At 72.7% G+C, this 54,803-nt stretch carries 52 protein-coding genes and 2 pseudogenes (2 of these 54 cut by a window edge); 25 read left to right on the top strand and 29 right to left on the bottom strand.

Features of this window, described 5'->3' with window-relative positions:
* The 3 genes from ACIPPS_RS07250 to ACIPPS_RS07240 form a co-directional block, all read right to left on the bottom strand.
* Positions 1-744, bottom strand: the 5' portion of a protein-coding gene (locus ACIPPS_RS07250) for a cyclase family protein (protein ID WP_401429502.1). The gene continues 177 nt to the left of window position 1, outside the view; the window shows 744 of its 921 coding nt (coding positions 1-744); it begins with the start codon at positions 742-744; the stop codon falls past the left edge of the window.
* Positions 745-887: 143 nt separating this feature from the next.
* Positions 888-1,301, bottom strand: a complete 414-nt coding sequence (locus tag ACIPPS_RS07245) for a hypothetical protein (RefSeq protein WP_401427938.1) — start codon at positions 1,299-1,301, stop codon at positions 888-890.
* Positions 1,302-1,454: 153 nt separating this feature from the next.
* Positions 1,455-2,141, bottom strand: coding sequence for a hypothetical protein (locus tag ACIPPS_RS07240; protein ID WP_401427936.1), 687 nt, complete (start codon positions 2,139-2,141; stop codon positions 1,455-1,457).
* 410 nt (positions 2,142-2,551) lie between these two features.
* Here ACIPPS_RS07240 and ACIPPS_RS07235 point away from each other — a divergent pair, with 410 nt between their 5' ends.
* On the top strand, positions 2,552-3,988 hold the full coding sequence (locus ACIPPS_RS07235) for a hypothetical protein (RefSeq protein ID WP_401427933.1): 1,437 nt from the start codon (positions 2,552-2,554) through the stop codon (positions 3,986-3,988).
* Positions 3,989-3,994: 6 nt separating this feature from the next.
* Here the strand turns inward: ACIPPS_RS07235 and ACIPPS_RS07230 are convergent, their stop codons facing one another.
* The 4 genes from ACIPPS_RS07230 to ACIPPS_RS07215 all read right to left on the bottom strand — a co-directional run bounded on the left by ACIPPS_RS07230 (position 3,995) and on the right by ACIPPS_RS07215 (position 7,534).
* Positions 3,995-4,711: a hypothetical protein gene (locus ACIPPS_RS07230; RefSeq protein ID WP_401427931.1), complete on the bottom strand. Its 717-nt coding sequence runs from the start codon at positions 4,709-4,711 to the stop codon at positions 3,995-3,997.
* A gap of 52 nt (positions 4,712-4,763) precedes the next feature.
* Positions 4,764-6,170 (bottom strand): Rieske 2Fe-2S domain-containing protein, encoded by a 1,407-nt coding sequence (locus ACIPPS_RS07225; protein WP_401427929.1) that lies wholly within the window; start codon positions 6,168-6,170, stop codon positions 4,764-4,766.
* A gap of 151 nt (positions 6,171-6,321) precedes the next feature.
* Entirely contained in the window at positions 6,322-6,828 is a 507-nt protein-coding gene (locus ACIPPS_RS07220) for a DUF5709 domain-containing protein (RefSeq protein WP_401427926.1), read from the bottom strand.
* Between the two features lie 127 nt (positions 6,829-6,955).
* Positions 6,956-7,534 (bottom strand): TetR/AcrR family transcriptional regulator, encoded by a 579-nt coding sequence (locus ACIPPS_RS07215; RefSeq protein WP_401427924.1) that lies wholly within the window; start codon positions 7,532-7,534, stop codon positions 6,956-6,958.
* 90 nt (positions 7,535-7,624) lie between these two features.
* Between ACIPPS_RS07215 and ACIPPS_RS07210 the strand changes: the two genes are divergently transcribed.
* The gene (locus ACIPPS_RS07210; RefSeq protein WP_401427921.1) at positions 7,625-8,071 is read left to right on the top strand and encodes an anthrone oxygenase family protein; all 447 of its coding nucleotides are present in this window, start codon (positions 7,625-7,627) and stop codon (positions 8,069-8,071) included.
* A gap of 174 nt (positions 8,072-8,245) precedes the next feature.
* Here the strand turns inward: ACIPPS_RS07210 and ACIPPS_RS07205 are convergent, their stop codons facing one another.
* On the bottom strand, positions 8,246-8,611 hold the full coding sequence (locus tag ACIPPS_RS07205; RefSeq protein ID WP_401427919.1) for an STAS domain-containing protein: 366 nt from the start codon (positions 8,609-8,611) through the stop codon (positions 8,246-8,248).
* A gap of 120 nt (positions 8,612-8,731) precedes the next feature.
* Here ACIPPS_RS07205 and ACIPPS_RS07200 point away from each other — a divergent pair, with 120 nt between their 5' ends.
* The 4 genes from ACIPPS_RS07200 (at position 8,732) to ACIPPS_RS07185 (ending at position 11,713) form a co-directional block, all read left to right on the top strand.
* On the top strand, positions 8,732-9,088 hold the full coding sequence (locus tag ACIPPS_RS07200) for a helix-turn-helix transcriptional regulator (RefSeq protein ID WP_401427917.1): 357 nt from the start codon (positions 8,732-8,734) through the stop codon (positions 9,086-9,088).
* A 145-nt stretch (positions 9,089-9,233) separates the two neighbouring features.
* Positions 9,234-10,424: an NAD(P)/FAD-dependent oxidoreductase gene (locus ACIPPS_RS07195; protein WP_401427914.1), complete on the top strand. Its 1,191-nt coding sequence runs from the start codon at positions 9,234-9,236 to the stop codon at positions 10,422-10,424.
* 10 nt (positions 10,425-10,434) lie between these two features.
* Complete coding sequence (locus tag ACIPPS_RS07190) at positions 10,435-11,373, top strand: sigma-70 family RNA polymerase sigma factor (protein WP_401427912.1); 939 nt, start codon at positions 10,435-10,437, stop codon at positions 11,371-11,373.
* A gap of 151 nt (positions 11,374-11,524) precedes the next feature.
* Positions 11,525-11,713, top strand: a complete 189-nt coding sequence (locus ACIPPS_RS07185; protein ID WP_401427910.1) for a hypothetical protein — start codon at positions 11,525-11,527, stop codon at positions 11,711-11,713.
* A 72-nt stretch (positions 11,714-11,785) separates the two neighbouring features.
* Here ACIPPS_RS07185 and ACIPPS_RS07180 read toward each other — a convergent pair whose 3' ends face one another.
* Positions 11,786-12,616, bottom strand: coding sequence for a DUF1206 domain-containing protein (locus ACIPPS_RS07180; RefSeq protein ID WP_401427908.1), 831 nt, complete (start codon positions 12,614-12,616; stop codon positions 11,786-11,788).
* Between the two features lie 198 nt (positions 12,617-12,814).
* Between ACIPPS_RS07180 and ACIPPS_RS07175 the strand changes: the two genes are divergently transcribed.
* Positions 12,815-14,035, top strand: a complete 1,221-nt coding sequence (locus tag ACIPPS_RS07175; protein WP_401427905.1) for a cation:proton antiporter — start codon at positions 12,815-12,817, stop codon at positions 14,033-14,035.
* A gap of 39 nt (positions 14,036-14,074) precedes the next feature.
* Here ACIPPS_RS07175 and ACIPPS_RS07170 read toward each other — a convergent pair whose 3' ends face one another.
* The 3 genes from ACIPPS_RS07170 to ACIPPS_RS07160 all read right to left on the bottom strand — a co-directional run bounded on the left by ACIPPS_RS07170 (position 14,075) and on the right by ACIPPS_RS07160 (position 16,507).
* Positions 14,075-14,221, bottom strand: a complete 147-nt coding sequence (locus tag ACIPPS_RS07170) for a hypothetical protein (RefSeq protein ID WP_401427902.1) — start codon at positions 14,219-14,221, stop codon at positions 14,075-14,077.
* Between the two features lie 97 nt (positions 14,222-14,318).
* Positions 14,319-15,911, bottom strand: a complete 1,593-nt coding sequence (locus ACIPPS_RS07165; RefSeq protein WP_401427900.1) for a glycerol-3-phosphate dehydrogenase/oxidase — start codon at positions 15,909-15,911, stop codon at positions 14,319-14,321.
* Positions 15,908-16,507 carry a TetR/AcrR family transcriptional regulator gene (locus tag ACIPPS_RS07160; protein WP_401427897.1) on the bottom strand — a complete coding sequence of 200 codons (600 nt, stop codon included), beginning with the start codon at positions 16,505-16,507 and terminating at the stop codon, positions 15,908-15,910. The genes ACIPPS_RS07165 and ACIPPS_RS07160 overlap by 4 nt, the downstream gene beginning before the upstream one ends.
* A 155-nt stretch (positions 16,508-16,662) precedes the next feature.
* Between ACIPPS_RS07160 and ACIPPS_RS07155 the strand changes: the two genes are divergently transcribed.
* The 5 genes and pseudogenes from ACIPPS_RS07155 to ACIPPS_RS07135 all read left to right on the top strand — a co-directional run bounded on the left by ACIPPS_RS07155 (position 16,663) and on the right by ACIPPS_RS07135 (position 21,227).
* Complete coding sequence (locus ACIPPS_RS07155) at positions 16,663-18,258, top strand: FAD-binding oxidoreductase (RefSeq protein ID WP_401427895.1); 1,596 nt, start codon at positions 16,663-16,665, stop codon at positions 18,256-18,258.
* Positions 18,259-18,308: 50 nt separating this feature from the next.
* Positions 18,309-19,190 carry a diacylglycerol/lipid kinase family protein gene (locus tag ACIPPS_RS07150; RefSeq protein ID WP_401427893.1) on the top strand — a complete coding sequence of 294 codons (882 nt, stop codon included), beginning with the start codon at positions 18,309-18,311 and terminating at the stop codon, positions 19,188-19,190.
* A 230-nt stretch (positions 19,191-19,420) separates the two neighbouring features.
* Positions 19,421-19,735: pseudogene (locus ACIPPS_RS07145) on the top strand (HPP family protein); the annotation flags it as partial.
* A 67-nt stretch (positions 19,736-19,802) separates the two neighbouring features.
* Positions 19,803-20,015, top strand: coding sequence for an HPP family protein (locus ACIPPS_RS07140; protein ID WP_401427891.1), 213 nt, complete (start codon positions 19,803-19,805; stop codon positions 20,013-20,015).
* Positions 20,016-20,099: 84 nt separating this feature from the next.
* Positions 20,100-21,227, top strand: coding sequence for a glutamate--cysteine ligase (locus tag ACIPPS_RS07135; RefSeq protein ID WP_401427889.1), 1,128 nt, complete (start codon positions 20,100-20,102; stop codon positions 21,225-21,227).
* A 15-nt stretch (positions 21,228-21,242) separates the two neighbouring features.
* On the opposite strand, the gene ACIPPS_RS07130 is transcribed toward ACIPPS_RS07135, so the two are convergent.
* Both ACIPPS_RS07130 and ACIPPS_RS07125 read right to left on the bottom strand, forming a co-directional pair.
* Complete coding sequence (locus ACIPPS_RS07130; protein ID WP_401427886.1) at positions 21,243-21,959, bottom strand: heparin lyase I family protein; 717 nt, start codon at positions 21,957-21,959, stop codon at positions 21,243-21,245.
* Between the two features lie 94 nt (positions 21,960-22,053).
* Entirely contained in the window at positions 22,054-24,495 is a 2,442-nt protein-coding gene (locus tag ACIPPS_RS07125; RefSeq protein WP_401427883.1) for a polysaccharide lyase 8 family protein, read from the bottom strand.
* Positions 24,496-24,708: 213 nt separating this feature from the next.
* Between ACIPPS_RS07125 and ACIPPS_RS07120 the strand changes: the two genes are divergently transcribed.
* Entirely contained in the window at positions 24,709-25,782 is a 1,074-nt protein-coding gene (locus ACIPPS_RS07120; protein WP_401427881.1) for a substrate-binding domain-containing protein, read from the top strand.
* 77 nt (positions 25,783-25,859) lie between these two features.
* Here ACIPPS_RS07120 and ACIPPS_RS07115 read toward each other — a convergent pair whose 3' ends face one another.
* Entirely contained in the window at positions 25,860-26,282 is a 423-nt protein-coding gene (locus tag ACIPPS_RS07115) for an ATP-binding protein (protein WP_401427878.1), read from the bottom strand.
* 247 nt (positions 26,283-26,529) lie between these two features.
* Complete coding sequence (locus ACIPPS_RS07110) at positions 26,530-26,937, bottom strand: hypothetical protein (RefSeq protein ID WP_401427876.1); 408 nt, start codon at positions 26,935-26,937, stop codon at positions 26,530-26,532.
* Positions 26,938-27,191: 254 nt separating this feature from the next.
* Here ACIPPS_RS07110 and ACIPPS_RS07105 point away from each other — a divergent pair, with 254 nt between their 5' ends.
* Entirely contained in the window at positions 27,192-27,566 is a 375-nt protein-coding gene (locus ACIPPS_RS07105) for a PRC-barrel domain-containing protein (RefSeq protein WP_401427874.1), read from the top strand.
* 156 nt (positions 27,567-27,722) lie between these two features.
* Positions 27,723-28,457: an SOS response-associated peptidase gene (locus ACIPPS_RS07100; RefSeq protein WP_401427872.1), complete on the top strand. Its 735-nt coding sequence runs from the start codon at positions 27,723-27,725 to the stop codon at positions 28,455-28,457.
* Positions 28,458-28,481: 24 nt separating this feature from the next.
* On the opposite strand, the gene ACIPPS_RS07095 is transcribed toward ACIPPS_RS07100, so the two are convergent.
* On the bottom strand, positions 28,482-29,087 hold the full coding sequence (locus ACIPPS_RS07095) for a GPP34 family phosphoprotein (protein WP_401427870.1): 606 nt from the start codon (positions 29,085-29,087) through the stop codon (positions 28,482-28,484).
* Positions 29,088-29,297: 210 nt separating this feature from the next.
* Between ACIPPS_RS07095 and ACIPPS_RS07090 the strand changes: the two genes are divergently transcribed.
* On the top strand, positions 29,298-30,110 hold the full coding sequence (locus tag ACIPPS_RS07090; RefSeq protein ID WP_401427868.1) for an alpha/beta fold hydrolase: 813 nt from the start codon (positions 29,298-29,300) through the stop codon (positions 30,108-30,110).
* A gap of 70 nt (positions 30,111-30,180) precedes the next feature.
* On the opposite strand, the gene ACIPPS_RS07085 is transcribed toward ACIPPS_RS07090, so the two are convergent.
* The 9 genes and pseudogenes from ACIPPS_RS07085 to ACIPPS_RS07045 all read right to left on the bottom strand — a co-directional run bounded on the left by ACIPPS_RS07085 (position 30,181) and on the right by ACIPPS_RS07045 (position 43,864).
* Positions 30,181-30,639 carry a Crp/Fnr family transcriptional regulator gene (locus ACIPPS_RS07085; protein WP_401427866.1) on the bottom strand — a complete coding sequence of 153 codons (459 nt, stop codon included), beginning with the start codon at positions 30,637-30,639 and terminating at the stop codon, positions 30,181-30,183.
* Between the two features lie 108 nt (positions 30,640-30,747).
* Positions 30,748-31,032 carry a hypothetical protein gene (locus tag ACIPPS_RS07080; RefSeq protein WP_401427864.1) on the bottom strand — a complete coding sequence of 95 codons (285 nt, stop codon included), beginning with the start codon at positions 31,030-31,032 and terminating at the stop codon, positions 30,748-30,750.
* Positions 31,033-31,245: 213 nt separating this feature from the next.
* A complete protein-coding gene (locus tag ACIPPS_RS07075; protein WP_401427861.1) occupies positions 31,246-33,036 on the bottom strand; it encodes a ThuA domain-containing protein in 1,791 nt (596 codons plus the stop codon).
* A 20-nt stretch (positions 33,037-33,056) separates the two neighbouring features.
* Positions 33,057-35,888: a PQQ-dependent sugar dehydrogenase gene (locus ACIPPS_RS07070; protein WP_401427859.1), complete on the bottom strand. Its 2,832-nt coding sequence runs from the start codon at positions 35,886-35,888 to the stop codon at positions 33,057-33,059.
* 631 nt (positions 35,889-36,519) lie between these two features.
* Entirely contained in the window at positions 36,520-37,404 is an 885-nt protein-coding gene (locus tag ACIPPS_RS07065; protein WP_401427857.1) for a geranyl diphosphate 2-C-methyltransferase, read from the bottom strand.
* Positions 37,405-37,418: 14 nt separating this feature from the next.
* Positions 37,419-38,714: pseudogene (locus ACIPPS_RS07060) on the bottom strand (family 2 encapsulin nanocompartment cargo protein terpene cyclase); the annotation flags it as partial.
* Positions 38,699-40,111: a family 2B encapsulin nanocompartment shell protein gene (locus tag ACIPPS_RS07055; RefSeq protein ID WP_401427856.1), complete on the bottom strand. Its 1,413-nt coding sequence runs from the start codon at positions 40,109-40,111 to the stop codon at positions 38,699-38,701. The gene ACIPPS_RS07055 and the pseudogene ACIPPS_RS07060, both read right to left, overlap by 16 nt.
* A gap of 352 nt (positions 40,112-40,463) precedes the next feature.
* Complete coding sequence (locus ACIPPS_RS07050; protein WP_401427855.1) at positions 40,464-41,912, bottom strand: DUF5685 family protein; 1,449 nt, start codon at positions 41,910-41,912, stop codon at positions 40,464-40,466.
* 293 nt (positions 41,913-42,205) lie between these two features.
* Positions 42,206-43,864, bottom strand: a complete 1,659-nt coding sequence (locus ACIPPS_RS07045) for an FAD-dependent oxidoreductase (protein ID WP_401427853.1) — start codon at positions 43,862-43,864, stop codon at positions 42,206-42,208.
* 233 nt (positions 43,865-44,097) lie between these two features.
* Here ACIPPS_RS07045 and ACIPPS_RS07040 point away from each other — a divergent pair, with 233 nt between their 5' ends.
* From ACIPPS_RS07040 to ACIPPS_RS07010, 7 genes are read left to right on the top strand one after another with little or no spacing between them, the layout of a single operon-like run.
* Entirely contained in the window at positions 44,098-45,222 is a 1,125-nt protein-coding gene (locus tag ACIPPS_RS07040; RefSeq protein ID WP_401427851.1) for a SchA/CurD-like domain-containing protein, read from the top strand.
* Between the two features lie 55 nt (positions 45,223-45,277).
* Complete coding sequence (locus ACIPPS_RS07035) at positions 45,278-45,748, top strand: cupin domain-containing protein (protein WP_401427849.1); 471 nt, start codon at positions 45,278-45,280, stop codon at positions 45,746-45,748.
* Complete coding sequence (locus ACIPPS_RS07030) at positions 45,745-47,013, top strand: beta-ketoacyl-[acyl-carrier-protein] synthase family protein (RefSeq protein WP_401427846.1); 1,269 nt, start codon at positions 45,745-45,747, stop codon at positions 47,011-47,013. Before ACIPPS_RS07035 ends, ACIPPS_RS07030 begins: the two co-directional genes overlap by 4 nt.
* On the top strand, positions 47,010-48,263 hold the full coding sequence (locus tag ACIPPS_RS07025; RefSeq protein WP_401427843.1) for a ketosynthase chain-length factor: 1,254 nt from the start codon (positions 47,010-47,012) through the stop codon (positions 48,261-48,263). Before ACIPPS_RS07030 ends, ACIPPS_RS07025 begins: the two co-directional genes overlap by 4 nt.
* 24 nt (positions 48,264-48,287) lie before the next feature.
* On the top strand, positions 48,288-48,548 hold the full coding sequence (locus tag ACIPPS_RS07020) for an acyl carrier protein (RefSeq protein ID WP_401427841.1): 261 nt from the start codon (positions 48,288-48,290) through the stop codon (positions 48,546-48,548).
* Position 48,549: 1 nt separating this feature from the next.
* On the top strand, positions 48,550-49,029 hold the full coding sequence (locus ACIPPS_RS07015; protein WP_401427838.1) for an SRPBCC family protein: 480 nt from the start codon (positions 48,550-48,552) through the stop codon (positions 49,027-49,029).
* Between the two features lie 41 nt (positions 49,030-49,070).
* Positions 49,071-49,403, top strand: a complete 333-nt coding sequence (locus ACIPPS_RS07010; RefSeq protein WP_401427836.1) for a TcmI family type II polyketide cyclase — start codon at positions 49,071-49,073, stop codon at positions 49,401-49,403.
* A gap of 86 nt (positions 49,404-49,489) precedes the next feature.
* Here the strand turns inward: ACIPPS_RS07010 and ACIPPS_RS07005 are convergent, their stop codons facing one another.
* Together ACIPPS_RS07005 and ACIPPS_RS07000 are read right to left on the bottom strand one after the other, a co-directional pair.
* Positions 49,490-50,518, bottom strand: coding sequence for a methyltransferase (locus tag ACIPPS_RS07005; protein ID WP_401427834.1), 1,029 nt, complete (start codon positions 50,516-50,518; stop codon positions 49,490-49,492).
* A gap of 56 nt (positions 50,519-50,574) precedes the next feature.
* Positions 50,575-51,636, bottom strand: coding sequence for a nitrous oxide reductase family maturation protein NosD (locus tag ACIPPS_RS07000; RefSeq protein ID WP_401427831.1), 1,062 nt, complete (start codon positions 51,634-51,636; stop codon positions 50,575-50,577).
* Positions 51,637-52,167: 531 nt separating this feature from the next.
* Here ACIPPS_RS07000 and ACIPPS_RS06995 point away from each other — a divergent pair.
* Both ACIPPS_RS06995 and ACIPPS_RS06990 read left to right on the top strand, forming a co-directional pair.
* Entirely contained in the window at positions 52,168-52,677 is a 510-nt protein-coding gene (locus ACIPPS_RS06995) for a sortase (RefSeq protein ID WP_401427829.1), read from the top strand.
* A 127-nt stretch (positions 52,678-52,804) separates the two neighbouring features.
* Positions 52,805-53,413, top strand: a complete 609-nt coding sequence (locus ACIPPS_RS06990; RefSeq protein ID WP_401427827.1) for a class F sortase — start codon at positions 52,805-52,807, stop codon at positions 53,411-53,413.
* 180 nt (positions 53,414-53,593) lie between these two features.
* On the opposite strand, the gene ACIPPS_RS06985 is transcribed toward ACIPPS_RS06990, so the two are convergent.
* Positions 53,594-54,803, bottom strand: the 3' portion of a protein-coding gene (locus ACIPPS_RS06985; RefSeq protein ID WP_401427824.1) for an ABC transporter ATP-binding protein. The gene runs 794 nt beyond the window's last position; 1,210 of the gene's 2,004 nt are visible here — the last part of the coding sequence; its start codon lies beyond the right edge, outside the window; it ends in the stop codon at positions 53,594-53,596.

Raw genomic sequence — 54,803 nt, 5'->3', positions numbered from 1 at the left:
AAAGGCGACGCCCTCCACCGCGCTGGGCGCGGTGTCGTTGTTGCCGTCTCCGCCGAGGACCGCGACCTCGCGCTCGGCCAGGAACTCGACGGCGGTCGGGTGCAGGCCCGCCCGTGCCCCGGCCACGTCCCACGGCCCGAGTTCGGCGCGCCGCAGCCGATGTCCCGTCCGGACGAGGAGCAGGTCTCCCGGACCGACGTGGACGCCCTGCGCGTCCTCGGCCGCCGTAAGGTCGTCCGACGTCACCTGGTCGCCCGGCTCCAGCCAGGGCACGCCGCGCAGCCGCGGGACGTCCAGCAGCACACCCCGGCCGACGACGCCGTTCGCCAGCAGGTCCACGGAGAGCCGGCGGGCGCCCTCGGCCGACAGGGCGCTCGCGGGCACCCCGCCGTACAGCTCGCCGTCGAACACCACATGGCACAGGGCGTCGAGATGGCTGTCCGCGTCGCCGTGCACGTTCATGGCGAATCGGTCCGTGGCGAAGCACAGGGCCTCGGAGCGGAGGTCGCCCGGGCTCGGCCCGGTCATCCGATGCACGGCCGGCTCGGGATCGTCGGGGCCTCGCACGGTCTCGATCTCGGCGGCCAGCGACACCGTGCGTCCGGTGCGGACCTCGGCGGCGGCCGCCGCCACCCGTTCAGGAGTCAGGTGGCGCAGGGCGCCACAGCGACCCTCCACCGCGGGCCGCGCCGCCGCCCGGCTCCGCAGACGCCCGTAGAGCGCCCGGAATTCGACCGCGGTCATCGCGCCTGCCGCCGAGGGCTCGAAGGACGGTGTCATACGTACCCCCAGGGGCTCGGCCCCCGGCCGAACAGCCCCCGGCCGAACAGCCTCCGGCCGAACAGCCTCCGGCCGAACAGCCGTCGGCCGTCCACGAGGTGGTCGCGTCAGTCCCGCATCGGTGAGGGAGCGACGCACAGCCCCCAGATGACGAGGGCGTCGATGGCGATGAACAGCAGGGCCCACCAGGGCGTGTAGGGCAGCCACATGAAGTTGGCGATCATGCTGAGTCCTGCCAGTCCCACGCCGACGACCCGGGCCCAGGTGGCGCCCGAGAAGAGGGCGGCACCGGTGAGCGCGATCAGAATGCCCAGGATGAGGTGGATCCAACCCCAGCCGGTGAGGTTGAGCTCGTAGACGTAGTTACGCGTGGTCAGGAACACGTCGTCCTTGGCGATGGCGGAGATGCCCGCGAGCAGCGTCATGACGCCGCTGAAGATCATGATGACGGCGGCGAACACCAGCCAACCGCTGCTGTGCCCTTCCGCTCGCCGACCGGGTGCTGTCGCATGGTTCGTCATGAAAGGCTCCTCCGTGCTCGGATACCTCCAATTTGACCCTCCTTGCCCTCGGCCGCATGTCGGCGGGAGGGGGGACGCGTGTCGCGCGGACCATCGGCCGTCCCTGCGCCTGCCGGCGGCTCTTGGTGCCTACCGGCGGCTCCTGGCGCCTCCTCAGGCGAGGACGTTGACGGCGCGGGCCACCACGAGCCCGAGGATGAGCAGCGAGACCAGCGACTGGACGCCCATGGCGATCTTGGCCCAGGGGGCCAGGGGCATCACGTCGGTGGGGCTGAAGGCGGTGGCGTTGGTGAGCCCGAGGTAGAGGTAGTCGACGAAGCGGGGCCGCCAGCCGGCGGGGCTCAGCCGGGGCTCGAGCTGTTGGGGGAAGGCGAGCGCGGGCGTGGCGGGCATGCGGTGGGCGCGGGCGGCGGCCCCGCCGCTGTCGAGTTCGAAGTACAGCAGGGAGAAGGCGAGGACGGTGCAGGCCCACACCGTGCCGCCGGACTGCAGCAGACTGCCGGCGGAGGCTGTCTCCTTCCCGCCGTGGACGATGTCGTCGACGAGTTGGACGGTCGACCAGACGGCGCTGAGCGCCAGAATGCCGACCAGGGCGATGGACGTCATGCGCAGCACGGCCGAACGCCGGTCGATCCGGCCGGGGTCGCCGGCGATGAGCGCCAGCAGCAGCAGTCCCTCGACGGTGGGGATCACCCAACGTGGCGCCAGGCGCAGGTCGTCGGGGAGCAGGAGTGTCAGCGCCATGGCGGCGACGACGGCCGCGGCCATGGGCCAGCGTGCCTCACCGAAGGACTCGGGCGGACTCGGACTCTCGGTCGGCTCGGGGATGCGTCCGGTCACGGTGGCGGGCCCTTGCGTTCGAGTGCGGGGTGGATGTCGCCGTCCTGCTCTCTCGGACGATATAGCGGGCCGTCGGCTCGGCGGCGGTCTCACGCGCCAGGGACGCCACGGGGAGCGGACTTGGGGCGGGAGGACGGTGAGCGGTCCGCGCGGGGCGGGCGCGGAGGCCGGTGAGCGGCGCCCGCGCGGGGCGGGCGCGGAGGGCGTTGGAGGGGCCCGCGCGGGGCGGGCGTGGAGGGCGTGGAGGGGGCGCACCGCACGGTCTTTCGCTCCGACGGCCCAGCAAGGCCGTTCCCGGATGGCGCAGTGTCCCAACCCGCGCACTAGTTGTAAGCGAGTGGTGCCTTCCGGGGCCCACGAGACAGCCACGGTGGTTGCCTACCCGTTGTTCCACGAACGGAGCCCGCGACATGACCTCCGACCCCTTCCTCAGCAATCGGGCCGACGACGAGAGGGACCGGTACGCCGCCCCCGCCCCCGAGCCCCTCTCCACCCCCGAGCCCACCCCCCTGCACCCCGCCCTCGAGCCCGCCCCGCTTCCGTTCGCCCCCGAGTCCGCCCCCCGGTTCGCCGTCCCGCCGCGCCCGCTCTCGCCCCCTGCTGCCGCCCCCGCGGTCGCCTCGGCGACGGCCCTGGAGGTCGCCTCGGTGGCGGGTCCGCCGGCCGGCCGGGTGGCGGCCGCACAGGTCGCCACGGAGCCCCAGGCGGCTCCGGCGGCAGGTCCGATGGTGGCCCCGGAGCCGCCCCGGACCGCCCCTGAGGCACCGAAGTCCCCGGAGACCCAGGTCGCCCTTGAGGCCCCTGCGGCCGTCGAGGCCCCGGTGGCGCCGGAGGCCCAGGTCGCTCCGGAGGCGCAAGCCGCCCCGGATGCCCAGGTGGCCGAGGTGGCCCAGAAGGCCCAGGTGACCCCGGGCACCGCAGAGGCCCAGGTGGCCGAGGGCGCCGCGGAGGCGCCGGAGAAGGCCGAGTCCGGCGACGAGGCGATACACACCCTTCTGTCGACGGCGGCGACGGAGCGTCCGGTGGACGAGGTCGCTTCCCTGGTCGCCCGCCTCCAGCAGACCGGCGAGCTGTCCAGCCCCGCCGACGTGGCGCTCCGCGCGGCGGCCGTCTCCCGACCCCTGGACGAGGTGCGGCGACTCGTCGCGCTGCTCAACGAGTCGGGCTACGACCTCCACCAGGCCGAGACCACGCTGCGTGCCGCGGCCGTGGGCCGGCCGATCGAGGACGTGGTCGCGCTCGTCAACATCCTGGGGACCGACAGCAGCGACTGGCGGCACGCCGCCGCGGACTCCCAGGAGCGGAAGGCCGGAGGCGGCAAGGACGACGCCGCCGAGGCCGGGCGTGACGCCGCCGTCGCCGCGCCGACGCCGCGAGGATCGGCGAAGCGGCCGGTTTCGGTCCTGGACGGCGCTCTGGCCGCAGGCCCCGGCAGCCACACCACTTCCGCCGGGCTCCGCTCGGCTCTCCGCTGGCCGGCCGGGATCGCCCTGCTCCTCTGCGGTCTCGTCCACGTGCCCACGGACCTCGCGGGTCTGCGCGCGGGTGGCCAGGCGGAGATCCTCTCCGTGGCCATCACCGCCCTGTGCCTGCTGTGCGGCGTGTGGCTCCTGGTGGCGGACACCCTGACCGTCTGGTTCGCCGCGACAGGGCTCGCTGTCTCCGTCATCGTGCTCCACGCGGTGGAGAGCGCGGGCATGGTCGATCTCGTGAACAGCGGCCTCGGCTTCACGTACACCTGGGCGAAGGCGGCAGCGCTGTTGAGCGCGGTGGCGGTGGTCGTGTCGGCGGGCGCGACACTGGTGCGCTCCGCGAGGACGACGACCGGAGCGTCGGAGAGCGCCTGATGCGGCTCAGGGCGTCGCCAGGGTCTGGGCCACGCAGGTGGTGCGCATGGCTTCCAGGGCCCTGGCCTGACGCCGGGCGCGGCGGATCAGGGCGTCGAGATCAGCAGGGTCGAGGCGGGAGTCCGTACGGGACAGTGTGCGCAGCGAGCGCCAGCACGCCTCCTTGCCCTCGACGCCCAGCCGCATCGCCTCCAGCTCCAGGACGTCGCTCAGCGGCGAGCGGGTGAAGAGCCTCCCGTTGAGCTTGAGCCGTCCCGCCCTCTCCATCACGCGTCCCAGCGCCACCCGGTGGCGGCGCTGCGGGACGCCGAGCGTGGACATGATCCGGCGCAGGGTGCGCCGGTCCTGCGCCACCTCGTCCGCGAGGCTCTCCAACGGCGGGCCGAGGGCACGGCCGCGGTGCGCCCGTGCCATGCGGCGGATCAGGGAGACACCACCTGAGGACCCCGCGAGGTGGTCGTTGAGGTAGGTCGCCAGCAGCTCCGGATCGCCGGAGTCCGCAGCGGCCCGCCCCCGGGATCCCCCGCGCCGGCGGCCCGCGCCGGCGACGCCCCGGGACCCGCGCCCCGGCGCCCGGCGCCACCACGCCGGCCCGCGCCCGGGGCCGTCGTCGTCGTAGGGGCCGTGGACACGTTCGAAGGTTCGGTGCGTCATCAGCGGCCAGAGACCGCCGACGAGGTGGAACAGCCCGCGCGTGCGGGTCACCTTCACTGGCACGACCATGGTCGACTCCTCTCGGGGAAGCGCGGCGGCGGAGGGTGGGCGCTCCGTCCGCTCATGACGTGGCGGAGCCGCGGAAGGCGTCCCGCGCGCGGTCCATGAGGGCGGTGAAGGGGCCGGCCGTCCACTGCGCGGCGGTCGAGCCCGCGGCCGTGGGGTGCGGGTGGGTGGGGGCCATGCGCTCGGCCATCCGCAGCCGACGTCCCATGGACCTGCGGTCCTCGATGTCGCAGCGCGCGCGGATCGCGGGGAACTCCTCGCGCTCCTCGTGCCGGGCGTGGTCCTCCACCGCTCGCTGGAAGGCGACGAGGCGGGTGTCGAACGCCTCGCTGTGCACGTCGAGCCCTTCCAGTTCGGCGAGCGCCTCGTTGGCCCGGCTCTCCTCCGCGTTGCGGGCCTCCACCTCGTCCTTCCCCGCGACGCGCTCGGCGACGGGCCGCAGGACCATCTCCTCGGCGGCCTCGTGGACGGCGAGCAGGCCGCGCAGCTCGTCGAAGGACCGCCGCTTCGTCTCGCCGTCCGCGGCGAGGGTCTGTGCGAAGAGCCGCCGTATGCGGGCGTGTTGCCGGAGCAGCTGCTCCAGGATGTCGTCCTCGCTCGCCTCGGTGGCCGGGCCCTCTCCCGTACGGGGACGGGCCGGCAGACGCGCTTCGAGGCGGCCCTCCACCACGCGGGTCTCGAACGCGGGCTGCGGCGCGGTGGCCGGACCCGTCACGTTCCAGCCGTCCGTGAGGCGGAACGTGCTGTCGTGCCAGGGGCAGCGGACGCAGCCGTCGACGATCGCGCCCTCGGCGAGCGGCCCGCCCAGGTGGCTGCACCGGGCTGCCAGGACCCGGACCTCGTCGTCCGCCAAGCGGACGATCACGACGGGGACCTCGCCGATCCAGCCCTGCGCGGGCCGGCCCTCGGGCAGGACCGCGACCTCGCCGAGGTCGTGCCACCCGGGCTCGACCAGGGCGGCGACCTCCTCGGCGTGGTTCGCTCCCGCGGCCTGTCGATACGCCAGATGACCGCCGATGGCCCCTCCGGCGCCGATCGCGGTGAGGCCGACGATCCCCCAGATTTTCCCGCGTCCGTGCCTGCCGCGGCACCGGGCCGCGAAGGAGGCCGCGTAGCAGGCCACCCCGACGACGTTGGCCGCCGCGTGCACGAGCCCCACCCGCTGCTGCGGGCGGCGCAACTCGGCCCAGTCGGTCCAGCCCGCCAGCGCCCCCGGCGCGGCGCCCGCCAGACCGGCACCGACCAGGACCCGCGCCGCCCGCCGATGGCCGGGCAGCACATCGAGGACGGCGGCCGAGACCCACGCCCCGATCGGGAACTGGACGAGGACCGGGTGGAGCGGATGGCCGAGCCACCGTCCGTGCAGGACGTCCCGGGCCGCCCCGAGCGGCAGGCCCTGGACGGCCCGGCGTACGGCGTCGACGGCCCAGTCGGCCCTGGGGGAGCTCTCGATCCGTTCCATCGTCGACAGGATCCGCCCGGGGCCTCGGGCCGAAGGCAGTGCCGAGCGGGCGAGCGCGAGGGTACGGCTGCGTGTTCCGTGCATGTCCATGGGGGGCGAGTAACCCGTGGCGCCCACCGGAAACGGCACGCGTCCGGGAGCCTGGCCGGGCCTACCGCGCCTCGGCGCCGTCCCCGTCCCCGTCCTCGTCCGTCCGTACGTGCATGGCGGCCTCCTCGGCCGTCGCCGCGCCGTCGTCGGGGCCGACGTCCGTGGCCTTCAGGGGGCTCCGTCGACCACGCGCGTCGTCGTCGACCGACGCGAGCCGGCCCGCGCGCAGCGACCCCGCGCCCTGTTCGGCCCGGTCCGGGTCGCCGTCCGCCGGGGATCCGGCCTCGGGCTCCTCGACCGGCGCCGCGTCGGGCACCTCCTCGGCGAGCCGCTCGTCCAGCGTCGCGCCCTCGCGCTGCTCACGCTGGGTGGTGCCGTGCCGTGAGGTCGCGCGCGGACGGTCGGGCGGTGAGTAGCCGGGTTCGGTCATGGCGTCGAGGAGCGACGGGTCGACGGCGTTCTCCAGGTCGAGGTCGTCGACGGGCCGGTCGTTCCCCTCACCCGCGGTCGGCTGGTAGACATCGTCACCGCGGCCTTCCGGCTGCGTCTCGGGCTCGTTCCGGGCCATGGGGGACTCCCTCCAGTGATCGTCCCCCCGCGCGTGCCCGTCACCCGACGGCGCAAACGAAGGCCCGCGCGCCCCCCTGGCTCGTCTGGGGCCTGGGCCTCAGACGCGTTCCCGCCGGGACGGTGTGTCAGACCGTGGCGAGCCGGTCCACCAGCAGCTCCACCCTCGGCTCAGCGTCCTCGGGCAGCAGGCGGCCTGCTCGGGTCAGGGTCGCCAGACCGTGCAGGGCCGCCCAGAACACCTCGGTGAACATCCCCGGGTGGACGCCCTCGTCGGCGACCTCGGCGAGGCACTCGAGCAGGGCGGCGAAGGCGTCCTTCAGCGGCTCGGGGGTGTCCTCCTGCGCGTACGCCAGGCCGCCGTCGAGCTGGAACAGCGCGTCGTAGACCGCCGGGTTGTGCTCGGCGAAGTCGAGGTAGGCGCGGGCGAGGGCGGCGACGCGCTCGCGCGGGCTGTTCGCTCCGGAGGCCGCGGCACGCACCGCCGCGGCCAGCTCGGCGGCGCCTTCCAGGGCGACGGCGCCGATGATCTCGCGCTTGCCGCGGAAGTGGCTGTAGAGGACGGGCTGGCTGTATTCGATGCGCTCGGCGAGCCGGCGGGTGGTGACGGCGTCCCACCCCTGCTGCTCGGCGAGTTCGCGGGCTGTCGCCACGATGAGCCGTTCGCGCTCCGCCCGTTCGCGCTCCTTGCGTTCCTTTACCGACATGCATCGACCCTAGCACCGCTAGACAATCGAGCGTTAGTAGTACTAGCGTCGCCACATCATCTAGCAACGCTAGTTCTCGGAGGGATCGTCATGCTCAACGCACTGGAGATCGTCACCACCGTCGTCGTCGGCCTGATGGTGGGGGTGGAAGTGTCCGTCGCCTTCGTCATGAACCGGATCCTGGACGCGCTTCCCGAGGACAGTGGCCAGCTCGGCCACGCCCACGGCGGCCGGATGCTCGGCGCCCTGATGCCGTTCTGGTACCTGGGCTCGCTCGTCCTCTGCGCGATCTGGGCCGTCGCCGGTTGGAACGGCCACGGGGCCGGACTTGTCGTCACCGCCGCCGGATTGCTGATCCTCAGCGTGGTCATGTCGATCCTGCTGCTCGTCCCGATCAACAACCGGAACAAGACCTGGACCCCCGAGAACCGGCCCGCCGACTGGAAGCAGCAGCTGGACCGCTGGGGCCGCTACCACTACGTCCGCGTCGCTGTCATCGTCGCCGCGTTCACCCTGCTGGTCGCCGCCCGCGCCTGACACCACCGCCGCCCCGGCATGTAGGAGTTCGCCCCCACGTGTCGACGGCTTCACGGTCCACGCCGCTCCCAGCGCCGACGAAGACTCGCGTGGAGAAGCCCGGCTCCGTGGCCATCGTGCTCGGCGTCCACGGCCTGACCGCGACACAGGCCGGCCCTGGCCCGGCCCGCGTCCCTAGGACGTGCCCGTGAAGAGGGCGGCGGCTCCCGTGATCTCCAGGAGCCGGGTCACCTGGGGGCTGGCGGCGGTGATCGTCAGGGGGTGACCGTCGCTGACGGCCTGCCTGCGGGCGCGCAGCAACGCGTTCAGGCCGCTGGAGTCGCAGAAGGTGACCTCGGACAGGTCCAGGGCGACTCCGGCGCCGTCGCTGGCGGCCAGCGCGTGCAGGAGTGTCGTGTGCAGCTGAGTGACGCTGTCGAGGTCGAGCTCTCCGCAGACCTTCACGGAAGAGCCGCCCTCCCGCGGTGTCACCGACACCGCGATGCGGTCCTCCTTCGCCTCCGGAGCCGGGAGTCGGGCGGGGTCGGGGAGCGGAACCACGATGACCACCTCCTGTGCGGAAAAGACCCGGGACGAGTGTGCCCGGCGCTGCGATTACCCGTCAAGGATTACCTGAAATTCGCTTCGCATTTTTGTGACGGGTCGGGCATGATGCTGTGTATGGCAGTGAGAAGCGGCAGCCACGCGGAGTGGACGTTCCTGACCAATCACGCCCGGGTGCTTCTGGCGATCGCGCGCGACCCGGGGGTGCGGCTGCGCGAGGTGGCGCTGCGCTGCGGGGTGACGGAGCGGACCGTGCAGGCGATCGTCGCGGATCTCGAAGCGGCCGGATACCTCACGCGCACCCGCGCGGACGACGGTCGGCGCAACCGCTACGCCATCGAGTCCGGTGCCGCGTTCCGTCATCCCGCCGAAGCCGACCACGAGATCGCCGGCCTCCTCGAACTCTTCGCCGAGCAGCCGCACGCCGCCGAACGCGCCACGGACTCGGACGTTCACTCGGCCGGCCCGCCGTAGCCGTGCCGGCGCGGTGACACGGGGGCCCAGGGCCCAGGCGACCCAGGGGGCGGGCCGAGGTGACCCGCGTCACACCCCGCTCCTGTCAGCAATCGCGGCGCCGTCTCGTTCAAGGGGCACACGCGAACGAGACAGGAGCAACGCCATGAAGCACCGCATCGTCGTCCTCGGCGCCGGATACGCCGGGGCCTTCGCCGCCGGAAACCTGGCACGCCGGCTCTCTCCCGCCGACACCGAGATCACCGTCGTCAACGCCGCCCCCGACTTCGTCGAGCGGATGCGGCTCCACCAGTTCGCGGCCGGCCAGGACCTCGCGCCCCGCCGGCTCGCCGACGTCTTCGCCGGCACCGGGGTGCGACTGCGCCTGGCGCGCGTCACCGGCGTCGACCCCGAGCGGCGGACGGTCGCGCTGACCGGCGAGGACGGCGACGGCGAACTCGCGTACGACACGCTCCTCTACGCGCTCGGCAGCTCCGTCGCCCACCACGACGTCCCCGGCGTGGCCGAGTACGCCTTCGACGTGACCAGCTGGTCCTCGGCGCTGCGGCTGCGCGAGCGCCTGGCCGGTCTGCCCGCGGGCGGCACCGTGCTCGTCGTCGGCGAGGGGCTGACCGGCATCGAGACCGCCACCGAGTTCGCCGAGTCCCGCCCCGACCTCTCGATCGCGCTCGCCGCCCGCGGCCCGCTCGGCGCCTGGCTCTCCCCGAAGGCGGGCCGACACCTGCGCCGGGCCTTCGACCGGCTCGGCATCACCGTCCACGAGTACACCGGGGTCGAAGCCGTCGAGCCGACCCGGGCGATCGCCGCCGACGGTACGTCCCTCCCGGCCGACGTGACCGTGTGGTCGGCCGGGTTCGCCGTGCACCCCCTCGCGGCCACCAGCGGCCTCGAAGTCGCCGAGACAGGCCAGATCGTCGTCGACCGCACCATGCGCTCGGTCTCCCATCCGGAGGTCTACGCAGCGGGTGACTGCGTCTTCGTCCGCGGTGACAACGGCCGGCCGTTGCCGATGTCCTGCGTCTCGGCCGGCTTCACCAACATGCAGGCGACCGCCGCGATCATCGCCCGCCTGACGGGCAGTGAGGTCCCGACCGTGGGACTGAAGTACCACGGCAACCACATCAGCCTCGGGCGGCGGGACGCGATCTTCCAGATGGTGGACGGGGACGTCCGGTCGAAGTCCTGGTACCTCGGCGGCCGGACCGCCGCTCGGCTCAAGTCGGGCGTGCTCAAGGGAGCCGAGTGGGGCATCGCCCACCCGACCTTCGGCATGCCGAAGCGCAGGCGCCGCCTGACCGCCGTGCCCGCCCGGTCCGGTATGACGGTCGCCGCCTAAGCTGATCCGCATGGATGTCGCAGCCATCGACCGGTTCGAGGCCAGCCGCGGCCGGCTGGCCTCGCTCGCGTACCGTCTGCTCGGCTCGGCCGCCGACGCGGAGGACGCCGTGCAGGACACCTTCCTGCGCTGGCAGGCCGCCGACCGCGAGCGGGTCGAGGTGCCGGAAGCCTGGCTGACCAAGGTCGCCACCCGCCTCTGCCTCGACCGGCTCCGCTCCGCGCAGGCGCGCCACGAGCGAGCGGCCGGCGACTGGCTGCCCGAGCCGCTCCTGGACGGCGACCCGATGCTCGGCCCCGCCGAGACCTTCGAGCAGCGCGAGTCGGTGTCCTTGGCCGTGCTGACCCTCCTGGAACGCCTCTCGCCGGTCGAGCGGGCGGTCTACGTCCTGCGCGAGGCGTTCTCGTACGGTCACGCCGAGATCGCCGGGATCCTCGACATCACCGAGTCCGCGAGTCAGCAGCACGCCCACCGGGCCCGGGTCCGGGTCGCCGCCGAGCGCCGTCGCGGAGGCGAGGCCGACCCGGTGTCCGCGCGCCGGGTCGTCGAGGAGTTCCTCGCCGCCGCCACGTCGGGGCGCACCGACCGGCTGGTGGCGCTGCTCACCGAGGACGTGACGGCGGTCTCGGACGGTGCGGGTCTGGCCAAGCGGCTGCTGCGGGTGGGCACCCGCGAGCGGGTCGCCTCGTTCGTACGGGCCGGCTTCAAGGCCACGCCGGCGAAGCGGCGGCTGGCCGGCGGCTCGCCCGCCATGCACCTCGCGAGGGTCAACGGCTCTCCGGCCGTCCTCGCCGTGGTCGACGACCGGGTCGTGGGCGCCGTGGCGTTCGAGGTCAGCGACGGGAAGGTCGCGGCCCTCCGGGGCATCGCCACCGCGAACCGGCTCACCCGCCTAAACGCGGCCTGGCGGCGCCGCGAACCGGACGCGCCGGTCATCCCCGCATGGTGACCCGAGCCGCCGGCCCCGCACGACTTCGCTGACGCTCCCGAGGGCGCCCGACCCGATCCAGGGCGCCCCCACCACCTGCCCGGTGTGCCACGCCCGTCCGGGGGCATGCGCAGAGGAAGAGCAGAGGAACACGAAGACGCGGGAGGGTGTCATGGAGGCGCAGATTCTGGAGAAGTTCCCGGCCGGAGCGCCGCGTGGCGCCTGGCCCGCCGAGGAGTACGCCGCCGCCCGGCAGCGCGAGGGCGTCCCGGCCACGGTCGTCATGGACCTGGAGTCGGACTGCTTCCTGGTCGTGCGGCCCGCGCAAGCGGAGGAGTCGGCCGTCCCCGCCGCGTCCTGACGTACTCTCACCACCCGCGCAGTCGACCCCCGGTCCCACGTTCCAGAACGTGGGACCGGGGGTCGACTGCGGTCAGACCCTGCGCCACCTCGCCTGGCCGAAGGAGAACACTCCGAACAGCGCCAGTCCGGCCGCCACCGCGATCAGCAGCCACGGACCGACGGGCGTCCGGGCGAAGGAGCGGATCGCGTCGTCCACGCCCTTGGCCTCGGCCGGGTCGAACGCGATCGCCGCCTTGAGCGCGAAGTACCCGACCGCGGCGAAGACGAGTCCGCGGCCGATGCCGCCGGCCACGCCGGTGACATCCATGAAACGGCGTGCCCGCTGGGACATCTGTCCCCACGTCAGGTGCTTGCGGTACCGCCGCATCACGGCGCTGCCCGCCATGAACAGCCCGGCGGCCACCACACCGACGGCCGCCGCCCCGAGCCACCACTGACCGCCCGGCAGCTCCATCAGACGGCGGGTGACGTCCTGGCTCTGCCGGTCGCTCGACCCCTGGCCGCTGCCCCGCGTGCCGGCAGCGAAGGACAGCACGAGAAAGGACGAGACGCCGTAGAAGGCGCAACGGGCTCCCGACATGCCGCGCTTGGCCGCGCTGTCGCCCTTCGGCCCGGCCGTGCCGAACACGGCCTCCGTCAGACGCCAGAGGGCCATTCCGGCGAGCCCCACTCCGAGAGCCCACAGGAGCACCGCTCCGAAGGGGGTCGCCGCCACCTCGGCCAGGGCCCCGCCCCGGTCCGCCTGTCCGCCCGAGCCCGTCACGCCGATGCGGACGGCCAGCACTCCGACGAGCAGGTACAGCACTCCGCGTGCCACGAATCCCATGCGGGCACCCGCCCGCACGGCACTGCCGCGGGCGGCTCTTCTCGCCACCAGCGTGGACGACCCTGTTGTGGTCATGGCCGGTCACTCCCCTCACGTCGGATGCATCGGATGCCCCGTCCTCCCCGGCCCAACCCGAACGGGGCCGAGCCCGGTCCGGCGGCGGTGCCGAGGGGCCGTTCGGGGGTGGGGCGAAGGGCTGTCGGCGTGCTCCGGGAGTCGGTGGACCGTCCGACCGTACGGTGCGTCAGTCGGACGACCCCTTCGAAAGCACGGATGCCCTTGCTCGCCGTAACCGTCATCGCGGGCGTTCTGTTCACCTGGTGCGTCCTGTCGCACCGCCTCGCGCGATGGAGCATCACCGCACCGATCGCCATGATGGTGGCGGGCATCGCGCTCACCAGCGGCTCGGATCCGCCGCTCGTCTTCGACTTCGGCGACATGGCCGGATTCGAGCACGCGGTGGAGGTCGTCCTCGCGCTGCTGCTCTTCGTCGACGCGACCGAGGTCCCCGCGAAGGTCATCCGCAGGGAGAGGAGCGTCGTCACCCGTCTGCTGGGCGGCGCGCTGCCGCTCACCCTGCTCGCCGCGTTCCTGACCGCGTTCGCCTTCTTCCCCGACCAGCCCGGCTGGGTCCTGGCGGTCCTGGCGACGGTCGTCGTCCCGCTCGATCTGGCGCCGACCGCCGCGGTGGTGCGGGACAAGCGCGTCCCGGCCCGCCTGCGCGAGGTGCTCAACGTCGAGGGCGGTCTGAACGACGGAGTCGTCTCACCGGTGTTCCTGCTGTGCCTGGCCGCCGCCGCCGAGGCCCACACGGCGAGCGACGACTACGCAGAAGCCGTCCTCGACGCCGTCGGCTCGGCGGCCTGGGCCGTCGCGGCCGGCTCGCTCGTCGGCTACGGCGCCGGCCGGCTGCTGCGCCTCTCGTGGGCGAAGGGCTGGACGCAGCCGGCCGCGACCAGGCTCGGGGTCCTGAGCGTCCCCATCGCCGCCTACACCCTGTCGGCCGCGCTGGGCGGCAACGGCTTCGTGGCCGCCTTCGTGGCCGGTGTCTGCATCGCCCCTGCGATGCGGCACATGCCGGAGAACGCGGTGGAGATGACCGACGACCTGGTCACCCTGCTGACGCTCGCCCTGTGGTTCCTCTTCGGCCAGATCGTCAACAACGAGTTCTGGGACGGCTTCCACCTCTCGGTCGTCTTCTACGCCGTCCTCGCCGTCACCCTGGTCCGCGTCGTGCCCGTGATGCTCGTGCTGATCGGTACGGACTTCTCGCTGACCGACAGGCTCTTCCTCGGGTGGATGGGGCCCCGGGGAGTGACCTCGGTGGTCTTCGGACTCCTCGCCGCACTGGAGCTGCCCGCCTCGGAGGGCGGTGACTTCATCTCCCGCGTCATGGTCGTCACCGTCATGGTCAGCATCGTGCTGCACGGCCTGAGCGCCGAGCCGATCGCCCGCCGTTACGGCCGCGGCCGGCTCACGGCGCCCAAGGCGTGAGCCGGCCGCGGGCCTCGCCCGACCGACCCGGGGCCGCCGTCACCGCCGCCCGCGCAGCCGACCGAGCAGGGTGCGGGCCTGAGCGCGCTTGCGCGGGTCGGCGGCGGCGCGCCGGGCCGATGCGAGGGCCCGCTGCCCCTGCGGGGTGCGGGTGAACCGCTTGATACGCGTGATGAGTCCGGACATGGCGCCTCCTCGGTGGCGGTGTGTCCGGTCCGCCTACCCCGTGATGCCGCACCGATGCCCCCAGGCCGGTCGAACGCCCCCGGCGCCGAGGGGTGGTTCAGGCCGTGGCGGCGGTGCCGGACGCCTGCACGAGCGCACTCCGCGCCGCCTCCTCGGCCGTGTCGCGGTCCTCGGGGACGAGGCCGATGCGGGTGCGGCGGTCGAGCAGGTCGGACGCGTCGAGGGCGCCTTCGTGACGGACGGCCCAGAGCAGCTCGGCGTGGGTGACGGGGTGGCCGGGAACGACGGGCCGCGCGAGCGCCGGATCGGTGAGACCGAGTGCGTGCACGGCGACCGCTTCGGTGCCGTACCGCCGTACGAGCCGGCCCGGGACGTCGAGACGGGCGAGGCGCTGGGGCCCGTCGGCGCCGACGAGGGGGACGGAGGCGGTACGGCAGGGGCCGGCCGTGAGGGCGCGGGCGGCCACGGCCGCGTCGACGGCGTCCTCGGCCATGCGCCGGTAGGTGGTGAGTTTGCCGCCGACGACGGTGACGACGCCGTCGCGCGAGGTGAGGACGGCGTGCTTGCGGGAGATGTCGGCGGTGCGGCCCTCCGTCCCCCGGGTGTCGAGGAGGGGCCGCAGCCCCGCGAAGGCCCCCACCACGTCCGCGCGGTGGAGGGTGACGTCGAGGGCGGAGCCGAGGACGTCGAGGAGGAAGCCGATGTCCGTCTCGGGCACCTCCGGCACGTCGGGGACGTCGCCGTCGACGGGTTCGTCCGTGAGCCCGACGTACACCCGGCCGTCGTGCTGGGGGAGTACCAGCACGAAGCGGTTGGTCTCGCCGGGAATCGGGATGTGCAGGCCGGTGGAGAGGCCGCCGAGGTCCTCGGCGCGCAGGACGAGATGGGTGCCGCGGGAGGGCCGGAGCCGTACGTCGTCGACCAGGCCGCCCGCCCACACCCCCGTCGCGTTGACGATGACCCGTGCGCGGATGCGCAGCTCCTGGCCGGTCGTCTCGTCGCGGACCCGCGCGCCGTCGCCGGTGAGTTCGAGGGCGCGGGTACGGGTGAGGATGCGGGCGCCGTGGGCGGCCGCGGTCCGCGCGATCGCCGTGACCAGGCGTGCGTCGTCGGTGAGTTGACCGTCCCAGGACAGGAGTCCGCCCCGCAGGCCGCCGGTCCGCAGGGCGGGCGCGAGGTGGCGCGTCTCCACGGCGGACAACGTCCGAGGCGCGGGCAGCGTGGTGCGCGCCGTACGGGCGGAGACGCGCAGCAGGTCGCCGGCGAGGAAGCCGGCGCGGGCGAGGGCCGCCTGGGCGCGGCTGACGAGCGGGGTGAGGGGGAGGACGAAGGGCTGGGCGCGGACCAGGTGGGGAGCGGTCCGTTCCATCAGGATGCCGCGTTCGACGGCGCTCTCGTGGGCGACGTCGAGCTGTCCGGTGGCGAGGTAGCGCAGGCCGCCGTGGATCAGCTTGGAGCTCCAGCGCGAGGTGCCGAACGCGAGGTCGTGGGCGTCGATCGCGGCGACGGTGAGCCCCCGGGTCGCCGCGTCGAGTGCGGCGCCGGCCCCGGTGGCGCCGAGTCCGACGACCAGGACGTCGACCGCGGTGCCGCCCGCGAGTTCGGCCAGTTCGCGGCCGCGCCGCTCGGCGTTGAGCGAGGAGCCGGGCGGGGTGGCGCCGGGCAGGGCGGAGCTGCTCAGGGGCTTCATGGGGTGAGGGTCCTCTCCAGCAGGGTGCGCAGCTCGCCGAGGAAGGCGGCTTCGCTCAGTTCGGGATCGGTCTCGTCGGTCATGGTGCGCAGCGAGAGCGTGAAGGACTGCACGACGAGCAGCAGGGACCGGGCCTGGAGGTCCAGGGGCGCGCGCCGCACGGACCCGTCCTCGTGGCCCTCGCCGAGAGCCGTGACGAGCAGTCCGAGGAAGGCCTCCTGGCTCGCACCCCTGCGATCCAGGATGTAGGGCAGCAGCAGCTCGGGGTCCACGTCGAGGATCTTGCGGAAGAGCGGGTGGACGGCGAAGGCGCCGGCTCCCGCGACGAGCCCGTCGACGATCCGCGACCGGACGGGCCCGCCGTCGTCGGCGGCGGGCATGGCGCCGGCCGCGACGGCGATCCACTCACGCGTCATCAGGTCACCGACCAGGGTGCGGACGTCGGGCCATCGCCGGTACAGCGTCATCCGGGACACGCCCGCGCGTCGTGCGACGTCGGTCAGGGTCGTGCGTCGGACGCCGACGGCGAGCACGCAGTCGCGTGCGGCGTCCAGAACGGGATCTGTGTCCGAGTGGTTGTGACGAATGGGCGTCATCTGTCACAGTGTAATGCCAGTGCGGGCCGAGCGGCAGTACCGCCCGTGAAGAGACAGCGGCGGAGGCCGTCCGTGCACCGCACGGCGACAGCGCGGTTCACGTAGCAGGCGGCGGTAGCACCGTGCGTGGATCAGACCGAGAGGAACATCTCGAAGTGGACATGTTGTGGAGTGGCTGGGGCGACCCGGCCAAGGCGGCCCCGCTGCCCGACGCGGTGACCGGCCTGCTGCGTGACCTGCTCGGCGTCACCCCCCGCGCGAGCGGCCCCTCGACCCTCGACGACATCGAGGCCCCCGCCCCGGCGCTGACCGACGAGGCACGCCGGGCGCTGAGCTCGGCGCTCGCGGCCGAGGACGCCCTGCGCGACGACGCCGAGAGCCGTATCCGGCACACCCGCGGCAAGTCGACCCCGGACCTCCTGCGCATCCGGGCCGGCGAGGTCGAGGACCTCCCGGTCGCCGTCGTGCTCCCGGGCAGCCACGACGAGGTGCTGGCCGTGCTGCGCGTCTGCGCCGCCCAGGGCCTGTCCGCCGTCCCGTTCGGAGGCGGCACCTCGGTCGTCGGCGGCCTCGCGCCGCAGACGAAGCGGCCGTTCGTCGCCCTCGACCTGCGCCGGCTCGACCGGCTCCTGACCCTCGACGAGATCTCCCGCACGGCGACGCTGGAGCCCGGCCTGCGCGGCCCTCAGGTCGAGGCGCTGCTGAACGAGAAGGGCTGGACCCTCGGCCACTTCCCGCAGTCGTTCGAGTGGGCGTCCGTCGGCGGCTTCGCCGCCGCCCGCTCCAGCGGCCAGGCCTCCGCCGGATACGGCCGTTTCGACGAGATGGTCCTCGCCCTCACCGTCGCCACGCCCGAGGGCACGCTGGAGACCGGACGGGCGCCCCGCTCGGCCGCGGGCCCCGACCTGCGGCAACTGATCCTCGGCTCCGAGGGAGCCCTCGGAGTCATCACGGCGGTGACGGTCCGCATCCGCCCGCTGCCGCGGAAGCGGGTGTACGAGGGCTGGCGCTTCGCCTCCTTCGAGGCCGGCGCCACCGCCCTGCGCCGGCTCGCGCAGGACGGCCCGCGCCCGACCGTGCTGCGGCTGTCCGACGAGTCCGAGACGTTCGTCGGACTGGCCCAGCCGGACGCCATCGGCGCCGCCGACACCCCGCCGAGCGCGGGCTGCATGGCGATCGCGGGCTACGAGGGCACCGAGGAGGAGACGGCCGCCCGGCGCGCCGCGGCCCGCGAGATCCTGCTCGCATGCGGCGGCGAGTACGTCGGCGAGGAACCCGGCGACCGCTGGGAGCACGGCCGCTACAACGCCCCCTACCTGCGCGACGCCCTGCTCGACGCCGGGGCCTTCGCCGAGACGCTGGAGACCGCCGGATTCTGGTCCACGCTGCCCCAGCTGTACACGGCCGTACGCTCCGCGCTGACCAGCGCCCTCACCGAGGCCGGCACCCCGCCGCTGGTCATGTGCCACATCTCGCACACCTACGAGAACGGCGCCTCGCTGTACTTCACCGTCGTCTCCGCCCAGGGCGAGGACGCGGTCGCGCACTGGGAGCCCGTGAAGCGGGCCGCCAACGACGCGATCCTGGCGGCGGGCGGCACCATCAGCCACCATCACGGCGTGGGCACCGACCACCGCGACTGGTACGCCCGCGAGATCGGCCCGCTGGGCGTCCGTATGCTGCAGGCCGTCAAGGCGGAGGTGGACCCGGCAGGCGTGCTCAGCCCGGGCGTCCTCATCCCCGTTCGCTGATCACGTCCCGACCGTCCGCCGTCCCCTTCTCCCTTCCGGAGGCCTGATCCATGCGACAGTTCACCGCCGTCGTCAACCCCACCGCAGGGGGGTCCAGCGGGACGGCGGCCCTGCTCCCGCTGGCCCGGCTGCTGAGGGAAGGGGGCGCGCGGCTCGACACCGTCTACAGCCGGAGCCTGGACCACGCGCGGGAACTCGCCCGCGCGGCCGGAGCACAGGGGCACGTCGTCCTCGCGGTGGGCGGCGACGGGATGGCCGGCTGCGTCGGTGGCGCGCTCAGCGGCACCGACACTCTGTTCGGCCTGGTCCCGGCCGGTCGGGGCAACGACTTCGCCCGTGCCCTGGAGCTGCCCACCGACGCGCCAGGACTCGCCCGGGTGCTCCTCGACGGCGAGCCGCGCGCGGTCGACACGATCCAGGTCGAGTCGACCACGCACGCCCGGATCTCCGTACTCGGCAGCGTGTACGCCGGCGTCGACGCGGTGGCCAACCGGCACGCCAACCACGCGCGGCTGCTGCGGGGCGCGGCGTCGTACTACGCGGGTGGTCTGCGGGCCGTCCTCGCGTGGAGGACGGCCACGTACCGCATCACGATCGACGGGGTGCCGCACGAGCGGGCCGGCTACACCGTGGTCGCGGCGAACTCCGGCTTCTACGGCTTCGGCAGGAACGTCGCCCCCGGCGCACGGCTCGACGACGGCCTGCTCGACGTCGTGGTGATCGGCGACGCGCCCAAGCGCCACTTCTTCGCGACGATGAACGAGCTGAAGACCGGTGCGCACGTGAACCGCCCGCAGGTGGAGATCCTGCGGGGCAAGGAGATACGCATCGAGGCCGACCGCCCGCTCCCGTACGGCGCCGACGGCGAGGTCGACGCGACCCTCCCGGTGACGGTGCGCGTGCAGCCGGGGGCGCTGAACGTCCTGGCCTGACGGTGAGGGGCCGGCCGCCTCGACGGCGGGCGGCCCCCCGTGGTGTCCCGAGGGCGGGACCCGGGCCGCGCCGCCGTGGACCGGCGGATTAGAGTCGTGGGTGGTCGCGCCGCCGTACCAGGGCGAAGCGCGGGGCCGGGGCCGGCTGTCGATCACAGAGCCCCGACGCCGTCACCGTCGCCACTGCCCCGTCCGGCCGCCCTCGTCCGCCTGCCACGGAAACCACGCACATGAATACCGACGCCCCCTTGCGTCCCGAGCCCGCCCACGCCCCCCGCGCCTCGCACGCCTCGGCCGCCACCCCCGACGGTCCCCGGCCACAACGGTTCGCCGGCCGGGCCCCGGCGAGGCCCACTCCGCTGGCCGCGTTCCACAGCGTGAGCGCCGCGACGGCCGTCCTGCTGGCACTCGTGGCGATCGGCGCGGCCCTCCACGAACCGGTGCTCATACCCCCGCTCGCCGCCAGCGCCGCCCTGGTGCACGCCGCCCCCACCCTGCCCCTGGCCCAGCCCCGCGGCGTCGTCCTCGGCCACCTGCTCGGCGCTGCCGTGGGCTACGCCGCCCTCGCGGCCGCGGGCAGCAACGCGTGGGCGGCGGCCGTGGGCGGCGGCCGTGGCCGCCGGCCTCACCCTGGCGCTGACCACGTTCGCCCGTACGCCGCACGCCGCCGCCTGCGCCACCGCCGTCGTCATCGTGCTCCAGACCCCCGAGCCCGCCCGCTTCGTCCCGCTCCTCTTCGGTTCCACGGTCCTCCTGGTGCTGACGGGGTACGCCGGGTCCCGCATCCGTCGCGCCGGGCCGAGATATCCCGCCTACTGGTGGTGACCCCCCGAAGGCGCCGGCCGGGCATGGTTGAGGGCAAGGAGGGCAAGCGACACGCATCCGATGGCTCGAACCGTAGGCGGCGACATGCGAAGCGTTGGCGTGGAAGAAGAGTTGCTGCTGGTGGATGCCGACAGTGGCGCTCCGCGAGCCGTGTCCGGAGCGGTGCTCGCGGCCGCCGACCGGTCGGCCTGGCAAGGCAAGGAAGCTGACGGCGGTGGGGGCCCGCGCGAGGAGCACGCGTTCGAGGAGGAGCTGCAGAAGGAGCAGCTGGAGTTCGCGACCGCGCCGGTGACGGAGATGGGCGAGCTCCAGGAGGAGATCATCCGTATCCGCGGCGAAGCCGCCCGCCACGCGGCGACCGTCGGCGCCAAGGTGGCGGCCGTCGCGACGTCGCCGCTGTCCGTGCGGCCCTCGCTGAGCGTGTCGCCGCGCTATCAGTGGCTCGGGAAGCAGTTCGGGCTGCTGGCCCAGGAGCAGCTGACGTGCGGCTGCCACGTCCATGTGTCGGTGGCGTCGGACGAGGAGGGGGTCGCCGTCCTCGACCGCATCAGGCCGTGGCTGCCGGTCCTGATGGCGATGAGCGCGAACTCACCCTTCTGGCAGGGCGAGGACACGGGATACGACGGCTACCGCAGCCGGGTCTGGAACCGCTGGCCCTCCGCCGGCGCGTACGAGGTCTTCGGCTCCGCCGACCGCTACCACGAGCAGGTCCGCGCGATGATCGACACCGGGGTGCTGCGGGACGAAGGCATGATCTATTTCGACGCCCGGCTGTCGGCCACGTACCCCACGGTCGAGATACGCGTGGCGGACGTCTGCCTGGACCCGTCGACCCCCGTCCTGCTGGCCGCGCTCGCCCGTGGCCTGGTCGAGACCGCGGCCCGGGCCTGGGAGGAGGGCGTGCCCCCGGCCAGGGTCGGTACGGGCCTGCTGCGACTTGCCTCGTGGCGGGCCGGCCGCTCGGGGCTCGACGGACCGCTCCTGCACCCCGAGACCCTGCAGGAGACGTCCGCCGAGCACGCGGTCATGGCCCTGTACCAGCACGTGCGCGAGGCCCTGGTGGACCACGGGGAGGACGAGTGGGTCCGCGAAGGCATCGCCCACCTGCACGAACGAGGGACCGGCGCCCGGGTCCAGCGGCGGCTGTTCGCGAGCGAGGGAAGCCTCGCCGCCGTCGTCACCGGGTGCGCGGAGATCACCGTCGCGTCCTGAGACGCGGGCCTGGGCTCAGTCGACGTCGGCCCTCGTCGTCCCCATGGTCAGGCCGTCGACCCAGTGGACCGACTCCACGTCGACGATGCTGGAGCCGTAGGAGCCCCAGCGCGGCACGTTGCCCTGGACGTCCCAGGTCCGCGCGTTCTGGCGGTCGACGACCAGCTGTCCGTTGACGTAGAGGGCGAAGGATCCGCTCGTGGAGGGTTGGGCGTCGATGCCCAGCTCGATCTTGTTCCACGTGTTCGGCGTCCAGGCGACGCTGCCGGCGGAGATCCACTGTTCGCCGGGGGCGACGTACCAGATCTTCAGCCGGCTGTCCTCGACCTTCATGATCACCGGATAGTTCTGGTCGTGCTCGTCGCCGGTGCCCCAGGACTTCCACTGGAAGATGGTCTGGGCGTTGCCGGTCTTCGTCATGGACTCCCAGCCGAACCAGTAGGCCCGCCCCGACGTGAGGGTGCGGCCGGCGATGCCGTGCCCCTCGCACCGTTCGGAGCCCGCTGCCTTGGTGAAGCCGAAGACCTTCCCCCGGCCGTCGTTCCAGTCGGGCTGGTAGACGTACGACGGGGCGTCACAGAGGACCGACGCGAACACCGCGGTCCCTCCGTTGTCCGCGTCGCCGTTCCATTCGACCGAGGCGTGGGCGGGTGTCACGGTCACGAGCGACAGCACGGCGGCGAGCACCGCGGGGACGAGGTGGGGGGCTCGTCCGAGCTGGGGATGACGCATGGATTTCCTCCGGTGGGGGGAGTACGGATCTGCGTACGGATCTGTCGACGTGTCCAGGACGTCGGTCGGCCTGGCGGTGGGCCAGGAGGTCAGGTCAGCCGAGCCGGACGGTGACCTTCTGGGGGGCGCCGGCCTGGCCCGTGAGGTCGCCGAAGGCGAGCCTCAGGGACGCGCCGGTCGTGGCGGCGGTGACCGTGGCGGGCTTCGAGAGCACCGCGCTCACCCGGCGGTTCCAGACGACGTCCAGCGACGTGGCCTGCCGTGCGGGGTCGGAGACGACGATCGTCGCCGTGCCGGTGCGGTGCTCCCGCACGAGGACCGACGCCGGAGCGCCGGCTTCGATCCGCTCGACCGTGCCCGCGGCCCAGAAGTTCACCGCGGTCAGGCCCAGCCTCGGCACGCGTACGCCCTGCTGGTCGCCCGAGTTGGCGAGGATCCGCAGCCACCCCTTGTCCCACGCGCGGACGGCGGTGGTCAGGGCGCTGGCGCCCGGCAGCAGGACGTAGGCGTAGCCGCCGTCGGTGGGGTCGACCCCGTGGTCGGTGAAGAGGGTCAGATAGCGGCGGGTGATCGGGTCGGTGGACCCGCCGGTGTTGATGTCCCGCCAGGAGCCCGTGCGTTCCTCGCGCACCGCGTCGAGCCGGGCGCCACCGGGAAAGACGTACCCCGCGTGCCCGGCGATGTGGGCCCACCCGGCGTCGTCGAACGAGGCGGTCCAGCCCTGCCGCACGGGCTGCGCCCTGCCGTCGACGGTGAGGGCGGGGGCGCCGGTCGCGCCGAGGGCACGGTTGTCGACGGTCGTCTCGACGGCGTGGCCGTCCGTGGAGGTGATGCCGGCGCCCAGGCAGACGACGGAGTCGTCGAGGCAGAACCAGGACTTCTTGGCGTCCATGGTGCTGGAGATGCCCTTGAGGTGCTGACCGAGGGCGGCGTACTCGCCGTCGGTGGTGCCGCCGACCCAGGCGGCGTCGGGCATGGGCTGTCCCCAGTTGCCGCCCTCGCCGTCGGCGAGGGGCTTGCGCGACGCGGTGATGCCGGGCAGGCGGTACGGGTCCACCGTGGGCCAGTAGGCGTCCGAGTACTGCTCCAGGCCGAAGTCGCTGCCCCACCAGGAGAGCCAGCCCGCGCCGGTGTGGTAGCCGCGGGCGTGCTCGCCGTTGCCGAACTCGTAGTGGGCGATGCGGTTCGAGGCCATCGAGACGGAGGCCGCCCAGTCGCGACGGCGGTGCGTGGCCCGCGCCATGCTGGGGAACAGCCGGTGTTCCACGGGCTCGGGGGCGGCCTTGACGGACGCGTCGTCCTGGAGCGCCTGCAGGAGGGACGCCCTGGTCAGGCTCAGGCCGGGGTTCCTCAGCGCGGGGTAGTAGTAGTCGCGCCGCAGCCAGCCCTTGACCATCGCCCGCCAGCGGGCGTTCTCCTCCGGGCTCGCTCCCTGGCCGAGCAGCAGGATGGTCGCCATGAGGCCGTGGGCACGCTGGTGCTCGTTGCCGCCGACCCGGCTGATGCCCCGGCTGCTGACGTTGTCCATGATCAGGCCGTTGTAGATGAACGGGGCGACGGCGTTCTCGACCGTGTCGAGGAAGAGCTGCGTGCCCGGGCCCGTCACCTCCCAGCTCGACCCGCGCAGCAGGGCAAGCAGCCGGCCCACCCCGTCGTGCAGCACCGAGCCGTAGCCGCCGATGTACGGGACGTTGCGGTGCTGGATGAACGATCCGTCCGCGTAGAAGCCGTCCCCCGAGGTGACGTACGGGAACACCGGTGCGAGCGCCGCGGACGCCAGCGCGATCTTGCCCGCGTCCTTGCCGACGATCCCGCGCAGGATGACCCCGCGGCACAGGTCGACCCGGTTGGCACCGGTACTGGTGCCCGTGTACGAGGCGAAGACCGAGTCCGGCACGAACGCGTCCACCGCACGGCAGTAGTCGGCGATCTGCGTCGCCGACAGGTGGTCGTACATGAGCACACAGGTGTCCATCAGCGCCTGGGGAGCGCCGATCTGCCAGTTGTACCAATTGCCGTAGCGCGCGGTGTTCTCGTTGTAGACCTCGGCGTGAAGGTGGTCGAGGCCGGTGAGGACGGCGTCCCGGAGCCCGGCGTCCCCGGTCAGCCCGGTGCCCGGCTGGGAGTACGCCTCGGCCATGGTGCGCAGCCGGTTGAAGCCGTCGTTCATGGTCGCCGAGAAGGCGTACGACTCCGCGTCGAGGTCGGGCTCGGGGTCGGTCCAGGACCGACCGGGCCAGAGCGAACCGCTCGCCGGGGCCATGGTCGCCCGGTAGTCGGACGCGGTGGTGCCGAGGGTGGCGAGGATGGTGCGGTACGGCTCGGCCGTCGGACTGAAGCCCGTACCGAGCATGAGGGCGCGCCACGTGGCGCGGAGCGCGTCGAACTCCGCGTCCGTCGCGGTGGTCGACGCGTCCTCGGAGCCGGCGACCTGCGCGGCGGCGGACGGACGGGTGAGCGCTCCGGTGAGGCCGAAGGCGAGCGCGCTCCCACCGGCGGCGTGGAGGAACGTGCGACGACGCCAGGGAGATGGCATGGGGGACGACCTTTTCGGGGGAGGGGAGCGCGTCGTTGCCTCGGCGCTGTCGCTGGCTCGCGAGCGGGAGGTTTCTAACACGCGGAAAAGCAAGACAGCAACGGTTCGGACAAGAACCGCCGCCAATTGTCGGTTCGATGGGAAAGCGACAGAAACGATCGAGACGTCGCTACACTGCGTCTGAACTGGGGTGTCGTCCGAGGGGAGCGGGAAGTGCACGCGGAGAACAGACACCAGGCGATCCTGCGCAGGCTGCGGGAAGAAGGCTCCTTGCGGGTCAGCGACTTCGCTGCCGAACTGGGCGTCTCCCCGGTCACGGTCCGCCGGGACGTGGAGATCCTCGCGGACCGCGGGCTGGTCGCCCGCGTGCACGGCGGGGCGATGCTCCCGGACACCTGGGCGGAGACCGCGCCCACCGGCGCCGCCCTCACCGCGGCGGCCCCCGGGGCCCCCGCCCGCGGTCGGCAACGCGTCATCGGCCTGATCGTGCCGTCCGCCGACTACTACTACCCCGAGGTGATCAAGGGCGCGCGCGAGGCCGCGGCCGCCCACGACGTCCGCCTGGTACTGGACATCTCGGGATACGACGCGGAGGAGGAGCGCGCCCAGGTCGAGCGGATGACCGGCGACCGGATCGACGGGTTGCTGGTCGTTCCGACGGGGCCGCGCGGCTGGTACGAAGAACTCCCCGTCCCCGTCGTCATCGTGGAGCGCCGGCCGGAGGCCGACGAGGTGGCCGGCATCGACCACGTCGTGTCCGACCACGTCCACGGGGCGCGGCTGGCCGTGCGCCATCTCGTGGACGCGGGCCGCCGCCGACTCGTGCTGCTCGTCCGCGGGACGAGCCCGACCGCGCAGGGGATCATCGAGGGGTTCGAGGCGGGCGTACGAGCGGCCGGGCTGTCCGGCCGGGTCTCCGTCCTGGACATCGCCGACGCGGGCCCCGGCAGCCCGGCGTACGACACCCAGGTCGAGGCGCTCCTCGACGCCGCGGCGGAGGGTCGCGTCGACGCCGTCGTCGCCCACCCCGACAACGAGGCGCTCGCGCTGCTCAGGCGCTTGCGCGCACGGTCGGTCCCGGTCCCGGAGAAGGTCGCGATCGTGGCGTACGACGACGAGGTGGCGGGTCTGGCCGACATCCCGCTCAGCGCCATCGCCCCCGCGAAGCACGAAGTCGGCACCGCCGCGGTGGAGTTGCTGGTACGCCGACTCGACCAGCCGGACGCACCCCGACACCGGCTCTTCGTCCTGCCGCGGCTACGGGTCCGCTCCTCCAGCGCCGGCTGAGCCGCAGGCCGTCGGCCGTCGTGGTCGAGGCCTCGGCGGCCGCGCGCAGCCCGGCGCCCGGCCCCTCCCCGTACCCGCTAGGCGGGCTGGACGGGGGCGGGCGGTTGGAAGCAGGCCGTGACGTCCTTGCCGCGCGGGCAGCGCTGGGCCTGCCAGTCGTCGGCGAGAGCGTCGATCAGGAGCAGCCCGCGCCCCCCGAGAGCCTGTTCGCCGGCGACGCGCTGCTGGGGCAGTTGCGTCGAGTTGTCGTGCACGGTCACGTGCAGGCACTGCTCGTCCCAGGTGAGGATCAGCTGAGCATCGCTACGGGCGTGGACGTGGGCGTTGGTGACGAGTTCGGACACGGCCAGCACGACCGAGTCCACCGTGTCCGGCGCCGTACGGGTCCAGCCGATTCCCGCCAGATGCTCCCGCGTCCAGTCCCTCGCCGCCTTCACGCCGCTGCTGATCGGCAGTGAACGCGCCCACCCCACAGCCCTCATCGACGGATCCCGCGCCATTGCTCCTCCTTCGGACGACCACCGTGCCTCCGTCCTCTGCGTCTGCCCGGCATGAGGCGGTCGGAACGCGTCGGCCGCGCACCAGTTCGTCCCCCGGAACGTGCTGCGGCAGGCCCGCGACGTCCGCGCGCTCGTCGACGCCTCCCGGGCACCTCGCCACCGTCCCACCGTTCATCGCCCTGTGCCGCACCTTCTACGGCGCGGGCCTGGTCGCCATGCTCGTCCGGAGGACCGGCGGCGACGCGCCTCAGACGGGCGCGCCCAGCGACCATCCCGAGATGTCGCTGATCCGACCGCGCCACAGCGGGGTCGTGGGCGCGCCGGGCGCGGACAGGAACGTCACGTCCACCAGGTGCACGAAGTGGTGCAGGCTCGGGCCGTCCTGTTCGGGAAGGGCGTCCTGCACGATGGCGGGCAGCTGGATCAGCTGCTCGGCGTGGTCCTCGGCCCCGATCGACTCCTGCACGACCTCCCGCCACCGCGCGGCCCACACGGCGGAGCTGACGAGGCTCCCGCTGACGATGCCGCCGACCGTGGTCAGGGAGAGGGCCGCGCTGGCCCCGCTCTGCGCCTCGACGACGCGGACCATCATCTCCAGATGGGCGTCCGCCATCGGCTGGGACGGGCTGGTGGGTGTGTTCTCCGGTGCCTGCATGCGCGTCGGCCGCCTCTCGTGGTTCGCGAACTCTTCGGTGGAGGAGGTACGGGGCATGGGATCACGACGACACGCCTCCGTGCGCTCCTTTGCCCCGAAAAGGCCGCCCCACGCGGCGGACGTCGGAGGTGTGGACCGGCGCCCCAGGGGCACGCGAGCGACAGAGGGCGGCCGGACGGTCTCCCTCCCGGTGCGAGGACCGGATCCTCGTACCTCTGGGCCGAGCATCGTTGCGTGAACAGAGGAGCGACTGCATGACCGAGAACCTGTGGAGCTACGACCCGGCGTCCGGTCACCTGGCGGGCACCGACCTGACCGGATGGGCGGTCGAGGCGACGGACGGCCACATCGGAAAGGTGGACAAGCACTCCGACGAGGCCGGTGACGCCTATCTGGTCGTCGACACCGGCGCCTGGATCTTCGGCAAGGAGGTGCTGATCCCCGCGAGCGCGGTGACCGTGATCGACCTGGACGTCCAGTCGATCCATCTCTCCCTGACCAAGGAACAGGTCAAGGACGCGCCGGAGTTCCAGTCCGACAAGCACCTCGCCGACCAGCAGTACCGCGAGGAGATCGCGAGCCACTACCGCGCCGGCGGACCGTTCTCGGGCGGCGCGGGCGCCATCTGACGCCCCGGCCGGGGAGGAACCCCCGGCCGGGCCGGCGGGCGCCTCGGGCGCCCGAAGCCTCCACGGTGCCGCGCGTGAAGCGGCCACCGGCTCCCCCGGGCGCCGTCCCGCCCGGGTTCCGCCGCCGTCGAGCCGCGGGCGTGGGACAGTGGCGGTATGTGCGGTCGCTTCACCTCCACTCGCAGCCCCCAGGAACTGACCCGGCTCTTCCACGTCACCGACTGGCGCCCCGAAGAAGCACTGGAACCCAGCTGGAACGTCGCGCCCACCGACGAGGTCTTCGCCGTCCTCGAACGCACCGCGCGCGACGACGGGGACGAGGTCCGCCGCGAACTGCGGGCGCTCAAGTGGGGCCTGGTGCCGTCCTGGGCGAAGGACCCGAAGACGGGTTCCCGGATGATCAACGCCCGGGTGGAGACGGTGCACGAAAAGCCCGCCTACCGGCGCGCCTTCGCCAAGCGCCGCTGCCTGCTGCCGGCCGACGGCTTCTACGAATGGGAGACGGTGCGGGACGAGGCGACGGGCAAGCCCCGCAAGCAGCCGTACTTCATCCACCCCGGCGACGGCCAGGTGATGGCCATGGCGGGCCTGTACGAGTACTGGCGCGACCCCGACGTCACGAGCGGCGACGATCCCGACGCCTGGCTGATGACCTGCACGATCATCACCACCGAGGCCACGGACGCGGCCGGTCGCGTCCACCCCCGCATGCCGCTCGCCCTCACGCCGGACCACTACGACGCCTGGCTCGATCCCCACCACCAGAACACCGACGACCTCCGTGCCCTGCTCACCCGGCCCGCGGACGGCCGGCTCGACGCCCGGCCCGTGTCGGCCGCCGTCAACAACGTCCGCAACAACGGCCCGCACCTGGTCGACGCGGCCGGCTGACCCGGGCCCGGACCCCGCCCCACCTCACGGGCCGCGCCAGAGGTTGGCGAAGGCCGTGTTCTCGATGGTCCGCCGCTGGCGTACGGCCTCCAGCTCCATCACCGCGTCGTGGACGGCGGCGACCACGGTGGTCACCGCCTCGTCGTCGAGGCCCGGCTCCTCGTCGGAGTCCGGCCCGTCGAGCCCCACGGCCGAGGCGAGGGCGGTCAGGACGGGCTCCTTCTCCTCCCAGCGGCCGACCGCCCGGCGGCGGGCGGGCGTGTCGACCGGCTCCACCCGCTCCGGCCCGAAGGACAACCGGCCGGTGCGCTTCCGCGTCAGCTCACCGTCCTCCATCAGGGCGTCCTGGTACGCGGCCGAGAGGTCGCGGCCCCGGCGCCACAGCCAGTCCTCGACACTCTCGTAGGGCGACTGCCGGACCAGAAGTGTCGCCGCCTCGCCGAGGAGCCGATCGTCCGGGGTCGGCGACCCGCCCGGCACGATGTGGTCACCGTCCACGGCGATGGCCCCCGCGTCGATGAGATCGATCAACTCGGCTCCCGCGAGGGCGAGCGACAGGTCGCCCTGCCCCACCGCACGCTCCGGTCCTGGGTCCAGGGTGATGACGAACAGGTCCTTCGCCGTGGTCATGAACGGCTCCCCTCGAGACATCGACGCAAGGCGCCTCCCCGGCCGCGGGCCGGGGCGACTGTCGCGATCAAGTATCGCCTCCGCCCCGGCGCGGACGTAGCCCTTTCTCCGCCTCTGGCCTGCCGGCGCTCCGACAGCGGTCGTGATGCGCGCCGGACGGGAAGTGCGGAGACTGGGGGAGATCGTCACTGCCGAGGGAGGCGCGGGCCCATGGGTGAGTACGCAGAGACCGGTGCGGTCCGTACGTGGTACGAGACGGACGGCGCCGGCGAGCCGCTGGTCCTGCTGCACGGCGGGTTCTGCACGAACGAGACCTGGGGCGCTCAGCGCGCCGCGCTCGCGGCAGGCTTCCGGCTCTTCCTCCCCGAGCGCCGCGCCCACGGGCACACGGCCGACGTGGAGGGGCCCCTGCGCTACGAGGACATGGCGGACGACACCGTCGCGTTCATCGACGCGGTCGTCGGCGGCCCCACCCATCTCGTCGGGTGGAGCGACGGCGGGATCGTCGCGCTCCTGGTCGCGCTCGCCCGCCCCGACCTCGTACGCAAGGTGGTGGTCATCGGGGCGAACTTCCGGCCCGCCGGGGAGTGCTGGGCGGAGCCCGGGATGATCGACGCCATGACGCCGGACAGCCCCGACCTGGAGTTCTTCCGCGAGCTGTACGACCCGGTCGCACCGGACGGGCCCGGTCACTGGCCCGTGGTGGCGCGGAAGACGGTCGACATGTGGCGCACGCAGCCGACCCTCACGACGGACGACCTCTCCCGGGTCGGCGCCCCGACGCTCGTCGTCGTCGGCGACGACGACCTGCTGTCCCTGGAGCACACGATCGCGCTCCACCGCGCGATCCCCCGCAGCCAACTGGCGGTCGTCCCCGGAGCCTCGCACCTCGTGCCCCTGGAGAAGCCGGACACGGTCAACCGGCTCGTCATCGACCACCTCTCCCAGGATCCCGCCCCGACGATGATGCCCATCCGTCGGGCGCACGAGGAGGCGGCGGCATCGGAGACCGGGTCCGGCTAGCCCCCGGCCGGCGGGAAGCCCCCGGCCGGCGGGCGGGACGGGCTCCGGGCCGAGCGGGACGGGGGCGCCGCTACAGGCCGCTGCCGTGCGGGGCGTACAGATCCAGCAGGCGGACGCGGGCGGAGACGAGCCGATGGGCGAGCAACCGGCCGACGAAGTGGTCCAGCGCCGATCCGAACCGCGGGTCGGCGTCCATCAGCATGCGTACCGCCGCCGAGTCGAACTCGTCCGCACGCACCCGCGTCATGGCCTCGCCGCCGAAGTGCCACCGGAACGGCTCGAACAGCCAGGACCAGCCGAGGAGCTCACCGGCGTTGACGCTGTCGACCACGGCGGGTCGCTTCCCGGGCACCCGGACGTCCAGGGTGACCGTTCCGGTACGGACGATCCAGAACCGGTCGGCATACCCGCCCTCCTCGAAGATGCGCGTGCCTTCGGGGAAGTCCACAGCGTGTCCCGTCCCCATCAGCCGGTCGCGGTGCTCGGGGGAGAGGGCCGCGGCGAGCCGTGGGGGATTGGAATTGCTCATGGGAGTGCCTCCTCATCGACGTCCGCGTCCGTTCCCAGTCTGCGCTCCCTCCCCGCACGGCGCCCGGAGGAGGCCGGGCCTGTCGTCGCGTGTCAGTTCGAGCATCCGCTAGTCGGTGGGCTCCCCGGGTGCGGGGGTGCCCGGTCCGGCTTCGGGCCCCGCACCTTCGTCCTGGCCCCCCGTGGTCTGCTTCCCGTGCTTCTCGTCGTCCTCGTGGTCCTCGTGGTCCTCGTCGTTCTCGGCCTTCTCGGCGTCCTCGTCCGTCCGGGGCCGGTCGACCGGCTGGGGCCGGATGTCCGGGGCGCTGGGGCCGGCGGCGGGGAGGTCGGGTGTCACCGCGTCGGGCCGCGTCGGTACGGGGTCCGGAAGCTCCGGCTCGGGGGTGCTCTGCATGGCCGTCTCCTCACTGGCATGTTCGGTCGCGGGGTGCGGACATTCGAGTGCCCAGGTCTGGGGCCCTCACTCGTCGCCGAGCGGGTCGGTGTGAGCGCGCGGGACCGCCGCTCCCGGGGCGTGGCGTGGGCCTGGGAGCGGCGGTCCGTTCGTGCGGTGTGGACCGGGCCGTCAGCGGGTGTGGACCGGGCCGTCAGCGGCGGACGGGCCCGGTCAGGTCAGGCTCCATTTCTGGTTGGGGCCGGTGTGGCAGGTCCAGAGGTGGACCCTGGTGCCGTCGTTCCAGGTGCCGCCTTCGGCGTCGAGGCACTTGCCCGACTGGGGGTTGCGTACGGTGCCGTCGCTCTGGGGCTGCCAGTTCTGGGCTCCGGTGCCGTTGCAGGTCCAGAGCTGGATCTTCGTACCGTCGGCGCCGGCGCCGCCGCTGACGTCCAGGCACTTGCCGAGCGCGCGGACGGTGCCGTCGCCGGGCCGGTTCCACTTCTGGGCGTTGCTCGCGTTGCAGGTCCACAGCTGGACCTGGGTGCCGTCGGCGGTGGCGCTGTCCGCCACGTCCAGGCACTTGCCGTTCACACCCTTGACCTCACCCGGGGTCGGCGTCGGCGTGTTCCCGGACGTCTTGACCCGGACGTTGCGGAAGGCGACGGTGTCACCCTCGCCGTGGTTCTGGAGCCCGACGTGGCCCTGGCGCAGGCTGCGGGCGGGATCGGTGTTGGTGAAGTCGTTGATCTTCCGCCCGTTGAGGAAGATCTCCAGGCGCTCTCCCGTGACCCGCAGCTCGAAGGTGTTCCACTCACCCGGCGGGTTGAGCGCGGCGTCGCGCACGGCGGTGTCCGCCGACTTGAACCCGTAGACGGAGCCGGTCGTACGGTCGGGGGAGTCGGTGGCGTCGATCTGGATCTCGTAGCCGTTGTTGACCGCCGACCACGGGTCCGAGGAGGCGGGGAAGCCGAGGAACACACCGGAGTTGTCGTCGCCCTCGGCCCGCCAGTCCACCTTGACCGAGTAGTCCCCGGTCAACTCCCGGCCCGCGTACCAGAGCATGCCGAGACCGCCCTGGGAGGTCAGCGTCCCGTCGGCCAGCGCGAACGAGCCCGGCCCGGCCTGCTGCCAGCCACCGGTCCCGCCGCCGTCGAAGAGGGAGGTGTAGCCGGTCTCGGGACGGCAGTCGGCCTCCGTCATCCCGGCTGCCCACCGGACCCCGCCCAGCAGGTGGCGGCGGAACGCCAGTTCGGCGTACGACTCGTCGGTGTGGCCCCCGCCCGTGTAGAACGCCCGTCCGCCCTCGTGGTCCTTGCACCAGGCGATGGGATGGTCCCCGGACATGGTGCCGCCCGAGTAGCTGGACTCGTCCAAGGAGGCGAGGACGTGTGCCGTGGTGCGCGGGTTGGTGCGGTAGTTGTACCACTCGTCGTACCGCTGCCAGGTCCGGCCCAGGTGCGCGGTGGCGTCGTGGGCCCGGTCCTCGACCGCGACCGTCGCGGTCTGGTTGTGCGGGTGCGACTGGAACAGCGCTCCGGCGAGCCCCGCGTAGAAGGGCCAGTCGTACTCCGTGTCGGCGGCGGCGTGGATGCCCACGTAGCCTCCGCCCGCGCGCATGTACTGCTCGAAGGCGGTCTGCTGGGTTCCGTTCAGCACGTCGCCGGTGGTGGAGAGGAAGACGACCGCTTCGTAGCGGGCCAGGTTGGCCGTGGTGAAGGCGGTGGGATCCTCGGTGGCGTCGACGGTGAAGTTGTTCGCACCGCCCAGCTCACGCAGCGCGGCCACGCCGTCGTCGATGGAGGAGTGGCGGAAGCCGGCCGTCCGGGAGAAGACCAGCACCTGGTACGCGGGGTCGGCGGCGGCCTCGAGGGCGGGCGCCGCACTGGTCGAGGCCCGGTCCGTCCGGGGGACCGCCGACGCCGCGGCGGGCAGGGCGCCCGCGCAGATCAGCGCGGTGCCGACGAGCCAGGAGCCCGCTCGGAGAAGGTTCTTACGCGTGTGGTGTCGCAATTGGTGTCTCATGTCGTGTCGCCTCCTTCCTGTTAGGCCAGGGTCCATTTCTGGTTGGGGCCGGTGTGGCAGGTCCAGAGGTGGACCCGGGTGCCGTCGTTCCAGGTGCCGCCTTCGGCGTCGAGGCACTTGCCCGACTGGGGGTTGCGTACGGTGCCGTCGCTCTGGGGCTGCCAGTTCTGGGCCGCGGTGCCGTTGCAGGTCCACAGCTGGATCTTCGTACCGTCGGCGCCGGCGCCGCCGCTGACGTCCAGGCACTTGCCGAGCGCGCGGACGGTGCCGTCGCCGGGCCGGTTCCACTTCTGGGCGTTGCTCGCGTTGCAGGTCCACAGCTGGACCTGGGTGCCGTCGGCACTGGCCCCGTCCGCCACGTCCAGGCACTTGCCGTTCACACCCTTGACCTCGGCGGTGGGCTGCTGGCCGGCCGAGAGGGTGAAGTGGAAGTCGTCGACGTCGAACAGGGACCCGCTGCCGCCCTTGAAGACCAGGAACAGCGTGGTGGTGCCGCTCGGGCGGTTGGTCAGCGCGGCGCTCACGTCCTGGAACGTCTCCCAGCCGCCGGTCACCGGCACGGTCGCGGTGCCGAGCAGCGTGCCGGTCGGGGAGCCGGCCCGTACCTCGAGGGTGCCGCCGGTGCCGCCCGACGAGACGCGTGCGGTGAAGCGGTCGGCGTTGGACAGCAGGTACGGGGTGTACGAGATCCAGTCGCCGTTCTCGATGTGGCCGACCGTCTTCCCGCCGTGCGCCGGCGCGTGGTCGACGACCTGCACGCCCGAGGAGTTGCCGTAGTGCTCGCCCTGGCGGTGGGTGGGCTGGCTGATGTTCTGGTCGTGGGCGGTGAGGGCGGGCTGCCCGTTCGCCCCCTTGTCGGTGTACTCGGCGTCCCAGACGCCGAAGATGTTGGCGTTCGGGTCGTGCTCACCGTCGGCGATGGTCTGCACCGTGCCGGAGCATCCGGTGGCGGAGGTCTGCGGGTGGCCGTGGCTGTCGTGCCCGACGATGAAGGTCACCTTCACCTTGGCGCAGTCGATGGTCCCGTCCTCGGGGTCGGTCACCGTCACCCGGAACGGCACCGCGGCGCCGGGGTCGATGATGCTGCCGTCCACGGGCAGTTCGAGCCGCACGGTCGGTGCGGTGTTGCCGACGGTGACCTGGACGGAGGCGGTCGCCTGCTTGCCGGTGGCGTCCGTGACGGTCAGTTCGGCGGTGTAGCGGCCGTTGGCGGTGTACGTGTGCGAGGGGTTGGCGCTCGTCGAGGTCCCGCCGTCACCGAACTTCCAGGCGAAGCTCAGGGCGTCGCCGTCCGGATCGGAGGAGCCGGTGGAGGAGAACGCCACCGTCAGCGGGGCCTGCCCGGAGGTGCGGTCGGCCTTCGCCTGGGCCACGGGGGACCGCCCGCCGGTGATGTGCTCGATGCGGTACAGCGCCGAGTTCTCGTCGCCGCTGAAGTAGCCGGTGCCGTAGTCGAGGACGTACAGGGCTCCGTCCGGTCCGAAGGCCATGTCCATCACCTGGGTGCCGGTCCAGGGGAAGGGGTTGATGGACTGGATCGTGCCCGCGCCGTCCTGGGCGATGCGCCGGATCCACTTGCGGCCGAACTCACCGGCGAAGAAGTTGCCGTCGTAGCTCTGCGGGAACTTCACCGCGGAGGTGGACGAGGCGTCATGGCGATAGACCGGGCCCGCCATGGGCGACTCGGAGCCGCCGCCGAACTCGGGCACCGACGCGCCGTCGTACGGCAGCCAGGCGGGCTGTGCGGGCGGGAGGTCGGTGAGACCGGTGTTGCGGGGCGAGGTGTTCTTCGGCGCCGCGCAGGAGAACTTCGCGCCCGAGACCCCGGTGGCGAAGTCGTGGTCGTTGTAGGCGTCGTTGGCCCCGGTGCAGAAGGGCCAGCCGAAGTTGCCCGCCTTGGTGATGCGGTTGAACTCGACCTGGCCCGCCGGTCCGCGGGTCGGGCTCGCGGTCCCCGCGTCCGGGCCGTAGTCACCGAGGTAGACCGTGCCCGTCGGCTTGTCGACGCTCATCCGGAACGGATTGCGAAAGCCCATGGCGTAGATCTCGGGGCGGGTCTTCGCCGTGCCCGGCGCGAAGAGGTTCCCCGCCGGAACGGTGTACGAGCCGTCCGCGGCGACCTTGATCCGCAGGACCTTTCCGCGCAGGTCGTTCGTGTTGCCGCTGGAACGCTGGGCGTCATAGGCGGGGTTGCGGGAGGCGCGCTCGTCGAGCGGCGAGTAGCCGTCGGAGGCGAAGGGGTTGGAGTCGTCGCCGGTGGAGAGGTAGAGGTTGCCCTGCGCGTCGAAGTCGATGTCACCGCCGACGTGGCAGCAGATCCCGCGGGAGGCCGGGACGTCGAGGACCTTCTTCTCGCTCGCGGTGTCCAGGGTGCCGTCGGCCCTGAGCGTGAAGCGCGAGAGGCGGTTCACGCCGTCGAAGGGCGTGAAGTCGGCGGCCGTGCCGTCGCCGGGAGCGTCGCCGCCGGGGGTGGTGAGCTTGGGGGCGTAGTAGAGGTAGACATGCCGGTTGGCGGTGAACCCCGGGTCCACACCGATGCCTTGCAGCCCCTCCTCGTCGTGGCTGTAGGCGTCGAGCTTCCCGGAGACCTTGGTGGTTCCGGCCGCGTCGGTCAGGCGCAGGGTGCCGTCGCGCGAGGTGTGCAGCACCGAACGGTCGGGCAGCACGGCCATGGTCATGGGCTCGCCCGTCTCGGCGACCCCCTTGGCGAGCGTGACCTGCTGGAACTCCTCGGCCGCGGCAGCCGCGTCGTGGTGGGCGGACGCGGGTGCCACCGGGGCCAGCAGGGCGGTGGAGAGCGCCAGCACGATCAGGCCGGCGGTTCTGCGGACACGTAGGGGTTTATGGCGCACAGAAGTCTCCCGAGAGGTGGGGGTGCCGACGGGCCCGAGCGGCCGATCGGGGGAACGCAGGCGTGCGCCGTCACGCCGGCAGGCCGTCCGGCGGTCAACTGGAGCGGCCTGTACGGAAGTTAGCGCCCCGCCCCGTTGCCGGTAAGACCTTCCGCAACAGAATCGCGAACTTTTTCCCCCGGCAGGACAAAGAGCCTGGGCGGAGGCCCTCGTCGTCAGTGCGCTCGATGTGGACCGCGGGCGTCGGCGACGTGGACGCCGTCGATGCGCAGCCCCTCGCCGATCGCGGGGCCGGCCGGCGGATGCGCCCGTCGCGCTCGACCTGCCGGACGGTCGAGGTGATCTCCAGGCGGGTGGCGGGGATCGGGTTGGGCGGAAGGGGAGGGTCCACCGGAACGCCGAACCCTTGCGGAAGGCGCCGCGGTCGAGGCGGTCCACGGTCGCGAAGGGGGTCTGCCAGGACGGCCAGCGCTCCACGTCCGTCTGCAACGACCAGATCGTGCGCGCCGTCCCGGCGGGCGCGACGGCGGTGCCGAGGAGGCCGAGGGCGAGTGGGTGTATCGGTACGGCACGCCAAAGGGAGCGGGGCGCGGTGGTGTCGGACCACCGCGCCCCGCTCCCCTCGGACCTGTCAGACGCGGTCGGCCGCGATCAGGAGGTACTGGAAGGAGCCGTCCTTGTACGAGTTGATGAACGCCTCCTCGATGCCGGTGACCAGGGACGACGTGGCCCGCAGCTCCCAGTAGGGAAGAGTCGCGGCCGTCAGGTCGACGACCGCCTGCGGCACCAGGCGGTTGTCGGCCATGGCCCGCATGTACTCCCGGCGGGAGTGGATGTTGCACTCGAAGTGCGCGTTGATCTGCGAGACCCACTTCGAGGGCTGGCCGTAGCGCGGGTTCCAGCAGCCGGTGATCGTCACGTAGCGCCCGCCGACCCCCAGGACGCGGGAGTGCTCGGCGAAGAGGTCGTGCAGGTCGACGTACATGCTCGACTCGTTGTTCCACGAGGCCGCCGCCTGCCCCGTCTCGAAGGGCATGTCGAGCATGTTGCACACGCGGGCGCGGACGTGGTCCTCGATGCCGAGTTCACCGGCGCGCTGGTTCGCGAAGTCGGCCTGCTTGGCCGAGAGGGTGACGCCCTCGACCTTGCACCCGAAGCGCTGGTGGGCCATGACCATCGAACCGCCCCGGCCGCAGCCGGCGTCCACGAGCGTGTCGTCACGCCCGATGGCACCCAGGTGGTCCAGGAGGACCTCGGCCTGTGCCGACTCCAGGCGGTGGAGTTCGGCGATCAGCCTCTTCTCGTACGCGCTGTCCCCGGCGTCCCCGAGGGCGGCGTGGTCGACATCGCCGATGCCGTAGTGGTGGTGGTAGAGACCGTCGACGTCACCGAGGCGCAGGTTCACGGGCCTGGCCTCGTTGTTCCAGTACCGGGCGATGTCCCCCTGGTAGGGCGTCGCCGGGGCCGGGATGAACGCGGAGGTGGCGCCGGCGGTGGGGAGCTGGGTGTTGGTCACAGATCAATCCGTTCTTACCAGAAATCGGGCAGGCTGTAGCGGTAGGTGTTGGTCCGGTGCCAGTAGTGGTTGCCGTCGACCCAGGCGGCCACGCCGCGCAGGAAGCGCAGGACGTTGGGCACGGGGCAGGCGGCGGCCAGCTCGGCGGCCGCGTCCTCGAAGGCGTGCATGAGGTCGTTGTGGACCTCCACCGCCTTCAGGTAGGCGTCGCGCTCCGAGGCCTCCTCGCGCTCGGCGATCACCACGGGCAGATTCAGGTGACGGCCGGGGCTTTCGAGCTCCTTGGTGTAGGAGTACAGGTCGTTGACGATGGTCGTCGCGTTGCCGGCCAGCGCGATGACCCGTTGCATGGCGGGCTGCGCGTGCAGGTCGGCCGGCAGCTCGTAGCCGCCGACGGTGTCGGTGATGGTGGGGCAGGGGCGGAAGTTGTTGAACTGCCGCATCGCCAGGTACTCCCAGACCTCCGGGACGTGGTCCGTCTCGGACCAGGCGGCCTCGGCGAGGTACCCCAGGTGCAGCCGGGCCATGTCGTGCCGGTACCGGTCGGCCTGGGAGGGGGTGGACAGCTGGACGAAGTGCTCCATGGCGGAGCGGTAGGCGCGACGCGGCGCGTCCGCGTGCAGCGACCGCGCCCACTGCGGCTCGTAGTCCTTCGTGGTGTACAGGGGGTCCAGAGCGGTGTGCGCCAGCAGGAGCCGGCCGCCGAGCCCGATCGGCGAACCTCCGTGGTCCTCGCAGTAGCAGTCGTCCACCGCGTTCTCGGCGACCATCAGCCGCGTGGCGACCATCAGGTGGTCGACGGTCGGCGCGTCCGGATGGCAGGCGACCATGTAGCGCCCGACCGAGAAGCCGTCGAACTCGCCCTCCCACTCCTCGGGAAACAGCTCGACCTCGTCGACCGCCCAGTCCTTGATCCTGCGACTGACCTCCTCCACCCGCACCGGATCGGGCTCGGCGATCGGATGGTGGTAGAGGCCGGGGATCGGCTTCCCCTCGCCCGGTTCGGCCGGTGCGCCCCGTTCGCCAGCTGCGGACCGATCGGCCGGTACTGCCGGTACTGCCGGTGCCGCCGGTACCGCCGGTACTGCCGGTACTGCCGGTGCCGAGAGGGGTTCGGACGCCGGAGGGGTCGGAGGCTCCTCGCGCCGGTTCGGATAGAGGCCCGAGGTGCCCAGACCGGTGGGGCCGCGCAGGATCCGTTCCAGGGGCGACAGGGCGGGGGAGAGCCCGGGATCGGGCATCCGTAACTCCTTGCTGGGTGGGGGCTGTCGTGGCCGTCCGGCCGACGGGCCGTCTAGTGGTGCCTGCGGGCGATCTGCACGTTCTCCAGCACGCCGAGCGCGTTGGGCACGAGGATCGCGGCGGAGTAGTAGGCGGTGACGAGGTACGACATGATCGCCTGCTCGCTGACGCCCATGAAGCGCACCGACAGGCCCGGCTCGTACTCCTCCGGCAGGCCGGTCTGGCGCAGCCCGACGACACCCTGGTTGTCCTCGCCGACGCGCATGGCGAGGATCGAACTGGTGCTCTCCTTGCTGATGGGGATCTTGTCGCAGGGCAGGATCGGGACCCCCCGCCAGGCGCGGACCTGCTGCCCGTCGACTACGGCGGTCTCCGGATAGAGCCCGCAGGCGTTCCACTCCCGCCCGATCGCGGCGATGGTCCGGGGGTGGGCGAGGAAGAGCTTGGTGCCGCGGCGGCGGCAGAGCAGCTCGTCGAGGTCGTCCGGGGTGGGCGGGCCGGAGTGGGGCTGGATCCGCTGCTTGTAGTCCGCGTTGTGCAGCAGCCCGAACTCGCGGTTGTTGATCAGCTCGTGCTCCTGGCGCTCGCGCAGCGCCTGGATGGTGAGCTTGAGCTGCTCCTCGGTCTGGTTCATCGGCCCGTTGAAGAGGTCGGCGACCCTCGTGTGGACCTTGAGAACGGTCTGCGCGACGGAGAGTTCGTACTCGCGCGGCTTGAGCTCGTAGTCCACGAACGCCCCGGGCAGACCGACTTCACCGGTGTGGCCGGCGGACATCGCGATCTCCGCCTCGCCGTGGTGGTTCTGCCGTCGGCGGGGCAACGAGGCGAACTGCCGCACGTGGTCCCGGAGATGGGGCGCCGTGGAGAGCACGGCGTCGAAGTCGGCCCGGGACAGGGTGAGCAGGGTGCCCGCAGTCTCGGCGGTGGCGGTGTAGTCCCAGGTGCCCTCGGCGTCCAGCAGGGCGTGGTCGCCGAACCGGTCGCCGTCGGCGAGCACCGCGACGCCGACCTCGTCGCCGTAAGTGCCGACAGAGCTCTGGTTGATCCGGCCGCGGGCGATCAGGTGGATCTGTCCGGCGGGTGTCCCGCGCTCGACCAGGACGTCACCCGCACGGAAGTCGTGCTGGACGCACCGGTCGGCGAGCGCGGTCAGCACCTCCGGGTCGTCGAAGCCGCGCAGCAGGGGCAGTTCGCCGAGCTCCTGCGGGATCACCCGTACGTCCGGACCGTCCTGGACGAACTCGATCCGCCCGTCGCCGACGGTGTAACTGAGCCGCCGGTTCACCCGGTAGGCGCCGCCCTTGGTGTCCACCCAGGGGAGCATCCGCAGCAGCCAGCGATCCGTGATCTCCTGCGTCTGCGGGGCGGACTTGGTCGTGGTGGCGAGGTTGCGGGCTGCCGCGGTGCTCAGGCTGGACTGCCGGGTCGGCGTCGCCTCCGCTTCCGGGCCGGTCTCAACGGTCATCGGACGAGATCTCCTTACGCACGGCGGGGATCGGCGTATGCGTACGCCGAGCGGTGACAGAGGGGCGGGGACAGCGGGACGGGGCGAGGGGTGGACAGAGGGGGCGAATCATCGGGAAACCGTCCGGACACCGGTGAACAGTAGGGCGGAAACGCCCTGGTCACCCCTTGATCCCGAGGGGATTACCTCGATGAAGTGAGCTTGATTCGCACGGGGTTTATTCGGGCGACCGACGACAACGAGCCATGTGACCGACAGCCGCCGTCATGGCCCGGCGGCAGCGCCCTGGTGGACGCACGCCGAGAAGCCCCCGGGGCCGAGGCCCCGGGGGCTTCCCCGGTTCATCCGTCGTTCAGTCGCAGCAGTCGCAGCAGCACTTGCACGGATTGCAGCAACCGCCGCCGCCGCCACACCCGTCCCCCGAGCCGCCACCGGAACCGCCGGAGCTCCCCGAGCCGCCGGAGCTCCCCGAGCCGCCGGAACCGCCCCAGCCCCCGGAGCCGCCGGAGCCCTGGCCGCCGCCGGCCGAACCGCCGGATCCGCCGCCGGCGTTGCCGCCGCCCGGGCCGCCGGACCAGCCGTCCCCTCCGGAACGGCTCTGTCCGCCGCCGCCGCCGTTGCCGCTGCCACCGCCGAACGGCCAGGACTCCCCGAGCTCCTGGCCGTCGTCGTCGTTGCAGGTGCAGCAGCCGACACACCACCCGCACCCTCGGCACAACCGGCGCCACTGTCCGCACCGGCGGCACCGCCCCTCCGGCGGTCGGCCCGAGGCCGTCGAGGCGTGCTCCGGGACCACCGCCGCGACAGCCCCCGGCCCCGTCGGCGCCCCGACGCCGCAGGCCGTGCCGGTGGCGGTCTCCGCGGGCGCCCGCGTCGCCGTACGGAGCCCCAGCCAGGGCAGGACGCGCGGGCCCCGCTCCTGGCTCCGGTGCTGGTGGTGACGGTGCCGGGGGTCGAAGACGCGGTCGACCGCCCGGTCCAACTCGCCTCCCAGAAGCGCCTGTACCAGCCGCCCGTCGATGAACTCGGCGTCGGAAACGGCCAGTCGGATGCCGCGTACCGCGTCGTCGCACAGCCGGCGCACCTCGGCGCGCTCCGCTCCGGTCACGGCGATCGGGTTCCACGCGCCGGACGCCTCGTCGGCGTCCAGGTCCTCCACCGCGTCCAGCAGATGCGCCAGTCGACCGAACAGCCGACCGGCCTCCGCCAGCGACTCGGTGTTGCCCGGGCGGCCGGCGAGCACCGCGGTGTGCGCGAACGCGGCGGCGGTCGCCGTCTCCGTGGGCTCCGTGACCGCCAGCAGCGAGTCACCGGGGCCGGTCAACCGTTCGATCTCCGGCTGGCGTTCGACGGCGCCGAGGAGCGCCGCCGTGTCGAAGCCGAGCCGCTCCCCGCCCGCGGCGCCCGCGCGGTCCCAGCCCCGGGCGATCCGGCGCGCCGCCACGGCTACCGGGCGACGCCCCAACAGGCCGTCCTGGTCGGCCACATGGTCACGTATCTTCGCCGCGGCCAGCACCAGCGACACCGTCGCCGCCAGCCGCGCGCCCTCGCCCTGCGCCACGTCGGCCGACCGCATCCCGCGCAGCGGGCACGGGCCCGCGCCGCGCCGCCAGTCGCCGGTACGCTCCGACTGCGCCTCGGTCAGCACCGACACGATCAGGCCGTCGTAGTTGGTCGCCACCCGCGCGAACTGCCCGTACTCCCCGCGCAGCGCCAGGCACAGCCCGCACAGATGGGCCATCCACTCCGTACGCAGGCCTTCGCCCAATCGATGACGGCAAGGTCTGATGATTCCGAACACCGACGTTCTCCCCCGTGGATACAGCGACCCGGACCAGCCACCGGGACGACGCATGGACGTACGACCGCACATGAGTCCCGGCGCGCGAGACAGGGCCCGCGCGTGACGTCAACCGGAGGTGACGTTCTGAGGCGAGCCGACATCCTAGAGGGTCGCTGCCGGGGGTGGCTGCGGACGACGCGGACCGCACCGTCGCCGCGGGCGCAGCCGAGAGGCGCCCGACCGGCCGAAAAGCCGGGACGGACGCCTCGTCGCTGCTCCGGTCCGGGGGACCGGCCGTGTCGTGCGCCGGCTCAGTCCCTGCTCAGGACCGCCCTGAGGGCCCTGAGCAACGTGGTCTCGGGATCGGGCGAGGCTCCCGTCGACCGCCAGGCGACGAACCCGTCGGGGCGGACCAGCACCGCACCGTCCGGGGTGACGCCGTGGACCTCCGCCCAGTCCGTGTCGGCCTCCGGCGACAGCTCCGCGTCGGGGCCGTCGCCGATCCGGTACGCGTCGAGCGGTACCGACAGCTGGTGCGCGACGCGTGCCGCCGCCGTGTGCCACGCGCCGGTGCCGCCCCCGGCGCTCAGGAGCACCAACGACCGCTCGTACAGGTCGAGGGTGGAGATCCGGGTGCCGTCGTGGTCCAGCCACATGTGGGGCGAGCGGGTTCCGGGCTCACCCGTCAACCGCAGGCCGTCGGGCACGACCTGCTGCGTCAGGTCGGCGTCGAGCACCGCGCCCTGCTGGTAGCGGTAGCCCAGGGCCACGTTGAGGATGCCGCCCTTCCTTCCCCCGGGGCCGCCCGCTCCGGGTTCGGGGGCGTACCCGGGGTGGCTGTGCTCGACCGAGCGCGACGAGGCGCGGGAGCTGGTCGCCTCCGCGACGGGGCGGCGCTCCGCGTCGTAGGACGCGAGCAGGCCGGGGCCGGCCCAGCCGCCCAGGACGGCGGAGAGCTTCCAGGCGAGGTTGTGCGCGTCCTGGATGCCGGTGTTGGAGCCGAACGCCCCGGTGGGCGGCATCTCGTGGGCCGAGTCGCCGACGAGGAAGACACGCCCGTCCGCGTACCGCTCGGCGACCCTCTCGGCGGCGTGCCAGGGGGCTCTGCCCGTGATCTCCACATCGAGGTCCGGCACTCCCACGGCCCGCCGGATGTGTTCCCTGCACCGCTCGTCGGTGAACTCCTCCAGCGTCTCGCCGCGCTCGGGGTGCCAGGGAGCGTGGAACACCCAGCGCTCCCGGTTGTCGACCGGCAGAAGGGCACCGTCGGCGCCCGGATCCGTCAGGTAGCAGACGATGAAGCGCCGGTCGCCCACGATGCCGGGGAGGCCGCGGGAGCTGAAGGTGACGCTCACGTTGTGGAACAGGTCGCCGGGGCCGTTCTGGCCGATGGCGAGAAGCTCGCGCACGGGGCTGCGAGGGCCGTCCGCCGCGACGAGGTAGTCCGCGCGAATGCTGGTGTGCTCGCCGGTGTCGCGGCTCTTGACCTGCGCGGTCACCCCTTCGGCGTCCTGCTCGAACGACATCAGCTCCGTCGAGAACCGCAGATCTCCACCCAGCTCACGAGCCTTCTCCAGCAGCACCGGCTCCAGGTCGTTCTGGCTGCAGAAGCACCATTCGGCGGGACTGAGCCGAGCCAGGCCGCCGCCGGCGTCGACCGTCTTGAACAACCACTCTCCGGCGTCGCCCACCAGGCTCGGCGTCTGCAGGATGCCGTTGTTGCCCGCCAGGACCGACGCGGTCTCCCGGATGCGCTCCTGCAGGCCGGCGCCCCGGAAGAGCTCCATCGTGCGCACGTTGTTGCCGCGGCCCCGGGGATGGAGCGAGGTGCCGGAGTGGCGTTCGACGAGCGTGTGCGGCACACCGAGACGCCCCAGGAACAGCGAGGTGGACAGGCCGACCAGAGAACCGCCGACGATGAGAACGGGCGTCCGGTGACCGACCTCGCCGGTCCCTTCGAATCGGTTCATCGATTGCCTCCAGCGTCACCTGCGACGCGAATGGGGGGTGGGATGGACATCCATGCCCGTCGCGGACCGCTCCGCGCGTTCGCGGCACCCGAATGACACGCGGTTCACTCATCCGCACCGTGGAAGTCGCGCGACGCGCCGAGGCACGCCAACCATCGGCACATGACGACCCCTGCCCTCTCGGGCAGGGCGGTCCATTCCGACCCTCCCCGAAGAGAGAAGAGGTGTGCCGGATGACCACGTCGGCACGTATCTCCCAGTCGGCGTTCGACGGCTCCAGGCTGCGGGTGATCCTGCTGCTCGACCTGTACGAAGGAGCCCAGCAGCAGTTCCTCGAGGCGTACGAGCTCATGCGCAGGCAGGTCGCGTCCGTCCCCGGACACATCAGCGACCAGCTCTGCCAGTCCATCGAGAACCCCTCGCAGTGGCTCATCACCAGCGAGTGGGAGAGCGCTCCGCCGTTCCTCGCGTGGGTCAACAGCGAGGAGCACGTCGAGACGGTCAAGCCGATGCACAGCTGCGTACGGGACACCCGCTCGATGCGCTACAGCATCCTGCGGGAGACCGGCCCCCGGCAGCCGCAGACGCCCGACCCGACGCAGGCGAGCGACCGGGTCGCGGCCCGCGTGGGCGACGGCGTGGCACGTCACGCCCTGACCTTCACCGTCAAGCCGGGCTCCGAGTCCAAGGTCGCGGAGCTGCTCGCCGGCTACGAGTCGCCCAAGGCCCAGGTCGACGAGACCACCCGGCTGCGGCGCACGTCTCTCTTCATGCACGGCAACCGCGTCGTGCGGGCCGTCGAGGTGGAGGGCGACCTGCTGGTGGCCCTGCGGCACGTCGCCCGCCAGCCGGAGGTGCGGGCGGTCGAGGAGGCCATCAACCCGTACCTGGAGCAGGACCGGGACCTGACCGACCCCGACTCGGCGCGCGTCTTCTTCACCCGGGCCGCGCTCCCCGCCGTGCAGCACGTGGTCTCCAGCCGGCCGGCCCCGGCCGAGCTGCGGCGGCACGCGCTGTACTACCCGGCCAAGGAGGGCCGGGGGATGGACCTGGCCCGGCTGCTCGCCCACCAGGACGCGGCGGCCGCGGAGGACCCGGACAGCCCGGTGTACGGCAGCACGGTCTTCCAGCGCGACGACATCGTGGTCCGCCTCATCGACATCACCGGCGAACTCGACGTCGACCCCGTCGCCTCGCTCGGCCTCAAGGGCCCCCAGAAGGCCGCGGAGCTGGAGCGCCTCCTCGACGGCGCCGCGATCGGCGTCGAGGGATCCCTGGAGTCGGACCGCAACATCAACCGTCTCCTGTCGCACGCCGACATGCTGCCCGTCACCGACCGCAGCTCGGCCGACTCCTGACGGGCGGCCGTGGCCGCTCCCTCCCACGTCACTGCCACACCCGGAGGTAACAACCATGCTCAAGCAGCGTCCCCGCATCGTCACCCTGAGCGAGACGGAACCCAACCGCAGGCGCGGAGGTGACCTGCGTGCCATGCTCACGCCGGCCACCGTGGGTTCCACCAGCGGCTTCATGGGCCTGGCCATCGTCCAGCCCGGCGAGCGCATCGGCGAGCACTACCACCCGTACTCCGAGGAGTTCGTGTACGTCGTCTCGGGCGCGCTCGAAGTGGACCTGGACGGCGAGACGTTCGGGCTCCAGCCCGAGCAGGGCCTGCTGATCCCCATCGACATGCGGCACCGCTTCCGCAACGTCGGCGACGTGGAGGCCCGCATGGTCTTCCACCTGGGGCCGCTCGCTCCGCGCCCGAGCCTCGGCCACGTCGACACCGAGGCCGACGACGCGTCCGCGCTCGCCGCCGCCGGGCCGCACCTGACCGTGGGCGACCCCGGGCAGGCCGCCGAGCGACGTGGGGCCATCGAGTGAACCGGCGTGTGGCGGTCACCGGGATCGGTGTGGTCGCTCCGGGTGGCACCGGAGCAGCGGCGTTCTGGGAGCTCCTGTCCAGCGGCCGCACGGCGACCCGCGGCATCACCCTGTTCGACCCGGTCGGCCTGCGCTCGCGCATAGCCGCCGAGTGCGACTTCGATCCCGAGGCGCACGGCCTCGACCCGGAGGTGAGCCGCCACGCCGACCGGTACATCCAGTTCGCCGCGGTCGCCGCCGACGAGGCCGTACGCGACTCCGGACTCGACACCGGCACGGAGGACCCGTGGCGCGTCGGTGTCTCCCTCGGCAGCGCCGTCGGCGGCACCACCCGGCTCGAACACGACTACGTCCTGGTCAGCGAGGGCGGGCAGCGGTGGGACGTGGACCACCGGGCCGCCGACCCGAAGCTGCACATGGCGTTCTCGCCGAGCACCCTCGCCTCGGTCGTGGCCGAACAGTTCGGCGCCCGTGGCCCGGTGCAGACCGTCTCCACCGGCTGCACCTCCGGTCTCGACGCGGTCGGCTACGCCTTCCACACCATCGAGGAGGGCCGGGCGGACGTCTGCATCGCCGGGGCGTCGGACTCCCCGATATCCCCGATCACCATGGCCTGCTTCGACGCCATCAAGGCGACGTCGCCCGACAACGACGACCCCGAGCACGCCTCCCGCCCCTTCGACAACAACCGCAACGGGTTCGTCATGGGCGAAGGCGCGGCGGTCCTCGTCCTGGAGGAGTACGAGCACGCCCGGGCCCGCGGTGCGCACATCTACTGCGAGATCGGCGGCTACGCCACCTTCGGCAACGCGTACCACATGACCGGTCTGACCGGCGAGGGACTGGAGATGTCCCGGGCGATCGACTCCACGCTCGACCAGGCCCGGCTCGACCCCACGCTGATCGACTACGTCAACGCGCACGGCTCGGGCACCCGGCAGAACGACCGGCACGAGACCGCCGCCGTGAAGCGGTCGCTGGGCGACCACGCCTACGACACGCCGATGAGCTCCATCAAGTCCATGGTGGGGCACTCGCTCGGCGCGATCGGCGCGATAGAGGTGGCCGCCTGCGTCCTCGCGCTGAAGCACCAGGTGGTACCTCCGACGGCGAACTACGAGACCCCCGACCCCGAGTGCGACCTCGACTACGTGCCGCGCACCGCCCGCCCCCGGAAGCTCAGGAACGTGCTCTCCGTCGGCAGCGGATTCGGCGGCTTCCAGTCCGCGGTGCTCCTGACGGGGCCGGGTGGGAGGACACGATGAGCACTGAGCGCCCACGGCGCGCGGTCGTCACCGGGATCGGTGTGATCGCCCCCAACGGATTGCGCGCCGACGCGTACTGGAAGTCCGTCCGGGAAGGGCTCGGCGTTCTGGACCGGATCACCCGCGAGGGATGCGAGGACCTCCCGCTCAAGGTCGCGGGCGAGGTCCGCGGCTTCGACGCCTCCGCCCTCATCGAGGAGCGCTTCCTCGTCCAGACCGACCGGTTCAGCCACTACGCCATGGCCGCGGCCCAGCTGGCCCTCGACGAGGCCGGCCTCGGCCGGGGCGACGGCCCCGACGAGCCCTTCTCGATCGGCGTCGTCACCGCCGCCGGGTCCGGCGGCGGCGAGTTCGGCCAGCGTGAGCTGCAGAAGCTGTGGGGACAGGGGTCCAAGTTCGTCGGTCCGTACCAGTCGATCGCCTGGTTCTACGCCGCGAGCACCGGCCAGATCTCCATCCGCAGCGGCTTCAAGGGGCCGTGCGGGGTGGTCGCCAGCGACGAGGCCGGCGGCCTCGACGCCCTCGCCCACGCCGCCAGGGCCGTACGGCGCGGGACCGGCGCGATGGTCGTCGGCTCCGCCGAGGCACCCCTCGCCCCGTACTCGATGGTGTGCCAGCTCGGCTACCCCGAGCTCAGCACCGTCGAGGACCCCGAGCGCGCCTACCGCCCCTTCACCGCCGGAGCCTGCGGCTTCGTGCCCGCGGAGGGCGGCGCCATGTTCGTCGTCGAGGACGAGGCGCGCGCCCACGACCGGGGGGCGGCCGTCCGGGCCGTCATCGCCGGCCACGGCGCCACGTTCACCGGCGCCTCCCGCTGGGCGGAGTCCCGCGAGGGCCTCGCCCGCGCCATCCGGGTCGCCCTCGACGAGGCCGACTGCGCCCCGGAGGAGATCGACGTCGTGTTCGCCGACGCCCTGGGCGTACCGGAGGCGGACCGCGCCGAAGCCCTGGCGATCACCGACGCCCTCGGCGCGCACGGCACCCGCGTCCCCGTCACGGCCCCGAAGACCGGGATCGGCCGGGCCTACTGCGGGGCGCCCGTACTGGACACCGCGGCCGCGGTGTTCGCGATGGAACACGGCCTGGTGCCCCCCACCCCCAACGTGTTCGACATCTGCCACGACCTCGATCTGGTGATGTCTCGCGCTCGCCCCGCCGAGCTGCGCACGGCCCTCGTCCTCAGCAGGGGACTCATGGGATCCAACGCGGCGCTCGTAGTGCGCCGCGGTGGCGACAACGCCGCCCGGTAGGACCGGGCGGGAAGGAGAACAAGCATGATCACCACCGCGTTGACCTTCGACGAACTGTCCGCGCTGATGAAGCAGGCAGCCGGCGTCAGCGTCGACCCCCGGGAGCTGGAGAAGGCGCCCGACGCCCCCTTCAGCACCATCGGTCTCGACTCGCTGGGCCTGCTGGGCATCGTCGGCGAGCTGGAGAACCGGTACGGCCTGTCCCTCCCCACCGACGCGGAGCGCTGCAAGACGCCCGCCGAGTTCGTCGACCTCGTCAACAAGACGCTCAAGACGGGAGTCTGACGTGTCCGGACACACCGACAACAGCGTCGTCATCGACGCCCCCCTCGACCTCGTCTGGGACATCACCAACGACATCGAGAACTGGCCGAACCTCTTCAGCGAGTACGCCGCGCTGGAGGTGCTCTCCCGCGAGGGCGACTCGACGACCTTCCGTCTGACCATGCACCCGGACGACAACGGCAAGGTCTGGAGCTGGGTCTCGGAGCGGACCGTGGACCGCGCGAAGCGGACCGTCAACGCCCGGCGCGTCGAGACGGGCCCCTTCGCCCACATGAACATCCGGTGGGAGTACGAGGAGACCCCCGGCGGCGTCCACATGCGCTGGGTCCAGGACTTCGCCATGAAGCCCGACGCCCCGGTCGACGACGAGTGGATGACCGGCAACATCAACCGCAACTCCCGTACCCAGATGGAGCTCATCCGGGACCGCATCGAGCAGGTCGCCCGCGAGCGTCGGCACGCGCCGGTCCTGCCCGGCTGACGGCAGCGGCGTCACGTACCGCACACCCAGGAAGGACATCGATGCACCACGCTCTGATCGTCGCCCGCATGGCACCCGGATCGGCGCCGGCGATCGCCGACGTCTTCGCCCACTCCGACCGCGGGGAACTCCCGCACCTGGTCGGCGTCGCCCGGCGCAGCCTCTTCCAGTTCGGCGACGTCTATCTGCACCTCATCCAGTCCGAGCAGGACCCGGCCCCCGCCATCGCGAAGCTGACCGGACACCCCGAGTTCCGCAGCACCAGCGAGAAGCTGTCGGCCTACGTCAGCGCGTACGACCCGCAGACCTGGCGCAGCCCCAAGGACGCCATGGCGCAGTGCTTCTACACCTGGGACCGCGACGCCGGTTCCTGAGGCAGCACACGTAGAAATCCCGAGGCCGCCGGCTCCGCGAACGACGCGGAGCAGGCGGCCTCGGGATGTCCGGCCGTCCCCTCAGGTCAGGCCGGGACGGTGCACTCGAAGGCGTGCAGGTAGGCGTTGACCGGGCGGATCTCGCCGATGACGAGCCCCGCGTCCGTCAGCCGCTCCACCATGCTCTGCCGGGTGTGCTTGGCCCCGCCGACGTTGAGGAGCAGCAGCAGGTCCATGGCCGTGGTGAACCGCATCGACGGCGTGTCGTCCACGAGGTTCTCGATCACGACGACACGCGCACCGGGCCGCGCCGCCTTGCGGACGTTGGCCAGCGCCCTGCGGGTGCTGTCGTCGTCCCACTCCAGGATGTTCTTGATGACGTACACGTCCGCCTGGACCGGGATGTCCTGACGGCAGTCACCCGGCACCACCCTGACCCGGGAGGCCAGCGTGCCGCCCTCCCGCAGGCGCGGATCGGCGTTCTCCACCACCCCCGGCAGATCGAGCAGCGTGCCGCTCAGACCGGGGTGCCGCTCCAGCAGACTCGCCAGGACATGCCCCTGGCCGCCGCCGATGTCGGCGACCGAGGAGGCGCCCGTCAGATCGAGCAGGTCGGCGACGTCCTGCGCGGACTGCCGGCTGGAGGTCGTCATGGCCCGGTTGAAGACGTACGCGGACTGGGGCGCGTCCTCGTTGAGGTACGTGAAGAACTCCCGCCCGTACACCTCCTCGAAGACGTTGCCACCGGAGCGCACCGCCTCGTCCAGCTTGGGCCAGACGTCCCACGTCCACGGCTCGGTGCACCACAGCGCGATGTACCGCAGGCTGTGCGGGTCGTCCTCGCGCAGCAGCCGGGACATCTCGGTGTGGGCGAAGGAGCCGTCCGGCTGCTCCGCGAAGACGCCCTGGCAGGACAGCGCGCGCAGCAGTCGCCGCAGTGTCCGCGGCTGGGACTTCACCGCCGCCGCCAGGTCCTCCACGGACATGGGCGTGTCGTCCAGGGCGTCCGCCACGCCCAGACGGGCGGCCGCGCGTACGGCGGCGGCGCACGCCGCCCCGAAAACGAGCTCCCTCAGCCGCATGGGCGGCGGGGGAGCCGGATCAACCGTCGTCATCTGTTGACCTGCCTTTGCTGTCGGTCGTGCCGTGCGTGGGGGAGAGGTCGGACCGGTCAGCACATGCCCGCGGGCTCCGAGACCCCGCAGGTGTTGCCGCGGAAGGTGTTGCCCTTGCCGGTGTCGCGGTCGGCCAGATCGGCCTTGCCGTTGCGCAGCACCACGTTGTCGCGGATCTCGTTCTTCTCGTTCGCCGCGCCCACGAAGCTCTTGAACAGCACGATGCCGCCCGAGAGCGGGGAGGCGCCCACGTTGTCCACGATCCTGTTCTCCGCCACCAGCGTCTCCTCGGCGCCGGTGAGGACGACGCCCGAGCCCTGGAGGAAGGGCAGCCGGGGGGTCTTGGGGCAGTGCTTGTTGTTGGCGTGGATGTTGTTGCGGCGCACGGTCATCGCCCCGGCGCGCGGGGTGGACTCGTCACCCACCACGAAGACCGCCGCGCAGTTGCCGGTGGCCTCGTTGTGGTCGACGGTCAGGTTCCGCAGGCGCCGCACCGTCAGGCCGATCCGGTTCCCGGAGAGACGGTTGTGGCTGACCACCGTCCCCTGTGTGTCGATGGCCCCCTGCTCCGTGTCGGTGGTGTTGGACACGAACAGCCCGGCGTCGCCGTTGTCCCGGGCGATGTTGTGGCTCAGCACGCTGCGTACGGACCGCTCCTGGGCGATGCCCCAGTTCCCGTTCCCCTCGGCGATCACTCCCTTGACCTTCAGCCGGTCGGTCCGTGACGCCCACAGACCGTTCCGGGTGAAGTCCCTGAGCGTCAGCGAGCGGACGGTGACGCCCTCGACGGGACGGTCGGCCGTGCCGGTCACGCAGATGCCGTGGCCGGCCTTGGCACACACGTCGGCCGCCTTGGCGTCGCCGGGCACGAGGACGGCGGGGGAGCCGCCCGAGCCGCGCAGGGTCAGGTTCGAGGTCGTGATGGTGACGCTCTCCCGGTAGGTACCGGGAGACAGGACGATGGTGTCCCCGGGCCGCGCGGCGTCCACGGCCTGCTGGATCGATTCGCCGGGCTGCACCTGGTGCAGCGTCCGGGCGGCGGAGGAAGGGGCGGCCCCCAGGCCCGTCGCCACGACGGCCACGGTGCATGCCAGGGTGGCAATCTGTCGTTTGGTCATACGGCGAAGCTATGAGCGGGCTCACCGGCCTGCCACCGCTGACCGCCCGATCGGACTCCGCGACCACCCGAACGCCGCCCGTACCGGCGCCGGGGCCGTGCGCGGGCGGCGAAGACAGGGACCCGGACCTGCGATGAACGGCCGTCAGCGTCCAGAGGTCACTGGGCCCGGATCGGGAGGGACCCGCCCTGATCCACCGGACGCCCCCGCGCTACGAGGGCGTCCCGGCGCCCAGCGATCGCACGCACCGGACGCCGCGAGCCCCGACCTCCGGGCGGACGGCCGTACTTACCGGACCCGCCCTACCCCATTCGCCCCTCCGGGCACGGACGTTCCCGACGCTCGGGGCCCGCCACCACTGACCTGGGGTGACGATGCCGGTAATGACTGTCAAGAGCCCGTCCGGGCGACAGCCGCGCACGCTTCCCGCGTTGCGGTGACCAGATGGGCGCGTTTCTCTCGGGCTCGGAGCACAGCACAGGAGCCGCGCGGACAAGCCGGCCGAGATCTGCTGCCCCGGAGGAGAAGACCATGCGTCCCGCCCGTACCGTTCTCCAGGTCGCCCTGATGGCCGCCGCCCTCACCCTGTCCGCACCCACGGCCCTGGCGGCCGACGGCGGAGCCGCCGAGGCGACACGGGACGTCAGCGTCTCCCCGCGGAACGCCGCCCCCGGCACCACCGTCACCGTCAGCACGTCCGCCTGCGGCAAGGAGACCTACGGCAAGGGCGAGTCCGAGGCGGGCGGCACGTTCCACCTCCTCGCGGGCGACCGCAAGGGTGTCCTGGTCGGCGAGTTCACGGTGCCGCGGAACGCCACCTCCGGTACGGACACGGTCACGCTCAAGTGCCCGCCGCGGACCAGGCTGACCGCCTCGTACCAGATCGCCGGCCGCCCGAACGGCGCCGTCGACGCCGGCTTCGGAGGGGCGGCGGCCCGAGGCACCGAGCTCGGCCTCGGCTGGCTGCTGCTGGGCGCGGCCGTCGCGGGCGGAGCGATCAGAATGCACCGCCGCACCGCGACGGCGCGCCCCCGCGCCTGACGGTCCGCCGAGCGCCGTCTCCGCCCTCCGCAGGGCGGCATGCTTCCCGGACCGAGCAAAGGCATCGCCCATGAGGACACCCCCCGGGCCGGGGGCCGGCGGCCCGCCGTCGCGGTACACCCCGTCGATGAAGCTGATCGCCTGGACCGCGCTCGCCGGAACCCTGCTGCTCGCCGACGCACTCCGCGAGAACCCCCCGCCTCCGACCCGACAGGTCCGGTCGGAGGCCGCGAAGACAGCGGTACGAGCCGCCCCGGATCCCCCGGCCCGCGCACCGCTGCCCGCGTCGGACCCGGTCCGGATCCGGATCCCGGCCATCAGGGTGGACGCCCGCCTGATGCACCTGGCGCTGGACGCGGCAGGAACCCTGCAGCCGCCGCCCGCGAACCTCCCGGCCTTCGCGGGCTGGTACGCGAACGGAACCACTCCCGGATCGCCGGGAACGGCCGTCGTGACCGGACACCTGGACACCCCCGCCGGCCCGGCCGTCTTCCACGAGCTCGGCGCCCTGACCCGGGGCGCCGAGATCGCGGTCGAACGCGCGGACGGCCGCACGGCGCTCTTCACGGTCGACGCGGTGGAGGAGTACGCGAAGGACCAGTTCCCCGACGACAAGGTCTACGGCGAGTCCGAGCGCCCGGAACTGAGACTGATCACCTGCGGCGGCGGCTGGTCCAGCACCACGGGCTACCAGTCCAACACGGTCGTCTACGCCTCACTGACGGCCGCGACCTAGGTGGTTCGTGGGGCGCGTCGTCCCTCGAATCGGTCCCCACCGCCCCTCACCTCCCGCTCGGGGAACGGGTGAAGGAGTCCCAGCCGAGCTCGGTGCACGCGTGGGACACGCGGCCGGAGGTCGTCGTTTCGGCGGGCGACGCGTTTCGGGTCGGCCCCCATGGCGTCCCTGCGGAGCTCGTCACGGACCGCCTCCGTCGGTCTCGGCGTACTCCTGGGCAGATCCGTTCTGGCCCGGCACGCTCGGGTGGAGGAACTGGCGGGCCTGGAGGTCGTACGCCTCGCGGAAGGCGCCCGTGCCGGTGGTGTGGTCCATGAGCTCCTCGAAGCTCCCCCGCTCCACGACCCGGCCCTCGTCCATCACGTAGATGAGGTCCGCGTGGCGGACGCTGTGGAGGCGGTGGGTGATCAGGACCGTGGTCTGGCCGGTGCCGGCGAGGCGCTGGATCTGGTCGAAGACACGCTGCTCGGCCGCCGGGTCGAGGGCGCTGGTCGGCTCGTCCACGATCAGGACCTGGCCGTCGCGGAACCGCGCTCTGGCCAGCCCGATCTTCTGCCACTGTCCGCCCGAGATCTCCTGTCCGCCCCGGAAGCCGCGCGCGAGCAGCGTGTCCAGGCCCCTGGGCAGGCTGTCGATGACCTCGTCGGCACCGGCGTAGGCGGCGGCGCTCTCCATCGCCGAGTCGTCGAGGGAAGCGTCGGGCCGGCCGATGCCGATGTTCACGCGGGCGGTGAACGGCCAGCGGTGGAAGTTCTGGGCGACCATCGCGATCCGGGAGAAGATCTGCGGGCGGCTGGCCAGAGCCGCGTCGACCTCGTCCCACAGGACCCGACCCTCGTCCGGGAGGTAGAGCCCGCACAGCAGTCTGGTGACCGTGGTCTTGCCCGACCCGTTCCGGCCGACCAGGGCGACGGTCCTGCCCCGGGGAATGATCAGGTCCACCTCGCGCAGGGACGGTCTGTCCGCGCCCGGGTAGGTGAAGGTGACCTTCTCGAAGCGGATCTCGTCCACCTCCTCGGGCAGGTCGAGGCCGGTGGACGGGATGGCCCGTCGTACGGCTTCCTCGCACAGCGTCTCCAGGTCGGCGACGAAGAGGCTCTCCTCCTGGACGTCCGTGACCCGAAGGACGAGGTCGGTGATGCTCGCCGAGCCCGTACGGATCGCGAGGACAGCCGTGCCACCGACGGCGAGCGCCATCTGCCCGTGCCACAGCAGCAGACCGAGCACCGTGTACGTGGCGACGGTGGCCAGCCCACGGGCGGCGTCCGCGGTCAGCCCCGTCCGGGCCCCGATCCACGCCAGCCGCGTCTGCTCGCGCTCGCTCGTCTCCGCCATCCCCCGGAAGTGCCCCAGCAGGAACGGCCCGACGTCATGGACGCGGACCTCGCCG

Origin of the sequence: Streptomyces sp. NPDC090127, assembly GCF_044746945.1 — a bacterium.
Taxonomy (GTDB): Bacteria; Actinomycetota; Actinomycetes; order Streptomycetales; family Streptomycetaceae; genus Streptomyces.
The sequence above is the reverse complement of the archived record's forward strand: the minus strand, read 5'-3'. Positions and strand labels throughout refer to the sequence as shown.

What these genes read in the sequence shown, in the direction of transcription:
- ACIPPS_RS07200 (WP_401427917.1), top strand. Translation starts at nt 8,732, where the DNA reads ATGGCAGTGAGAAGCGGCAGCCACGCGGAGTGGACGTTCCTGACCAAT.
- ACIPPS_RS07130 (WP_401427886.1), bottom strand. Translation starts at nt 21,959, where the DNA reads ATGCGTCATCCCCAGCTCGGACGAGCCCCCCACCTCGTCCCCGCGGTG.
- ACIPPS_RS06990 (WP_401427827.1), top strand. Translation starts at nt 52,805, where the DNA reads ATGAAGCTGATCGCCTGGACCGCGCTCGCCGGAACCCTGCTGCTCGCC.
- ACIPPS_RS07105 (WP_401427874.1), top strand. Translation starts at nt 27,192, where the DNA reads ATGACCGAGAACCTGTGGAGCTACGACCCGGCGTCCGGTCACCTGGCG.
- ACIPPS_RS07090 (WP_401427868.1), top strand. Translation starts at nt 29,298, where the DNA reads ATGGGTGAGTACGCAGAGACCGGTGCGGTCCGTACGTGGTACGAGACG.
- ACIPPS_RS07185 (WP_401427910.1), top strand. Translation starts at nt 11,525, where the DNA reads ATGGAGGCGCAGATTCTGGAGAAGTTCCCGGCCGGAGCGCCGCGTGGC.
- ACIPPS_RS07160 (WP_401427897.1), bottom strand. Translation starts at nt 16,507, where the DNA reads ATGACGCCCATTCGTCACAACCACTCGGACACAGATCCCGTTCTGGAC.
- ACIPPS_RS07135 (WP_401427889.1), top strand. Translation starts at nt 20,100, where the DNA reads ATGCGAAGCGTTGGCGTGGAAGAAGAGTTGCTGCTGGTGGATGCCGAC.
- ACIPPS_RS07180 (WP_401427908.1), bottom strand. Translation starts at nt 12,616, where the DNA reads ATGACCACAACAGGGTCGTCCACGCTGGTGGCGAGAAGAGCCGCCCGC.
- ACIPPS_RS07000 (WP_401427831.1), bottom strand. Translation starts at nt 51,636, where the DNA reads ATGACCAAACGACAGATTGCCACCCTGGCATGCACCGTGGCCGTCGTG.
- ACIPPS_RS07100 (WP_401427872.1), top strand. Translation starts at nt 27,723, where the DNA reads ATGTGCGGTCGCTTCACCTCCACTCGCAGCCCCCAGGAACTGACCCGG.
- ACIPPS_RS07095 (WP_401427870.1), bottom strand. Translation starts at nt 29,087, where the DNA reads ATGACCACGGCGAAGGACCTGTTCGTCATCACCCTGGACCCAGGACCG.
- ACIPPS_RS07075 (WP_401427861.1), bottom strand. Translation starts at nt 33,036, where the DNA reads ATGAGACACCAATTGCGACACCACACGCGTAAGAACCTTCTCCGAGCG.
- ACIPPS_RS07230 (WP_401427931.1), bottom strand. Translation starts at nt 4,711, where the DNA reads ATGGTCGTGCCAGTGAAGGTGACCCGCACGCGCGGGCTGTTCCACCTC.
- ACIPPS_RS07235 (WP_401427933.1), top strand. Translation starts at nt 2,552, where the DNA reads ATGACCTCCGACCCCTTCCTCAGCAATCGGGCCGACGACGAGAGGGAC.
- ACIPPS_RS07125 (WP_401427883.1), bottom strand. Translation starts at nt 24,495, where the DNA reads ATGCCATCTCCCTGGCGTCGTCGCACGTTCCTCCACGCCGCCGGTGGG.
- ACIPPS_RS07010 (WP_401427836.1), top strand. Translation starts at nt 49,071, where the DNA reads ATGCACCACGCTCTGATCGTCGCCCGCATGGCACCCGGATCGGCGCCG.
- ACIPPS_RS07115 (WP_401427878.1), bottom strand. Translation starts at nt 26,282, where the DNA reads ATGGCGCGGGATCCGTCGATGAGGGCTGTGGGGTGGGCGCGTTCACTG.
- ACIPPS_RS07175 (WP_401427905.1), top strand. Translation starts at nt 12,815, where the DNA reads ATGCCCTTGCTCGCCGTAACCGTCATCGCGGGCGTTCTGTTCACCTGG.
- ACIPPS_RS07085 (WP_401427866.1), bottom strand. Translation starts at nt 30,639, where the DNA reads ATGAGCAATTCCAATCCCCCACGGCTCGCCGCGGCCCTCTCCCCCGAG.
- ACIPPS_RS07055 (WP_401427856.1), bottom strand. Translation starts at nt 40,111, where the DNA reads ATGACCGTTGAGACCGGCCCGGAAGCGGAGGCGACGCCGACCCGGCAG.
- ACIPPS_RS07005 (WP_401427834.1), bottom strand. Translation starts at nt 50,518, where the DNA reads ATGACGACGGTTGATCCGGCTCCCCCGCCGCCCATGCGGCTGAGGGAG.
- ACIPPS_RS07170 (WP_401427902.1), bottom strand. Translation starts at nt 14,221, where the DNA reads ATGTCCGGACTCATCACGCGTATCAAGCGGTTCACCCGCACCCCGCAG.
- ACIPPS_RS07020 (WP_401427841.1), top strand. Translation starts at nt 48,288, where the DNA reads ATGATCACCACCGCGTTGACCTTCGACGAACTGTCCGCGCTGATGAAG.
- ACIPPS_RS07150 (WP_401427893.1), top strand. Translation starts at nt 18,309, where the DNA reads ATGCGACAGTTCACCGCCGTCGTCAACCCCACCGCAGGGGGGTCCAGC.
- ACIPPS_RS07210 (WP_401427921.1), top strand. Translation starts at nt 7,625, where the DNA reads ATGCTCAACGCACTGGAGATCGTCACCACCGTCGTCGTCGGCCTGATG.
- ACIPPS_RS07025 (WP_401427843.1), top strand. Translation starts at nt 47,010, where the DNA reads ATGAGCACTGAGCGCCCACGGCGCGCGGTCGTCACCGGGATCGGTGTG.
- ACIPPS_RS07040 (WP_401427851.1), top strand. Translation starts at nt 44,098, where the DNA reads ATGACCACGTCGGCACGTATCTCCCAGTCGGCGTTCGACGGCTCCAGG.
- ACIPPS_RS07215 (WP_401427924.1), bottom strand. Translation starts at nt 7,534, where the DNA reads ATGTCGGTAAAGGAACGCAAGGAGCGCGAACGGGCGGAGCGCGAACGG.
- ACIPPS_RS07110 (WP_401427876.1), bottom strand. Translation starts at nt 26,937, where the DNA reads ATGCAGGCACCGGAGAACACACCCACCAGCCCGTCCCAGCCGATGGCG.
- ACIPPS_RS06995 (WP_401427829.1), top strand. Translation starts at nt 52,168, where the DNA reads ATGCGTCCCGCCCGTACCGTTCTCCAGGTCGCCCTGATGGCCGCCGCC.
- ACIPPS_RS07220 (WP_401427926.1), bottom strand. Translation starts at nt 6,828, where the DNA reads ATGGCCCGGAACGAGCCCGAGACGCAGCCGGAAGGCCGCGGTGACGAT.
- ACIPPS_RS07080 (WP_401427864.1), bottom strand. Translation starts at nt 31,032, where the DNA reads ATGCAGAGCACCCCCGAGCCGGAGCTTCCGGACCCCGTACCGACGCGG.
- ACIPPS_RS07045 (WP_401427853.1), bottom strand. Translation starts at nt 43,864, where the DNA reads ATGAACCGATTCGAAGGGACCGGCGAGGTCGGTCACCGGACGCCCGTT.
- ACIPPS_RS07195 (WP_401427914.1), top strand. Translation starts at nt 9,234, where the DNA reads ATGAAGCACCGCATCGTCGTCCTCGGCGCCGGATACGCCGGGGCCTTC.
- ACIPPS_RS07165 (WP_401427900.1), bottom strand. Translation starts at nt 15,911, where the DNA reads ATGAAGCCCCTGAGCAGCTCCGCCCTGCCCGGCGCCACCCCGCCCGGC.
- ACIPPS_RS07245 (WP_401427938.1), bottom strand. Translation starts at nt 1,301, where the DNA reads ATGACGAACCATGCGACAGCACCCGGTCGGCGAGCGGAAGGGCACAGC.
- ACIPPS_RS07190 (WP_401427912.1), top strand. Translation starts at nt 10,435, where the DNA reads ATGGATGTCGCAGCCATCGACCGGTTCGAGGCCAGCCGCGGCCGGCTG.
- ACIPPS_RS07035 (WP_401427849.1), top strand. Translation starts at nt 45,278, where the DNA reads ATGCTCAAGCAGCGTCCCCGCATCGTCACCCTGAGCGAGACGGAACCC.
- ACIPPS_RS07225 (WP_401427929.1), bottom strand. Translation starts at nt 6,170, where the DNA reads ATGGAACGGATCGAGAGCTCCCCCAGGGCCGACTGGGCCGTCGACGCC.